The sequence below is a fragment of the Chlorogloeopsis sp. ULAP01 genome, assembly GCF_030381805.1.
In the GTDB taxonomy this organism is placed as follows: domain Bacteria; phylum Cyanobacteriota; class Cyanobacteriia; order Cyanobacteriales; family Nostocaceae; genus Chlorogloeopsis.
This window is the reverse complement of the sequence record NZ_JAUDRH010000007.1, coordinates 1-57,671: the sequence shown is the minus strand read 5'-3', so window position 1 is coordinate 57,671 and position 57,671 is coordinate 1. Positions and strand designations below refer to the sequence as shown.

General features: G+C 41.1%; 47 protein-coding genes, 2 pseudogenes and 1 riboswitch (1 of these 50 running past the window's edge). Of the genes and pseudogenes, 28 read left to right on the top strand and 21 right to left on the bottom strand.

Annotated elements, in window-relative coordinates; all coding sequences use genetic code 11:
• The 11 genes from QUB80_RS15080 to QUB80_RS15030 all read left to right on the top strand — a co-directional run.
• On the top strand, positions 1–3,898 hold the 3' portion of the coding sequence (locus QUB80_RS15080) for a non-ribosomal peptide synthetase (protein WP_289790331.1). Its footprint begins 734 nt before the window's first position; the window shows 3,898 of its 4,632 coding nt (coding positions 735–4,632); its start codon lies beyond the left edge, outside the window; the stop codon is at positions 3,896–3,898.
• A gap of 88 nt (positions 3,899–3,986) precedes the next feature.
• Positions 3,987–4,580, top strand: a complete 594-nt coding sequence (locus QUB80_RS15075) for a phosphoribosyltransferase family protein (protein ID WP_289790330.1) — start codon at positions 3,987–3,989, stop codon at positions 4,578–4,580.
• Complete coding sequence (locus tag QUB80_RS15070) at positions 4,577–5,557, top strand: PLP-dependent cysteine synthase family protein (RefSeq protein WP_289790329.1); 981 nt, start codon at positions 4,577–4,579, stop codon at positions 5,555–5,557. The genes QUB80_RS15075 and QUB80_RS15070 overlap by 4 nt, the downstream gene beginning before the upstream one ends.
• Before the next feature lie 223 nt (positions 5,558–5,780).
• Entirely contained in the window at positions 5,781–7,295 is a 1,515-nt protein-coding gene (locus tag QUB80_RS15065) for an amidophosphoribosyltransferase (protein WP_289790328.1), read from the top strand.
• A gap of 15 nt (positions 7,296–7,310) precedes the next feature.
• Positions 7,311–8,006 (top strand): YggS family pyridoxal phosphate-dependent enzyme, encoded by a 696-nt coding sequence (locus QUB80_RS15060; RefSeq protein ID WP_289790327.1) that lies wholly within the window; start codon positions 7,311–7,313, stop codon positions 8,004–8,006.
• A gap of 188 nt (positions 8,007–8,194) precedes the next feature.
• Entirely contained in the window at positions 8,195–9,448 is a 1,254-nt protein-coding gene (locus tag QUB80_RS15055) for an ATP-grasp domain-containing protein (RefSeq protein ID WP_289790326.1), read from the top strand.
• A 112-nt stretch (positions 9,449–9,560) separates the two neighbouring features.
• On the top strand, positions 9,561–10,904 hold the full coding sequence (locus tag QUB80_RS15050) for an MFS transporter (protein WP_289790325.1): 1,344 nt from the start codon (positions 9,561–9,563) through the stop codon (positions 10,902–10,904).
• Between the two features lie 261 nt (positions 10,905–11,165).
• On the top strand, positions 11,166–13,469 hold the full coding sequence (locus tag QUB80_RS15045) for a M20/M25/M40 family metallo-hydrolase (protein WP_289790324.1): 2,304 nt from the start codon (positions 11,166–11,168) through the stop codon (positions 13,467–13,469).
• A gap of 839 nt (positions 13,470–14,308) precedes the next feature.
• Complete coding sequence (locus QUB80_RS15040) at positions 14,309–14,902, top strand: hypothetical protein (protein ID WP_289790323.1); 594 nt, start codon at positions 14,309–14,311, stop codon at positions 14,900–14,902.
• Between the two features lie 24 nt (positions 14,903–14,926).
• The gene (locus QUB80_RS15035) at positions 14,927–16,291 is read left to right on the top strand and encodes an APC family permease (RefSeq protein WP_289790322.1); all 1,365 of its coding nucleotides are present in this window, start codon (positions 14,927–14,929) and stop codon (positions 16,289–16,291) included.
• A gap of 156 nt (positions 16,292–16,447) precedes the next feature.
• Positions 16,448–17,131: an SAM-dependent methyltransferase gene (locus tag QUB80_RS15030; RefSeq protein WP_289790321.1), complete on the top strand. Its 684-nt coding sequence runs from the start codon at positions 16,448–16,450 to the stop codon at positions 17,129–17,131.
• A gap of 144 nt (positions 17,132–17,275) precedes the next feature.
• On the opposite strand, the gene QUB80_RS15025 is transcribed toward QUB80_RS15030, so the two are convergent.
• Entirely contained in the window at positions 17,276–17,728 is a 453-nt protein-coding gene (locus tag QUB80_RS15025; protein ID WP_289790320.1) for an Hsp20/alpha crystallin family protein, read from the bottom strand.
• A 387-nt stretch (positions 17,729–18,115) separates the two neighbouring features.
• On the opposite strand from QUB80_RS15025, the gene QUB80_RS15020 reads away from it, so the two are divergent.
• From QUB80_RS15020 to QUB80_RS14995, 6 genes are all read left to right on the top strand, one after another.
• On the top strand, positions 18,116–18,532 hold the full coding sequence (locus QUB80_RS15020) for a hypothetical protein (RefSeq protein ID WP_289790319.1): 417 nt from the start codon (positions 18,116–18,118) through the stop codon (positions 18,530–18,532).
• A 632-nt stretch (positions 18,533–19,164) separates the two neighbouring features.
• Positions 19,165–20,451 (top strand): diguanylate cyclase domain-containing protein, encoded by a 1,287-nt coding sequence (locus tag QUB80_RS15015; RefSeq protein WP_289790653.1) that lies wholly within the window; start codon positions 19,165–19,167, stop codon positions 20,449–20,451.
• A 331-nt stretch (positions 20,452–20,782) separates the two neighbouring features.
• Complete coding sequence (locus tag QUB80_RS15010) at positions 20,783–22,096, top strand: ABC transporter substrate-binding protein (protein WP_289790318.1); 1,314 nt, start codon at positions 20,783–20,785, stop codon at positions 22,094–22,096.
• A 147-nt stretch (positions 22,097–22,243) separates the two neighbouring features.
• A complete protein-coding gene (locus tag QUB80_RS15005; RefSeq protein ID WP_289790317.1) occupies positions 22,244–23,143 on the top strand; it encodes a carbohydrate ABC transporter permease in 900 nt (299 codons plus the stop codon).
• A 45-nt stretch (positions 23,144–23,188) separates the two neighbouring features.
• Positions 23,189–24,073, top strand: a complete 885-nt coding sequence (locus QUB80_RS15000; RefSeq protein WP_289790316.1) for a carbohydrate ABC transporter permease — start codon at positions 23,189–23,191, stop codon at positions 24,071–24,073.
• Between the two features lie 181 nt (positions 24,074–24,254).
• Positions 24,255–25,346, top strand: a complete 1,092-nt coding sequence (locus QUB80_RS14995) for an ABC transporter ATP-binding protein (RefSeq protein WP_289790315.1) — start codon at positions 24,255–24,257, stop codon at positions 25,344–25,346.
• Positions 25,347–25,590: 244 nt separating this feature from the next.
• On the opposite strand, the gene QUB80_RS14990 is transcribed toward QUB80_RS14995, so the two are convergent.
• The 3 genes from QUB80_RS14990 to QUB80_RS14980 form a co-directional block, all read right to left on the bottom strand.
• Positions 25,591–26,481, bottom strand: coding sequence for an ABC transporter permease (locus QUB80_RS14990; RefSeq protein WP_289790314.1), 891 nt, complete (start codon positions 26,479–26,481; stop codon positions 25,591–25,593).
• 132 nt (positions 26,482–26,613) lie between these two features.
• Positions 26,614–27,699: an ABC transporter substrate-binding protein gene (locus QUB80_RS14985; RefSeq protein ID WP_289790313.1), complete on the bottom strand. Its 1,086-nt coding sequence runs from the start codon at positions 27,697–27,699 to the stop codon at positions 26,614–26,616.
• Positions 27,700–27,705: 6 nt separating this feature from the next.
• The gene (locus QUB80_RS14980; protein WP_289790312.1) at positions 27,706–28,833 is read right to left on the bottom strand and encodes an ABC transporter ATP-binding protein; all 1,128 of its coding nucleotides are present in this window, start codon (positions 28,831–28,833) and stop codon (positions 27,706–27,708) included.
• A gap of 683 nt (positions 28,834–29,516) precedes the next feature.
• On the opposite strand from QUB80_RS14980, the gene mrdA reads away from it, so the two are divergent.
• The 6 genes and pseudogenes from mrdA (at position 29,517) to QUB80_RS14950 (ending at position 34,395) form a co-directional block, all read left to right on the top strand.
• Positions 29,517–31,334: a penicillin-binding protein 2 gene (gene mrdA, locus QUB80_RS14975; RefSeq protein ID WP_289790311.1), complete on the top strand. Its 1,818-nt coding sequence runs from the start codon at positions 29,517–29,519 to the stop codon at positions 31,332–31,334.
• 297 nt (positions 31,335–31,631) lie between these two features.
• Positions 31,632–32,405: pseudogene (locus tag QUB80_RS14970) on the top strand (ZIP family metal transporter).
• 91 nt (positions 32,406–32,496) lie between these two features.
• A complete protein-coding gene (locus QUB80_RS14965) occupies positions 32,497–32,892 on the top strand; it encodes a VOC family protein (RefSeq protein WP_289790310.1) in 396 nt (131 codons plus the stop codon).
• 81 nt (positions 32,893–32,973) lie between these two features.
• A pseudogene (locus tag QUB80_RS14960) lies at positions 32,974–33,324 on the top strand (SDR family NAD(P)-dependent oxidoreductase); the annotation flags it as partial.
• A gap of 275 nt (positions 33,325–33,599) precedes the next feature.
• Positions 33,600–33,727: riboswitch (cyclic di-AMP (ydaO/yuaA leader) on the top strand.
• Positions 33,728–33,856: 129 nt separating this feature from the next.
• The gene (locus QUB80_RS14955; RefSeq protein WP_289790309.1) at positions 33,857–34,045 is read left to right on the top strand and encodes a hypothetical protein; all 189 of its coding nucleotides are present in this window, start codon (positions 33,857–33,859) and stop codon (positions 34,043–34,045) included.
• A gap of 107 nt (positions 34,046–34,152) precedes the next feature.
• Positions 34,153–34,395: a hypothetical protein gene (locus QUB80_RS14950; protein ID WP_289790308.1), complete on the top strand. Its 243-nt coding sequence runs from the start codon at positions 34,153–34,155 to the stop codon at positions 34,393–34,395.
• Between the two features lie 399 nt (positions 34,396–34,794).
• Here QUB80_RS14950 and QUB80_RS14945 read toward each other — a convergent pair whose 3' ends face one another.
• The gene (locus tag QUB80_RS14945; protein WP_289790307.1) at positions 34,795–35,025 is read right to left on the bottom strand and encodes a hypothetical protein; all 231 of its coding nucleotides are present in this window, start codon (positions 35,023–35,025) and stop codon (positions 34,795–34,797) included.
• A gap of 37 nt (positions 35,026–35,062) precedes the next feature.
• On the opposite strand from QUB80_RS14945, the gene QUB80_RS14940 reads away from it, so the two are divergent.
• Complete coding sequence (locus QUB80_RS14940; RefSeq protein ID WP_289790306.1) at positions 35,063–35,968, top strand: amino acid ABC transporter substrate-binding protein; 906 nt, start codon at positions 35,063–35,065, stop codon at positions 35,966–35,968.
• A 307-nt stretch (positions 35,969–36,275) separates the two neighbouring features.
• Here QUB80_RS14940 and QUB80_RS14935 read toward each other — a convergent pair whose 3' ends face one another.
• Complete coding sequence (locus QUB80_RS14935; RefSeq protein ID WP_289790305.1) at positions 36,276–36,959, bottom strand: class I SAM-dependent methyltransferase; 684 nt, start codon at positions 36,957–36,959, stop codon at positions 36,276–36,278.
• 161 nt (positions 36,960–37,120) lie between these two features.
• On the bottom strand, positions 37,121–37,474 hold the full coding sequence (locus tag QUB80_RS14930; RefSeq protein ID WP_289790304.1) for a Rieske (2Fe-2S) protein: 354 nt from the start codon (positions 37,472–37,474) through the stop codon (positions 37,121–37,123).
• Positions 37,475–37,779: 305 nt separating this feature from the next.
• Here QUB80_RS14930 and psbA point away from each other — a divergent pair, with 305 nt between their 5' ends.
• Positions 37,780–38,862: a photosystem II q(b) protein gene (gene psbA / locus QUB80_RS14925; protein ID WP_289790652.1), complete on the top strand. Its 1,083-nt coding sequence runs from the start codon at positions 37,780–37,782 to the stop codon at positions 38,860–38,862.
• 112 nt (positions 38,863–38,974) lie between these two features.
• On the opposite strand, the gene QUB80_RS14920 is transcribed toward psbA, so the two are convergent.
• Entirely contained in the window at positions 38,975–39,775 is an 801-nt protein-coding gene (locus QUB80_RS14920; RefSeq protein WP_289790303.1) for a nucleotidyltransferase domain-containing protein, read from the bottom strand.
• 322 nt (positions 39,776–40,097) lie between these two features.
• Between QUB80_RS14920 and QUB80_RS14915 the strand changes: the two genes are divergently transcribed.
• Positions 40,098–40,601 (top strand): YbjN domain-containing protein, encoded by a 504-nt coding sequence (locus QUB80_RS14915; RefSeq protein WP_289790302.1) that lies wholly within the window; start codon positions 40,098–40,100, stop codon positions 40,599–40,601.
• 28 nt (positions 40,602–40,629) lie between these two features.
• Positions 40,630–41,373 carry a lipoate--protein ligase family protein gene (locus QUB80_RS14910; protein WP_289790301.1) on the top strand — a complete coding sequence of 248 codons (744 nt, stop codon included), beginning with the start codon at positions 40,630–40,632 and terminating at the stop codon, positions 41,371–41,373.
• Between the two features lie 125 nt (positions 41,374–41,498).
• Here QUB80_RS14910 and hemB read toward each other — a convergent pair whose 3' ends face one another.
• The 8 genes from hemB to QUB80_RS14870 all read right to left on the bottom strand — a co-directional run bounded on the left by hemB (position 41,499) and on the right by QUB80_RS14870 (position 47,751).
• A complete protein-coding gene (gene hemB, locus QUB80_RS14905) occupies positions 41,499–42,545 on the bottom strand; it encodes a porphobilinogen synthase (protein WP_289790300.1) in 1,047 nt (348 codons plus the stop codon).
• 134 nt (positions 42,546–42,679) lie between these two features.
• On the bottom strand, positions 42,680–43,297 hold the full coding sequence (locus QUB80_RS14900; RefSeq protein WP_289790299.1) for a cation efflux transmembrane domain-containing protein: 618 nt from the start codon (positions 43,295–43,297) through the stop codon (positions 42,680–42,682).
• A 100-nt stretch (positions 43,298–43,397) separates the two neighbouring features.
• On the bottom strand, positions 43,398–43,763 hold the full coding sequence (locus QUB80_RS14895; protein WP_289790298.1) for an ArsR/SmtB family transcription factor: 366 nt from the start codon (positions 43,761–43,763) through the stop codon (positions 43,398–43,400).
• 66 nt (positions 43,764–43,829) lie between these two features.
• Positions 43,830–44,576 (bottom strand): metallophosphoesterase family protein, encoded by a 747-nt coding sequence (locus tag QUB80_RS14890; RefSeq protein WP_289790297.1) that lies wholly within the window; start codon positions 44,574–44,576, stop codon positions 43,830–43,832.
• A gap of 38 nt (positions 44,577–44,614) precedes the next feature.
• Complete coding sequence (locus QUB80_RS14885) at positions 44,615–44,788, bottom strand: hypothetical protein (RefSeq protein ID WP_289790296.1); 174 nt, start codon at positions 44,786–44,788, stop codon at positions 44,615–44,617.
• Positions 44,772–45,584 carry a metallophosphoesterase family protein gene (locus QUB80_RS14880; protein ID WP_289790295.1) on the bottom strand — a complete coding sequence of 271 codons (813 nt, stop codon included), beginning with the start codon at positions 45,582–45,584 and terminating at the stop codon, positions 44,772–44,774. The genes QUB80_RS14885 and QUB80_RS14880 overlap by 17 nt, the downstream gene beginning before the upstream one ends.
• Positions 45,581–46,372, bottom strand: coding sequence for a CobW family GTP-binding protein (locus tag QUB80_RS14875; RefSeq protein WP_289790294.1), 792 nt, complete (start codon positions 46,370–46,372; stop codon positions 45,581–45,583). The genes QUB80_RS14880 and QUB80_RS14875 overlap by 4 nt, the downstream gene beginning before the upstream one ends.
• A 137-nt stretch (positions 46,373–46,509) precedes the next feature.
• Complete coding sequence (locus tag QUB80_RS14870) at positions 46,510–47,751, bottom strand: FAD/NAD(P)-binding protein (RefSeq protein ID WP_289790293.1); 1,242 nt, start codon at positions 47,749–47,751, stop codon at positions 46,510–46,512.
• A gap of 95 nt (positions 47,752–47,846) precedes the next feature.
• Between QUB80_RS14870 and QUB80_RS14865 the strand changes: the two genes are divergently transcribed.
• On the top strand, positions 47,847–48,263 hold the full coding sequence (locus QUB80_RS14865) for a Fur family transcriptional regulator (RefSeq protein WP_289790651.1): 417 nt from the start codon (positions 47,847–47,849) through the stop codon (positions 48,261–48,263).
• A 103-nt stretch (positions 48,264–48,366) separates the two neighbouring features.
• Here QUB80_RS14865 and QUB80_RS14860 read toward each other — a convergent pair whose 3' ends face one another.
• From QUB80_RS14860 to QUB80_RS14840, 5 genes are all read right to left on the bottom strand, one after another.
• Complete coding sequence (locus tag QUB80_RS14860; RefSeq protein WP_289790292.1) at positions 48,367–49,941, bottom strand: beta-barrel domain-containing protein; 1,575 nt, start codon at positions 49,939–49,941, stop codon at positions 48,367–48,369.
• A gap of 220 nt (positions 49,942–50,161) precedes the next feature.
• Entirely contained in the window at positions 50,162–53,155 is a 2,994-nt protein-coding gene (locus QUB80_RS14855) for a peptidase domain-containing ABC transporter (RefSeq protein WP_289790291.1), read from the bottom strand.
• 152 nt (positions 53,156–53,307) lie between these two features.
• Entirely contained in the window at positions 53,308–54,174 is an 867-nt protein-coding gene (locus tag QUB80_RS14850) for a calcium-binding protein (protein WP_289790290.1), read from the bottom strand.
• A 199-nt stretch (positions 54,175–54,373) separates the two neighbouring features.
• Positions 54,374–56,191 carry a pentapeptide repeat-containing protein gene (locus QUB80_RS14845; RefSeq protein WP_289790289.1) on the bottom strand — a complete coding sequence of 606 codons (1,818 nt, stop codon included), beginning with the start codon at positions 56,189–56,191 and terminating at the stop codon, positions 54,374–54,376.
• Positions 56,192–56,219: 28 nt separating this feature from the next.
• Positions 56,220–57,611 (bottom strand): glycosyltransferase, encoded by a 1,392-nt coding sequence (locus QUB80_RS14840; RefSeq protein WP_289790288.1) that lies wholly within the window; start codon positions 57,609–57,611, stop codon positions 56,220–56,222.
• Positions 57,612–57,671 lie beyond the last annotated feature (60 nt).

Below are 57,671 nucleotides of genomic sequence, written 5' to 3'. Positions count from 1 at the left end.
TGGAAATCTCCCTGTACTCCAGTTGCCCACTGACCGATCGCGGGCTGCGATTCAGACTTTTCGCGGAGCAAGGCAGGGGTTTGTGCTGCCAAAGCCTCTTTCTGAGCAAATCAAGCATCTCTGCCAGCAAGAAGGGGTCACCTTATTTATGACTCTACTGGCAGCTTTCAAAATCTTGCTTTACCGTTATACAGGGCAGGAAGACATTCTTGTCGGTTCTCCGGTTGCTAACCGTAACCATGCGGAAATTGAAAATTTAATTGGCTTGTTTATCAATACATTAGTATTGCGTACAGATTTGGCAGGGAACCCTACCTTTAGAGAACTGCTTTGTCGGGTGCGCCAGATGGTTTTAGAAGCCCACAATCATCAGGATCTACCCTTTGAGAAACTGGTGGAAACTTTGCAACCAGAGCGGAACACCAGCTATACACCTCTATTTCAGGTAATGTTCGCCCTTCAGAATACTCCTATGCCTGCCCTGGATTTTTCTGGTTTGAAATTAAGTCCATTAGAAATTGACAGTGGAACAGCGAAGTTTGACTTGACACTCGATATTTCCGAGACAGCCAACGGCATAGAAGGTTGCTGGGAATACAATACAGACTTATTTGATGCCAGCACTATTGGACGAATGACAGGGCATTTTCAAACTTTATTGGCAGGAATGGTTGCTTGCCCAAACCAGCGTTTATCAGATTTGCCTTTGCTGACATTAGCCGAACAGCATCAAATTTTGGTGGAGTGGAATCATACCCACAAAGAATATCCTCGACAAAAGTGTATCCATCAATTATTTGAAGCACAAGTAGAGCGAACTCCTGATGCCATTGCCATGGTTTGCAAAGACGAGCAAATTACCTACCGAGATTTGAATAAACGCGCCAATCAACTAGCCCATTACCTGGAGAAAGTAGGTGTTCAACCAGAGGTACGGGTAGGTATATGTGTTGAGCGATCGCTTCAGATGATTATAGGTCTATTAGGTATTCTCAAAGCTGGCGGTGCTTATATTCCCCTTGATCCTAGCTATCCCCAAGAACGCTTGGCATTCATGTTGCAAGATGCCCAAGCCCCAATACTGCTTACCCAAACACAAATACTTGCCAAATTTCCCCAGCATTCGGCACAAGTCGTCTATCTAGATACTGACTGGAAAACTATCCATCAAGAAAGTGAGGATAACCCCAATACTCAAGTGCTATCTTCACACAATGCCTACGTACTTTACACTTCCGGCTCTACAGGTAAACCCAAAGCTGTTGTAATTGAACATCACAGTACGGTAGCCTTTCTAGATTGGGCAAGACAGGTATTTACTGACAAGGATCTAGCTGGGGTTTTAGCAGCAACTTCCATCTGCTTTGATTTGTCTATCTTTGAGTTATTTGCACCTCTTTGCTGGGGAGGTAAAGCAATTCTGGCAAACAACGTTTTACATCTTCCAAATTTACCTGCCAAGGAAGAAGTCACTCTAATTAATACAGTTCCTTCTGCAATAGCTGAATTACTAAGATTAAATGCCATACCTACTTCTGTACGCACTATAAATTTAGCGGGTGAACCTCTTGCGAAAAAGCTTGTACAGCTGCTGTATAAACATAGTAGTGTACAACAGATCTTCAATCTTTATGGGCCTTCGGAAGACACGACCTATTCTACATTTGCTTTGGTGAAACCAGAGGATAGTGTAGTATCCATCGGTCGTCCCATTACCAATACCCAAGTTTATGTTTTAGACCGTGATCTCAAACCCGTACCCATTGGAATTCCAGGTGAATTATATATCAGTGGTGAGGGATTAGCCCGTGGCTACCTTAACCGTTCCGAGTTAACTGCACAAAAGTTCATTCGTAACCCGTTTAGTAGCGAGCTAGAGTCACGTCTTTATAAAACTGGCGATCTAGTACGCTATTTACCTGATGGAAATCTTGAATATATTGGGCGACTAGACCATCAGGTAAAAATTCGTGGCTTCCGCATCGAGTTAGGTGAAATTGAGATTGTGCTGAGTCAACACCCAGCTGTGCAAGAGACTATAGTTGTTGCCAGAGAAGATATTCCTGGAAATAAGCGGTTAGTAGCCTACCTTGTCCTGCATCAGCAGCCAACACCAACAATTAGTGATTTGCGCCGCTTCCTGAAACAGAAGCTACCAGAATACATGGTACCTTCTTCCTTTGTGATGCTAGACACTTTACCGCTGACGCCTAATGGCAAGGTAGATCGTCGCGCCCTACCAGCACCTGAGATGGCTGTTCCCGAACGAGAACTCACTTTTGTAACCCCTCGAAATCCGATTGAGGAGATGTTAGCAGGTATCTGGACCAATATTTTGGGTATTGAGAAAGTTGGCATTCACGACAACTTCTTTGAACTAGGCGGACATTCCTTACTAGCAACGCAACTCATCTCACAAGTGCAGACAAACTTAAAAGTGGAATTGCCATTGCGTAGCTTGTTTAAAGCTCCCACAGTTGCCGGACTGGCTGAGTGTATTCAGACGGTGCGCAGAAGCGGGCAATCTACAGTAGACCTCCCGTTATTACCCATGGCACTTGATAAAGACATCCCTATGTCTTTTGCTCAAGCTAGACTTTGGTTTCTTGAACAGTTGCAACCTGGTAACTCTCTTTATAACATTGCTGCTGCCATTCACATCCAGGGACGTCTAAATGTAGTAGCCCTCAAGCAGAGCTTTGACGAAATCCTTAGGCGTCACGAAGCTCTAAGAACCAACTTTACTGTTGTAGATGGGCAACTGATTCAGGTGATTACCCAGAACTTGAGCCAGACACTGCCAATAGTAGATCTCCAAAAATTACCTGAGCCTGAGCGGGAGATCCAAGTTCAGCAACTCGCTATTAAGGAAGCACAGCAGCCCTTTGCTCTAGAGCGAGACCCATTGTTGCGAACTACCTTGCTGTGGTTGGACGATGAGGAGTATGTGTTGCTCTTGACAATGCACCACATCGTCAGCGATGGTTGGTCTATAGGGGTTTTGTTTCAAGAAATAGCAGTACTCTACGAAGCCTTCTGTACTGGCAAGCCTTCGCCCCTTCCTGAACCCTCAATTCAGTATGCAGACTTTGCTGTTTGGCAGCGACAGTGGCTACAAGGTGAAGTTCTAGAAGCTCTACTTTTCTATTGGAAACAGCACCTTAGTGGCAGCCTTCCTGTACTGGAATTGCCCACCGACCGACCTCGACCAGCAGTACCAACCTTTCAAGGCTCAATACAATCGTTGGTGCTACCTAAGCTGCTAACGGAGAAACTCAAGCTTCTCAGCCACAAAGAAGGGGTGACTTTGTTCATAACACTGTTGACAGTGTTTAAGATATTGCTCTACCACTACACCGGGCTGGATGACATTCTGGTGGGATCGCCAATCGCCAACCGCAACCGAACCGAGATTGAAGGACTGATTGGCTTCTTTACTAACACGCTGGTACTTCGCACCGACCTATCAGGCAATCCCAGTTTTCGGGAGCTACTGAGTCGGGTACGTGAGGTAACCCTGGGAGCTTATGACCACCAAGATTTGCCTTTGGAGAAGCTGGAGGAGGAATTGCAACCAGAGCGGTATATAAAACGTGTACCACTGTTTCAGGTAATGTTCGTCTTTCAGAATACTCCTAAACCTTTCCTAGAGTTTTCAGGGTTAACCTTGAAACAAATCGAAGTCGATAGCGGGATAGTTAAGCGTGATTTAACGCTCGATTTATCAGAAGAACCAGAGGGGCTGAATGGCAGTTTTGAATACAATTCTGACCTCTTCAATCCCGCTACCATCGCCCGGATGGCGAGATATTTTCAGACCTTGCTGAAAAATATTGTTACTAATCCCGATCTGCACCTGTCGGAATTGTCAATGGCGATCGCTTCCCGTTGCGATTGACTATTCCAAAATCTTCAAGCCCTCGGATTTATCCGTAGGGTCAATCCAAAATCGGATGACACAAATTGAGAAAAGGAAGGCTATAAATATGCTTCTTGAACAGGTTTATGAAAACGCACCAACCGTAAAAAGCGGTACTCATTACACAACTATTAATGAGTTCACCGATCAACAGCCTGCATTGCGACCCGATGTACTGATCGAAGCACGAAACAGGTTATGTAAAATCGGCGAATTCGTTGCCAATAAAATACTCGTTGAGGAAGATAAAGGGGCGATTCTCGGTGCTGCTATTTGCTTAGAAAAAAAGCTGCCGCTTGCTGTAGCTAGATGGTACAACTATGATTTAATCAATTCTTTAGTAGTACCAATTAAATCCGAGTATTTCACCGGAAATCTATACATGAACGGTATTTCCCCCGGTGATCGAGTAGTTATAGTTGATGACACCATCAGCACTGGAGGCACACTTGCTGCACTCATAGAAGCAGTCAACAAAGCTGGTGCGAAAGTTGTTGAAATACTCGTTGCAGTGGAAAAGGTCGACTATGGCGGAGTTAAAAAAATACAAGCAAAGTATAACCTGCCAGTAAAATCACTAATTCAAATTTCCATAGATCCACTCACGCATCGCACGAAAGTTCTGACAAACAAGATTACCCATCTACAAACCGCACAATGAACTCGAAAGTATCACATTCAGTTTTAGATGCCATCGGCAATACCAATCTCTATCAAATCAAACATATTGCCGAACCTGGTTCAGCTAACATCTTCGCAAAATGCGAATTTAAAAATCCCACTGGTAGTCATAAAGACCGAGTTTTCAACTATATCATCAATGAGTTAGAGGCTTGTGGTGTAATCAAGCCAGGAATGACGCTTGTGGACTGTTCGACCGGAAATGGTGGTGCTGCGCTTGCTCAAATTGGCAGCCTCAAGGGTTATAAAGTGGTTATCTTTATGCCAGCAGGCATGACGATAGAGCGCAAAACTCAAATTCAATCCTTTGGGGCCGAAATTATCGAAACGCCCAGTAACGCTTTCTTAGAATATGCCGAACAAAAAGCACACGAGTATGTCCGCGAACATCCAAACAGTTACTTTTTAGACCAATCAAGCAACCAATTGAATTGGCGGGCATGGTGTCAATGTGGTGTTGAGATAGTCGAGTATTTTCGCGCCTTAGATCAGAAAGTCGATTTATTTGTGTGTAGCATTGGCACAGGCGGTACCTTTTCTGGAATTGCCGAGCAACTAAAAGCCGCATTTCCAAACATGAAAACTGTTGCTGTCGAGGTTGAGCAATCAGCACCACTCTACGCGAAGCTTCATCGTCAAGAATTCGTACATTCTCCCCACAATCTGATGGGTCTCGGCCCAGGGAAAATAGCCAAAAATCTTCGAGAGGATCTTGTTGATGATGTTGAAATGGTTTCGGGGGATGACAGTTGGAACATGATGAAAAAGCTGATCCGGGAAGAGAAACTCTTTGTCGGGCCAACAGCTGGAAGTAATATGTTTGTCACACAGAAGTACGCCCGAACTCTTGGATTAGATAAGAATATTGTCACCGTCTTATTTGACTCGGCATGGAAGTACTTCAGTATTTGGGATGGCAAGTATACCGAATATGAATCCCATAGGACAATAGTTTAGTTATAGCCTGGGCGGATTGAACTTTGCAGATGCAACGCCTGTCTACATCGATATGACATTGTGCGATCGCTTGCGTCAGCTATGCCTAGTTGCTCGTTGATTGACGTTAGGTGTCACTGAAAACTTAATCCTGCACCAAAGGCAAGTTCAAAGGCGCATTCAGCCTCTTTGACAAGGCGGTGCGTTAGCTTCCGAGTGATTATTTTCAATTTCAAAAGGCTCCATGAAAGATAATTGCGGAATATTTGCTGCTTACGATCTTACTGGCTTGCACAATGTGATATCGAACGTTATCGACGGGCTTTCCGCCCTCCAACATCGTGGGCAACTGAGCGCTGGTATCACATACCACAATCCATACCAAGGGCGACCTTTACAGACTTTCAAAGCCAATGGCTTAGTAAAAGATGTGTTTAAGGGGGTTGCCAAGGAACAGTTTACTCTCTCTGATGTTTTTTCTGGAACGGCGGTCATTGGTCATGTACGTTATGCAACCTGTGGAACGGATGAGCCTGAATTAGCTCAACCCTTTGAGTGGCAAGCTCAAAATCCTTCTCACTGCTTCGCTTTTTGTTTTGCTGGTAATGTTACTAATTATGCGGAGGTTACAGAACTGATAGAGCGGGCTGGTTTCCACTTGCAATATGAGAGCGATGCTGAGGCGCTCACTTTCTATCTCGGCATACTGCGGGAAAATCAGCTAATGCTGGACATATGCGATCTATTTCGGCAAATGCAAAGGACTGTTGATGGGGCATTCAACTGTGCTTATCTAGATGCTGAAGGCAATCTTTCAGTGTATCGCGATCGGCACGGCTTTCGTCCCCTCCATTACATAATCACTGACGATGGTTTTGTGTTCTTCGCCAGTGAAACCAATGCATTATTGCGATACGGGAAAAACATCAAAGTGGTTAAACCAGGAGAACTGATCTGCGTTCATAAGAATCTGAAACAGGTCAAGTCTACACAACTGTTTACTCCTCAACGAAGTCATTGCTTCTTTGAATTTGTATACTTTTCTCATCTTGCTTCGACTTTCGAGGATATACCGATTTATCAGGCACGGGAGAAACTTGGAGAAAACCTTGCTGTAGGAGAAAGCGAAGAAATTGACGGCAATTGTGTTGTCATTTCTGTTCCAGAGTCGGCATCAATTATAGGTAGATCCTATGCCAATGCCCTTGGACTGCCTCACAAGGATGGAATTATTAGTAGTCGATACAGTGGACGAACCTTTATTGAACGCGAACGTTCAAAAAAAGCTTACGAAAAATATTCATTCGTCTCTCACGTCATCGACAACAAGCGCGTATTCATCGTAGATGATAGTCTAGTTCGCGCAACTACCCTCCGAGCGATTCTGGAACTTATGCAAAAGCAGTGTACTCCAAAAGAAATTCATTTGAGGATAGCATCTCCGCCAATCTTGTCCCCTTGTTTTTACGGTATTGATATTCCAAACCAAAAAGAACTTTTTGCACCTACATTTGCTGCGCAATTAAACGCAGGTATGCTGCCAACATCAACCTTGAATCAAATGGCAGAAATATTGAATGTTCAGTCCCTGCGTTTTCTTTCTCTTGAAGGGCTGATTGATGCGATCGACATTAAAATTGAGGATACCTGTCTAGCGTGTATCAACTCTCAATATCCGACGCCAGGTGGTGTCAGGTTATTCAATCAGATGCAGCGATCGCAAAAATATAGGTTTGAAGTTTCTACTATTCCTATTTAAGGTTGTGATAATCACATGAGAACCAGTTATCATATATCAACATCTGAACAAGTTGCAACAAATCTTCGAGCGGTCAGAGCCAAGGTTTCCCAGGCAGCACAGGCTGTAAATCGAGCATCAGGATCAGTGTCTTTAATTGCAGTCAGTAAAACCCACGGTTGCGATACGGTACGAGCAGTACTTGATGAGGGGCAAACAATCTTTGGCGAGAGCAGGGTACAAGAGGCTACCAGTAAATGGTCAGAATTGAGGGTTGAGTATCCCGACATCGAACTACATCTAATTGGCCCGTTGCAGACTAACAAAGCAAGAAAAGCTGTAGCTCTTTTCGATGTGATTCAAACTCTGGATAGCCTAAAACTTGCTGAATCTTTAAGCAAAGAAATGAAACGGCTAGGACGCTTCCCAAAATGCCTTGTTCAAGTTAACACTGGCGAAGAACTCCAAAAAGCCGGAGTAACTCCTTGGGAAGCAAATCAGTTCATTGATACTTGCATCAAAGATTTTCAACTTCCTATTTTTGGTGTGATGTGTATTCCACCAGCCGATCTTGATCCAGCACCGCATTTTAACTTGCTCAGAGAAATTGCCGAACGATACCAATTGCCTGCGATCAGTATGGGAATGAGCAGAGATTACGAGTTGGCAATCCGTTGTGGTGCTACTCACGTTCGGGTTGGAACTGCAATTTTCGGTCATCGAGTTACGTGACAGTATTGTGATAATAGGAGATAGGTAACAGGGGACAGGGTTAAAAGACTTTTGGTGTCTAAGTTTTATAATTTGTTGATGTCTTAAACACTTTGGCTGTTGCCATCACACTATCGACTCATCTTGTAAAAAGTTTGGAATTGTAATTACCTTGCCATTTGTTTACTTGCTTTTTCTAGGAGTGTCAAATGAAGTCGGAATCAAAATTGTGTTTGATTGTCGATGCCTATTCAACTGGTCGATTCCTGCCATCGGAACTAAGAAAACATGGGTTTGATTGCGTTCATGTCCAGAGTACACCAGTCATTCCGGAGATTTATAGAGCGTCTTTCAATCGAGCAGACTTCATTGAAAATATTATTTATGAAGGCAATCTAGATGAAACACTAGAACGAGCCTCCCAGTACAATATCGCTTTCCTGATTGTGGGAACCGAATCCGGAGTTGAACTGGGTGACATCCTCAGCGAAAAAATGGAATTGCCTTCAAACAAATCTGCGTTCAGCAAAGCCAGACGTAACAAGTTTGAGATGGTCGAGGCACTTCGCAATGCTGGTCTTAGATGTGTAAATCATATCAAGTCTGCAACTGTTGATGAGATTCTTTCATGGGCGAACAACAGAGGAAAATGGCCAGTTGTGCTGAAGCCGATCAATAGTGCGGGTACCGACAATGTTATTTTTTGCGCAAACGAGAGCGAGATTGTTTTGGCTTTTGAGCGAATCATCCAAAGCCGAAATCTGATGGGTCAGCCAAACAGTGAGGTTCTTGCCCAAGAATTTCTTGATGGAACTGAGTATTTTGTCAATACTGTAAGTGTGCAAGGTAAGCATCATGTTGCCGAGATTTGGCAGTATCATAAACGGAAAGTACCCGACGGTGGCTACATTTATGATATGGAGGAACCCTTACCATTTGAGGGGGTAGTGCAAGCGGAACTTCGCGACTATATCAAAGATGTACTGGACGCCCTGAAAATTCAGTTTGGGCCTGCTCATAGTGAAGTCATGATGATAGAACAGAGACCAGTTTTAATCGAAACTGGTGCAAGATTGGCTGGCTCTATCCTTCCCGCAGCCGTTTCAAAATCTATGGGGTGCAATCAGGTTGAACTTACTGTGGAATCTTATGTTCACCCTGAAAAATTTTTGGAAAAAGTCGCAAAGCCCTATTCGCTTCATAAAAATCTGCTTTACGTGTCCTTGATTTCAGAACGCGAGGGTATCCTAAAATCGATGTCTCAGATTGATGAAATTAGAAAGCTGCCGTCTTTTTTCGATATGTATTTGTCGATTTCTGTTGGCAGTCAGCTAAGAAAAACTATCGATTCACTCACATCTCCTGGTTATGTTTATCTTATCCACGAAGATTCGGAGGTTCTTCGCAAAGACTACCACACCATTCGCGAGCTTGAGCGAAACGGTTTGTATGAAGTGGTCTGAAAAGACGTAAAGTTATGCCAATTCTCCAACAAGAGGCATTTTAACTGGAAGTTTTAACTCAATCTATTTATACCCAACAGAGTTAACTGTTGAGAATAATGAGAAAAAGAAGATGGCAAAATGCTTTGCAATTCCTCAAATGTGGGTTTTCATCTTCATCTGGTTTGGGCAACTTGTCTCGCTCATCGGCTCCGGTCTCACCGGCTTTGCTCTGGGTGTCTGGGTGTATCAGCGCACTGGTTCGGTCACACAATTTGCGCTCATTTCACTGTTCACTACGCTGCCAGGCATCCTGGTATCACCGCTAGCAGGCGTACTGATTGATCGCTGGGATAGACGCTGGGCAATGATATTGAGTGACTCTGGGGCGGCGTTGAGTACTTTTGCGATCGCCCTGCTCTTATTGGCGGGCAGGCTAGAAGTCTGGCAGATTTATCTAGCGAGTGCAGTAAGTTCCGCCTTTAGCGCTTTTCAATGGCCAGCTTACGTGGCTGCTACTACGTTGCTCGTTCCCAAACAACAACTCGGTCGTGCTAGTGGTATGGTACAGCTAGCAGAAGCAACAGCGCAAATTCTCTCACCAGCGATCGCGGGAGTTTTGGTTGGTCAAATCCAGGTTGAAGGTGTCATCCTAATTGATTTTGCCACTTTTGTGTTTTCTCTGTTCACACTACTGAGTGTCCGATTTCCTAGCCCCAAAACTACCACTAATAGTCAAGCCGGGAAAAGCTCGCTACTACAGGAGGCGTCATACGGTTGGAGTTATATATCTGATCGACTTGGACTGTTGAGTCTACTCATATTTATTGCTGCTGTTAATTTTCTCACCGGAATTGTCAGTGTGCTGGTTACTCCTTTGGCTTTAGCTTTTACCTCCGTGGCGATGCTTGGTCAGGTACTAACCACTGGTGGCTGCGGTATGCTAGTTGGCAGTCTGGTGGTGAGCGTTTGGGGAAATTTCAAGCGGCCTATTTATGCAGTTTTTAGCTTTACGCTGTTGGGTGGTTTAGCCATTTTCTTGGCGGGATTCAAACCTTTGCTCCCAGTCTTCTTTGTGACTGCCTTTGTTTACTTTTTCGGCTTGCCAATCATTAACAGTGCCAGTCAGGTGATTTGGCAGAAAAAAGTCGCACCTGAGGTACAAGGACGGGTATTTGCTGTGCGCCGTGCGATCGCTTGGGCAGCGTTGCCTCTTGCTTATCCAGTTGCCGGAGTGTTGGCTGACAAAGTTTTTGAACCACTATTAGCTGTTAACGGGGCGCTAGCTGGTAATGTGGGACAAGTGATTGGTATCGGCAAAGGATATGGCATTGCCCTATTGTTTGTGGTCATTGGAACACTCACTGTTGTGCTAACGGTTGCAGGTTATCTGTATCCCCGTTTGCGATTGGTGGAAGAAGAATTACCAGATGCGATCGCCGATCCACTTCCTGTGATAGTGATCCCAGAAGAATAAAAACACAGAGGTACAGGGAGCGCGGAGGAATAAGAGTTAGGTTATATCTTGCACCTATTGTTCGACTGCTAAGAAATAAATTTCAAAGGCTAAAAGCGAAAGTAAGCTTTAGCTTACTAGACATATCTTTTAGTCCGTTTCAACGGACTTTAGCTATAAGACTTGTACTTTAGTACAAGGATGTTCTGCTCACAATCAGCGCATGAAAAATCGACCACCGATACACAAGATAATTTATTTTGCACGGCTACTTATTTGAATATGAAAAAGCTGAGATTTTTTACTTTTTTATTAATCCTATTTTTTGCATTGCTTGGAATTTATCAGGTACAGCCGCCTGCCGCAGTACCCATAAATGCACCTCTAGTTGAGTTTTCTTCTGGTCGAGCGATGAAATATCTGGAAGCGATCGCCCAAAAACCCCACCCTATAGGTTCACCAGAACAGGCAAGAGTACAAGATTACATTTTCAATCAACTGAGTGCTATGGGACTTAGCCCAGAAGTTCAGAAAACAACTGTTGTTAACCCAAGATGGGGTACTCCATTTATCGCCGGAACTGTGCATAACGTTGTTGCCAAAATCCCAGGAACAGATAATACTAAGGCTATCTTGATTGCTGCTCACTACGACTCGGTTCCTAGTGGCCCTGGTGCTAGTGATGACGGTGCTGCGGTTGCGGCAATGCTGGAAACTATCAGGGCATTAAAAGTAAGTTTACCTTTAAAAAATGATGTTATTTTTTTGTTCAGTGATGGTGAAGAACCAGGGCTTTTAGGGGCAAAGGCTTTTGTAGATGAGCATCCTTGGGCTAAGGATATTGGTCTTGTATTTAATTTTGAAGCACGGGGAAATAGTGGTGCCTCGGTAATGTTTGAAACCAGCAGCGAGAATGGTTGGTTGATTAATGAGTTTGCTAAAGCTGTGAAGCATCCTGTGGCAAATTCACTCACATATAACATTTACAAATTTTTGCCCAATGATTCCGATTTGACGATGTTCAAAGCGGCGGGATTAGCCGGATTTAATTTTGCTTATTTAAATGGTGTCGTTTATTATCATTCTTTTGCTGACAATTTAAAAAATATTGATGAACGCAGCCTTCAACATCACGGTGGGTATGCTTTGGCTTTGACACGTCATTTTGGCAACTTAGATTTACAAAAACTGAAAACTAATGATGCTGTTTATTTTGACATATTGGGTTTAGCGCTGATTCACTATCCCGGAGCCTGGGTTGCTCCGTTGACAGCTTTTGTCAGCTTATTATTTGTTGGGGTGGTAGTACTCGGTTGGAGAAGAAGACAGTTAACTTTTGCTGGGATGACTTTAGGCTTTTTTGCTTTTCTTGGCAGTATATTCATTGCGGTAATAATTGTGACGCTGGCTTGGTGGATGATAAGTAGCTTTCACAGTGAGTATAAAGCGATTCTTCAAGGTGATACTTATAACAGTAATTTTTATGCGATCGCTTTTGTTGCTCTCTCTATTGCAGTAAATTCAAGTCTCTACGTTTATTTCCGCGAAAAAGCCAGCGTACAAAATTTAACAGTTGGCGCATTGCTGTGGTGGCTAATATTAATGGTGTTAACTAGCGTATTTTTACCAGGGGCTAGTTATTTATTTACATTGCCACTACTGTTTAGCTTGATCGGATTGGGATTTATATTCACCACCAAAGAACGGAACTATACCAAGGAAAAACGCTGGCTGGTTTTGTCTGTTTGTGCCATCCCAGGAATTATTTTACTTGTTCCTACAATCTACCTAGTATTTGTTGCACTTACTCTGAGTATGTTTGGAGTAGTAACAGTTATGGTAATGCTACTACTAGGGCTGCTAATTCCTCATCTTTCCCTGATGTCAATGCCAAACAAATGGTTTTTGCCTCTCACTTCGATAGTAATTAGTTTAAGTTTTATTCTTTTTGGTAGTTTCACGGCAGGTTTTAGCGCCCAACATCCTAAACCAAACAGTATATTTTATGGATTAAATGTAGATACAGGAAAAGCCATCTGGGCAAGTGCCGATGAAAAGCCAGATGAATGGACATCACAATTTATTTCTCAGGATATAAAACAAATTAAATTAGCTGAATATTTACCTACACTACCAAGAAAATTTCTCACAAGTCAGGCTCCTGTAGTACCAATAACCCCACCAAATTTAGAGTTAGTTAGTAACAAAATTATCGGTGGAGTGCGAAGCTTGCAGATTCATATTACTTCACCGAGGCAAGCACGGGTTCTGCGAGTATTTGTAGACTCAAATACGAAAGTTTTAGCTGCTGCGATTGATGGCAAACGAATTGATAATAACTCTACAGGCACGCACACTGAATTGGAAAAACCTTGGGGATTCAATTATTTTGCCCTACCTCAAGAGGGGATAAAGCTAACTTTAGAAATCAAGACATCCCAACCAGTCAAAATTAGAGTTGTGGATCAATCAGATGATCTGCCTGAAATTCCAGGTAAATCTTTTCAGCAAAGACCAAACTATATGATGTCTACAGCTTTTAGATTAAGTGATTCGACTCTAGTGAGTAAATACTTTACTTTGTAAGATGAAATCAGTGGTTATGCAAAATAAAAGGCAACTCTAAAGAGAGAATTTCTCATGTCTATGTGTCTACCCGCAGGGTAGAAAAGAGGATTTTAGAGAGATTTTGCGTAATATCAAATTGGCGAGCGGGAGTCTTGTTTCAAAATTCTGGAATAGCCTATTAATCAATAGTTTTAATCCAAAATCCGTCTTGAAAAGCTTTGAGCCACCTTGTGGAGGAGCAACGCTTTCGGAGGAAACCTCCACACCCTTACGAGAAGCCACTCCGCGTCTACAAACTTTTCGCAAAATCCACGCATTGGTATAAGCCCTATTTGTACTGAAATCTTACCCTTGGAGGAAGTAGTATTCCATCGACTTTTCTACTCTAAACGTGAAAGCAAACGCCATATGAGCAGATATGATGCGAATACTTCTGGTAAAAGACAAAATAATCCAATTAGTAACTTCTAATACGATATTGTCACAGACAGATCATATCGTGGATGGATTTGAAATAAAGACTGGGTTTTTCCTGCTGCCCTTCCGTAAGCTACGCACTTTCCATGAAAGCTTTATCTTCGTAAGCACGTAGAGACTTCTGTTTCCTCTAGGGGTTTTTGCAGGGTACAGTTGCTATGTGTTGTGGATACCTGTGAGAGCGGCTTTGTGTAAAGTCAAATGTAACGTCCAAGATGGGAACTGTCTCACTTACAGCCTTATTTTCAAGATAAAGAATAAAATTTTTCATTTATTCACCGTAGTTGTCATTTTCCTGTCACATTTGCTCTTAAATATGAAATCAGGAACATAACTCAAGATTCCTCGGTTTTTTATAAATATGCACAAGGATTTTAGTTATGTATTTTCGTTTGATGAGGCAAATTGTGTCTATACTAGGTTTTGCAGTTGCGATCGCAGGATTTAGCGGATTCAAAGCTAATGCCCATGCATCCCCTGTATCTAAACCAGTTGCCGAACAAAAAACAACTTCTTTGGCTACTAATCAAAAGATAGCGCAAGGATTTTCACCAGGTAGAGCTACCCGTGGAGGGCGTAGCTATATCGGAGTTGGCGGCAATATTGGCTTGGGAGGCGATACCACTTTAAGTGAAGGTGCCTTTTCTGTAATTACCAAAATTGGCTTGGGCAGAAACTTTTCTGTTCGCCCTGCCGCCTTGATTAGAGACAATCCAGTTTTTCTCATTCCTGTGACAGTTGACTTTGTCACTCAATCGGTAACAGGTACGCCCCAACAACAACTGAATGTAGCTCCCTACTTAGGTGCAGGTGCACTGATTTCCACAGGTGACGATGACGATCTGGGCTTTTTGTTGAGCGGCGGTGTTGATGTCCCCTTATCAAATCAAGTGACGGCGACTGCTGGAGTTAATGTTGGTTTTATTAATGATACTGAAGTTGGACTACTATTGGGCGTGGGCTACAACTTTTAGAACTTTCACGCAAGGGTACTTTTAGTGAATAGACGTGAGGATTACGCTTCCTTTAAGCAAGAAGCTACAACCGAAGTAGCAAGCCCAAAGCCATCACTGACATTATTTGATGCGGTTGCTTTAATTGTCGGTATTGTCATAGGCGCAGGTATTTTTGAAACCCCTGCTGTGGTAGCTGCTAATACTGGGAATGGATTGACAGCACTGTTGTTATGGTTAGTTGGGGGCTTAATATCTCTAATTGGCGCTTTGTGTTACGCAGAGTTAGCAACTACTTATCCGGATGTAGGAGGTACTTATTATTACCTCAAGCGTGCTTTTGGATTAAATGTTGCCTTTTTGTTTGCCTGGGCGCGAATGACTGTGATTCAAACAGGCTCAATTACTCTGCTAGCATTTATTTTTGGGGATTATCTTTCTGAGGTGTTACGCCTTGGCAGTTTTTCCTCTTCTTTATATGCAGCAGCAGCGATCGCTTTACTTACTGGCTTAAACATTCTTGGTTTGCAGCAGGGCAAGTGGATGCAAAACTGGCTAACTGCTGCGAAAGTTATCGGTTTGCTGTTAGTAATTGGCATTGGAATTGTCGCTGTTGGTACTCCTGCTGCTCCTAGTTCACCTTCTCCCCCGACACAAGGATCTTGGGGACTGGCAATGCTATTTGTTTTATTGTCTTACGGTGGCTGGAATGAAGCAGCTTTTATCTCTGCGGAAATTCAGAATCGACGGCGCAATATTCTGCGATCGCTAATTTGGAGTATAGGCATTATCACCGCTATTTACTTGTTGATCAATGTGGCTTATTTACGGGGTTTGGGATTTGCCCAAATGGCACAGTCACAAGCAGTGGCAGCCGCTTTAATGCGAAACATACTTGGGCAACCAGGAGCGGTATTTATCAGTCTTTTGATCGCTATTTCTGCTTTAGGTGCAATCAATGCCACTATTTTTACAGGCGCACGTACAAATTATGCACTAGGGCAAGACTTTTCTTTGTTCGGATTTATGGGACACTGGCAGCAACGTTCCAGCGCTCCTACGTCTGCCTACCTTTTGCAAGGGGCGATCGCTCTAGTTTTGGTGTTATTGGGTGCCTTCACCCGTAGAGGTTTTGAAACGATGGTGGACTATACTGCACCAGTTTTTTGGTTTTTCTTTTTACTTTCAGGGATATCTTTGTTTGTGCTGCGCAGACAAGATCCTAATGTAGCACGCCCATTTCGTGTACCTTTGTATCCACTGACACCACTACTTTTTTGTTTAGTTTGTGGCTACCTGCTTTATTCCAGCTTGGCTTACACCAATGTGGGAGCAATTGTGGGCGTTTTAGTAGTTGCTGCGGGTATACCATTTTTGCTATGGAACCAGCATCGTTACCGCAGAAGTTAGTGATTGTGGCAGGAAACAGGGTTGGAACTCTTTTGATGTCAGGGTTTTATCATCAGTTAATGTCCTAAATTACCTGGCAACTGCTATGAGCCACAAAACATCCCTAGTTCCTATAGATCTTAGTTTTTAGTTCAATCTTGATTCAGGATATAAATTATGCAGACAAAAAAATTACTCCTTGGCGTACTTACTGGAATTAGTGTTGCCAGCTTAAGTATTGCTGGATGCACTACCCAACAGGATAATGTAGCAGTAGATTCCCAACAAACACCTGCTTCCACCACCGCAGCACAACAAGAACCTGTTAATAACACTCAAGCCCAAGCACCTGCACCCACTACCACAACCAAGCCTCAAGAACGCCCAGCTGATGTTCCGTATGTACCGACACCCCAGCAAGTTGTAGACAGAATGCTACAACTTGGACAGGTAAATAAAAATGATGTTGTTTACGATCTTGGTAGTGGTGACGGAAGAATTCCAATTACTGCCGCACAGAAATATGGAGCGAGGGGAGTTGGTATCGACATCGATCCAGAACGTATTCAAGAGGCTAACGAGAATGCTCGTAAGGCAGGAGTAACTGATCGCGTAGAGTTTCGTCAGCAAGACTTATTTAATACTGACTTGAGTGAAGCAACAGTAGTAACGCTTTATTTATTGCCTGATATTAACGTCAAACTCCGTCCCAAGCTATTGAAGGAACTCAAACCAGGGACTCTTGTAGTTTCTCATGCTTTTGATATGGGCGAGTGGAAACCGGAAAGGGTAGAGCAAGTGGAGGGAAGAACAATTTACGTTTGGAGAATTCCTAAGAACCCCCCAGCTAATTTGTTATAAATTTGATTACCATCTAGTTTCCCATTAACAAAAAGCCTGGTTACTCTCATGCAACCAGGCTGAAATTTATATTACACAATCACACTACGAGGCACACAATATGTGTTTATTCACTGGCAATAAAACAATTCATCAAAGCCAAGTTTAAGCAGTTGCTTGTTCTAAATTGACTTTAACGACTTTATTTTTTTCTGCTTGAGCTTTTGGCAATGTCAAGTTCAAGATTCCATCTTTATATTCTGCTGTGACATTTGTATTTTCAATCCGAGTAGATAGAGGAATTAGACGTTGGAATTTACCGTAGTAAAATTCACTCTTTGTAACACCCTTGTCTTCGGTTTTAGTTTGTTGTTTGCGTTCACCGCTAATGTAAACAGCATCTTCTGTCACTTGCACATCAAGCTCTTTAGCTTCCATTCCTGGAACTTCTAGCTTGAGATGAATAGCATCATCTGTTTCAGAAATTTCAGCAGCAGGAACTCTTGTCAAATCTTTTTCCCATGATGTATATGGGGCTAAAGTTTCTTCAAATAAACGGTTAAATTGACGTTGTAGAGTGTCAACTTCTCTCCAAGGGTTCCAACGAACTAGTGTCATATATATTCCTCACTTCACTGAAATTTTGTTTAATTAGTTATTGCTTAATTTTGTTTACATCTTTATATTATGTAGATTTAAAAAAGAGTAAATTCGGTTTTTCTCACTAAGTTAATGATGATTACCGTACATTTATTTCTAATCAAAAATTACGGTTAACTATAGTATTTAGGTTCGGTAAACGCGACTAAAAAAATATTGATTTTTTCTTCGTATTTATTCATTAGCCAGTACGCTTATTGAGAATGCGATCGCTCCTGGGCTTCTTACCGAAGAAAGTTGAATTCTTTCTTTGGAATGTAGTGCAAGCGATCGCATCAGTCTTAAGATGAACCACTAAATCTAAAATCTTAATTACATAGCACAATCACGCACAGGTAAGAAAAAATGACTTATAACAGACAAATTGCCTATCCTATAGCTCCAAGAGAGTATTTAGAGCGTACAGACACAGGTAAGTTACTTGCCCATAATCGCCGTGTTAAGCGCTTTAAGGTACAGCAAGCCTTAGAGCACCGTATTCTCAAAATCATTGCGATTTCCTCACTCCTCAGCACTGGCTTGTTCGGAATCGGTGCATTAGGGTGCTGGGAGCAAGAAATTATCGAAGCTAACACAAAATCGATCATACTCAGCAAGCAGCATGATTGGCAGATGCGAAAGCATATCTGCTTAGGTTGGATGCTATTTACCTTTTCTAGCTTTCTTGGCAGTGCTTCATTGAGTAAAAAGTCTGCAACGACAGCTAGGAATAGTAGAGATTTTGAAGTGATACGACAAGATAAGGCTGTTAATATACGCTAAAGTTTGTACCCAAAAGTCAAAAACATGAATAAAAAGTTATCTATTACAGCTTTACCCTAGTTCTGAAGCTTTTTGGTGACAAACAGCACATACTCGAACCAAAATCTTACGGGCAGTAAGTAGCGCACCATTGACAAACATAATTACGACTGGAAAGTTCGACTAACTATTTGGTATTCAAAATCATTACTGACTTTTTAAGCGCACTGGCTCTGGTGCGCAGTTTTTGTTTGACTGGGACTTTTTCAATATCATTTAAATCCACTAAAATTATAGATCTCCCTCATGCTTTATTTGAACGTTTGAGGGATACCTGTTCACGCAGTTTAAATGGATAAAGTCGAGTTCAGAGATTGATTGTCTAAGTAATTTGTGTATATTTAGTATAATTTTTATATGCAGAGTTAGGAGATGATAATAATAAATTGATATCAAGATGTGAAAAGTATCCTAATTGCTGTTAGAAAAAATTCTGACATTGGTATTGACAAATATTTATTTGAGAATTTAATAACATCTTAGTTAAACAACACACAGTAAGTTCTGAAATTTATTATGATAGGATTACTTTCTGATAAGTTCGCATGAGATCAGCAAAGACATCCGAACCTGATAAACCTGGTGCTTTTAGCATGAGCGCTCCAAAAATCCTAATTGTTGAAGATGAAAAAATTCTAGCTGTACATATTAGGAGAAGTTTACAGAAGTTAGGATATACCGTTCTCGATATTCTCGATTCTAGAGAAGAAGCGATCAACACAGTAACAGAAATTAATCCCAGTTTAGTACTGATTGATATTTGCTTGACAGATATAGCGAATAGCTTGCAGCTAGCAGATATAATTCAAAATAAATTTCAAATACCAATTTTATTCATAACAGATTATTCCAAATATCAAATATTACATCAAAATAAATTAAAAGAGCCTTTTAGCTATATTGTCAAACCATTTTCCGAACAAGACTTGCACGTTGCCATAGAAATTGCAATTTATAAATACAAAATTTACAAGAAATTACAATCAGAAAAGCAAAGGCTACTGTCAATTATTCAGAGTATGGGTTGTGCAGTAGTTGTAACAGATATTAATGTTTGTATTCAAATCATGAATCCAGAAGCAGAAATACTTACTGGTTGCAATGAACATGAAGTATTAGGGAAAAATTTAGTAGAAGTCTTGACTTTAGTTAATAAAGACACAAGAGAAAATCTGAATAATTTAGTTACGCAAGCAATAGAAACAAATACGGTTCTGAGACTACCAGATAACTGTGTACTAATTACCAAGGATGGAACAGAAATATCGATAGGAGATAGTGTTGCACCTATTCGCGATAATTTTGGTCAAGTTACAGGTGCAGTTTTAGTTCTTCAAAATATCCAAGAGCGCAAACAGACAGAAGCACAGCTACTCCACAATGCTTTTTACGATGGACTTACAGCACTACCAAACCGCGTTTTATTTCTTGATCGTCTCAAACAAGCGCTGGAGCATTGTAAAAGAAGGCAAAACTATCACTTTGCTGTTCTGTTTTTAGATCTCGATGGCTTCAAGGGAATTAACGATCGCTTTGGACACAGTATGGGTGATGATTTTTTAATAGCGATCGCTCGGCGCTTAGAGTCGTGCTTACGCAGTGGCGATACAGTTGCCAGATTTGGTGGTGATGAATTTGCAGTGCTTTTAGAAGATATCAAAGATGTGAGCGACGCTATCAATGTTGCCAAACGGATTCAAGAAACTTTAAAGTTGCCTATTTATCTCAACGGATATCAATTACTGACAACAGCAAGTATTGGCATTGCTTTGAGCGAAGATGGTTATGAAGAACCAAGAAACCTCTTGCGGGATGCAGATGCTGCTATGTACCGTGCCAAGGAACAAGGCAAAGCAAATTATATTATTTTTGACGAGTGATTAATGAGTTAAAAATATAACACAAATAGCAGTTCAGAGTAGAAGTAAAACGCCTTGTAATTTAAGAATAATCCAAAAGCTACAACATCCTCATTTAGAGAGCTTTTTCTTGAATTTATAAGACATAATCTACAAATTTTTTGACTGCTTGTGTATAGCGATATTAAGTTAATCAGAGGGTTTTGTTAACAAAATAATAAATTAAATTACGTTTTTTAAGTAAATAAACACAATTAGTTAACACTAAACCAAATAACGTGATTTTTGAGAGTAAATTAGATTAATAGTAAAAAACAATTCCAATCAAGAAGTTATTTCACTTGATATAGCAATGCTTCATCGTCAAACGCCGAAGCTAAAGTCAAAAATCTTCGCAAAGCTCAAATTGCCAATAATAGTATTTTTGGCTATTTTTTTGGGTCTTCTCTTCAGATTAATTACACTAGCACAAACCCAACAACCAGTTGTTTTAAATTTGTTAATGACAGCCCCCGATGCCCAGCCTTGGAGAGAAGGTATAGTCCGAAACTTTGAGGAAAAAAATCCTGGTATTCGCATTAATATTGTTGAGGGGCCAAATGCAACAAATTTACTTGAAGACCTCTATACATCAGCTTTTATTTTGGGTGATTCTCCTTACGATCTAGTTAACATGGATGTAATTTGGACACCTAAATTTGCTGCTGCTGGATGGTTACTAGATCTAACAGATCGCATTAAAGAAACAGAATTGGCAGCATTCTCCCAAAAAGATGTAGAGGGAGGGCGTTACGAAGGCAGGCTCTATCGAATTCCCATGCGCAGTGATGTGGGAATGCTTTATTATCGACAAGACTTACTTCAACAAGCGGGATTTAATCCACCAGAAACCTTTACAGATTTGATCAAAATCTCCCAAGCTTTACAACAGAAAGACAAAATTAATTGGGGTTATCTGTGGCAAGGACGTCAGTATGAAGGTGCTGCGGCAATGTTTGTAGAAGTTTTAGAAGGATTCAATGGATATTGGGTAAATCCTGAGACATTAGAAGTAGGACTAGATAAACCAGAAACCTTAAAAGCGATCGCCTTTCTCAAAGATACAATCCAAAAAGGTATTTCTCCACCAGGAGTAACAACATATATAGAAGAAGATACAAGACGCATTTTTCAAAGTGGTCAAGTAGCATTTTTACGTAGCTGGCCGTATGTTTGGCCTCTAGCAAATGCTGAAGGCTCTCCAATTAGAGGTAAAATAGCAATTAAGCCAATGGTTAGTGCTTCTGGTCAGAGTGGAGGAGCTTGTTTAGGTGGATGGGGTTTAGGAATTTCCAAATCTACCAGACATCCTGAAGAAGCTTGGAAAGCAATTCAGTACTTTACTAGTGAAGAAGCACAGCGCCAATTTATTTTGAAAGCAGGTTTTGTACCTAGCAGACGTTCATTATTTACAGATCCACAAATTGTTAGCAAATATCCTCACTACCCCCAATTATTGGAAGTTGTGGATCAGGCTGTTTTGCGTCCCCCTATTGCCCAATATGCCCAAGCATCAGATATTTTGCAACGTTATCTGAGCGCAGCATTAACAAATCGCATGACTCCAGAAACAGCAATGAAAGCTGCTGCGGAGGAAACACGGCGTTTGTTAGAGATTAGGGGCTAGGGGCTAGTAGAACTATTAACTACTGTACGGGCGGGTTTATTTAGATATTTCGTCATTATAGAAAGATTGTCGTTAAAACCCGCCCCTACCAATGACAAATGACTAATGACCAATGACAAATGACTAATGACCAATGACAAATGACTAATGACTAATTTACATACAATCCGAAGTCGGGAACAGAGAACGGCATGGATTTTTTTGTTACCAGCCGTAATACTTTTGTTATTTGTATTTGGCTATCCTATTGTTCGTGCCTTTTGGTTAAGTTTATTCACTGAAAATTTGGGAACAAAGCTACAACCTGTCTTTTCTGGCTTTGGTAATTACGTGCGCATGGCAGGAGATGGGCGTTTTTGGCAGAGTTTTTGGATCACAACAATATTTACAACTGCCTCAGTGATTGTGGAACTACTGCTAGGATTGGCTATTGCTTTGGTTCTTAATCAAAAGTTTTTCGGACGAGGTACAGTGCGTACTATCGCCATTTTACCTTGGGCATTGCCTACCGCTTTGATTGGTTTGGCATGGGCATGGATTTTTAACGATCAATTTGGGGTTGTCAATGATATTCTGTTGCGGCTAGGTGTAATTAGGACAGGTATTAATTGGTTGGGAGAACCGACACTTGCATTGATAGCAACAATATTTGCAGACGTGTGGAAGACTACGCCTTTTATCAGTATTCTGCTATTGGCTGGCTTGCAATCAATCTCATCTGATTTATATGAGGCACACGCAATTGATGGGGCGACTCCTTGGCAAAGCTTTTACCAAATTACTCTGCCACTGTTGATGCCACAAATTTTGATCGCCATGCTATTTAGGTTTGCACAGGCTTTCGGGATTTTTGACTTAATTGCTGTAATGACTGGGGGTGGGCCTGGTGGTGCCACAGAAGTGGTATCTCTTTACATTTACTCTACCATCATGCGCTATCTAGATTTTGGCTATGGGGCGGCACTGGTAGTAGTAACATTTCTGTTGTTAGTTGCAGCAGTGGCGATCGCTAGTTTCTTGCTCAGAAAATCTCGCATAACTAGTTAGTAGTTAATTTTTCATTGCTATTAACCATCAACCAATAAAATTACTATGACTTTAATCCGTGAAGAAATATCTACCAATCCTCAAAATACAACTAAGACAAGAAATTCTGCCAAACAAATCCTACTTTGGATTGCGATCGCCTTTGTCGTAATTTTCTGCTTGGCACCAGTAATGTGGCAATTACTAACCTCGTTTAAGGTGAATGAGGATATTTCTAGAGTACCTACAGTTTATTTTCCAACCCGCTTTACTCTCGATCATTACATTGAGCTATTCGTTCGCCGTCCGTTTTTTCGTTACATTTTAAATAGTGCTTTTGTATCAATTATTTCCACAACTTTAGCTCTTGCAATTGGCGCACCTGCCGCTTATGCCCTGGCAAGATTGCGTCCTTTGGGTGGCAGAGTTATCTTAGCAGGTGTTTTAATTGTAACTTTATTTCCTGGAATCTTATTGTTTTTAGGACTATTAGAAATTATCCAAGCATTACGCTTGGGTAATAATTATTTAGCTTTAATTATTCCCTATACAGCAATTAATTTACCTTTAACAATCTTAGTTTTACGCAGTTTTTTCCAACAATTACCAAAAGATTTAGAAGATTCTGCCAGAGTTGATGGTTACAATACTTGGCAAATGTTAGTACAAATCCTATTACCAATGACAGTACCTGCGTTGGTAACAACAGGAATTTTGACATTTATTTTTGCCTGGAACGAGTTTATCTTTGCCCTCACATTCATCACTCGTGAAGAGATGAAAACTATTCCTGTGGCAGCCGCTCAACTCAGTGGTGCAACAACATTTGAAATTCCCTACGGCCCCATTGCAGCTGCTACTGTTGTAGGAACATTCCCGTTAGTATTACTAGTTTTATTTTTCCAGCGCAAGATAGTCCAAGGATTAACTGCTGGTGCAGTCAAAGGTTAGTCATTAGTAATTTGTCATTGGTAGGGGCGGGTTTTAGCGACAATCTTTCTATAATGACGAAATATCTAAATAAACCCATCCGTACAGTAGTTAGTAGTTAGTGGTTATTCCCTCACTTCCCCGCTCTCCCCTTCCATCTCCTCATCTCCCCATCTCCTTGTCCCCTTATCCCCGAAATAATATGGCAAAACTGGAATTAAGAAATTTAAATAAAACCTATTCTCCCAAAGTTGTCCCAGTTAAAGATGTGAGTTTAACTGTAGATAATAATGAATTTCTGACTTTACTTGGGCCGAGTGGCTGTGGTAAGTCTACAACTTTAAGAATGATTGCGGGATTAGAAGAGGTAACTCGTGGTCATATTCTTCTTGGTAAAGAGGATATTACCTTTAAGCGACCGGGTGATCGCAACATGGCAATGGTATTTCAAAGCTATGCCCTTTATCCTCACATGACAGTGTACGAAAACCTTGCCTCTGGACTGAAATTGAAAAAAGTTCCCCGTACCGAAATTAAGCAAAGAGTGGCAGAGGTAGCAGAAATTTTAGGATTAGAAGAATTATTGCAACGTAAACCCGGACAATTATCTGGGGGACAAAGACAACGGGTGGCAGTCGGGCGGGCATTGGTACGTCAAGCCCAAGTGTATTTATTGGATGAACCTCTAAGTAACTTAGATGCGCTACTTCGAGAAAGAGTTCGCGCTGATCTCAAGCAAATATTTGCTGCTCAAAAAGTACCAGTAGTCTATGTCACCCACGATCAAACAGAAGCAATGACGCTTTCTACCAAAGTTGCAGTTTTAAATAACGGTTACGTGCAACAACTCGATCCACCTGCACGCATCTATAATTATCCAGCCAATTTGTTTGTTGCTGGTTTTGTGGGTAGCCCGCAAATGAATTTGCTTACCCTTCCTTGCCAAGAACGCTACGCCATACTAAGTAATTTTCACATTCCTTTGCCGGATATCCCAACAGTTCCAGCCCAAATTGTCTTGGGAATTCGTCCAGAACACGTCCGCATAGCCCAAGATGAAGATACACATACTATTAAAGGTAGAGTATATCTTGTAGAAAACTTGGGAATGCATAATTTGATAAGTGTGAGTGTTGGCAGTTCGCAAACACAAAATATAATCTTGCGTGCTTTGTTACCCACAGATCAAAATTGGAGTAATGAGGAAATTACCCTAGCTTTGCCATACGAAAACATTCACTGGTTTGATGTAGAGTCGGGTGATGCTCTTGTCAGAAGGAGTGAGAGTGTGTGAAAACGTATTGTAGCGACTGCCGTGCAGTGCCTTGGGAATGCCCCCGATAGAAGGCTATCGTGTATAAACAAATCCTGCCAAGGTTACAAACCATTGTCTAATAGCTAAAGTCCTCTAAAAGGGACTAGATATTTCCTGTTTTCTATGCAGTCCATTTGAATGGACTTTCGCTATGAGGCTGGGATTTACAATCCCAGACGGACACTAAGCTAATGAGCAATGACTGATAACTAATGACTATATATTACCTTTTTGGTGTTGCATCACCGAATTTAATTAATAAAGCGATCGCAATACTAACCGCCAAAATCAATATCGTACTCAAAGCAGAACCAAATCCCCAATTTTGGGTAGCTCCAAGAAATTGGTTATAAACCAACCGTGCTACTGTCATACTAGAAGCACCACCGAGTAATTCTGGATTAATAAAATCTCCCAAGCCAGTAATAAAAACCAGAAAAGAACCGGCAGCAATGCCAGTGAAGGTTTGAGGTACGGTGACTTTCCAAAAAGCTTTGGTGGGATTTGCACCCAAATCTGCTGCTGCTTCTAGCAAACGTTGATCTAGTTTTTCTAGGGAGGCGTATAAAATCAAAACCATGTAAGGCAGCAAGCTGTAGCTCATACCAATTAAGACAGCCGGGCTGCTGTTGAGTAAATCCAAGGCTGGCAACCCCAAACTAGTTAAAACAGTGTTGAGTAAACCTGTAGGACGCAGAATCGTAATCCAAGCATAGGAGCGCAGCAACGAAGAAGTCCACAAGGGCAAAACAAAACCAATCAGGAGTAAATTCCGCCAGCGCCTTGGTGCCATCTGAGCAATCCAATAGGCAACAGGAAAACCTAAAATCAAACAAATTATTGTAGTACCGACAGCAAAAAATAGCGATCGCCCAATAACGCGCAGGTACAAGGGATCTAAAATCCGGATATAGTTATCAAATCCACTGGGAATTACCAAATCTCCCGGTCGAATTCCAGGTACTAAACTTAACTCAATAATTAGCAGCGTTGGCAGTACCAACAGCAGTAACAACCAAATTCCTGCCGGAGCTAGTAATATCAGGGGTTGCAACCAGCCGAACGGAGAATGCCGCCATCTTGGGACTGTGGTAATTTCGCTGTTAGAATCCATTTGCATCAATTAAATTACAAATAGTTAGTGGTTAGTAGTTAGTGGTTAGTGGTTAGTGGTTAGTAGTTAGTTGTCCCCGTGTCTCCGTGTCTCTTCCTAGCCCCTAGTCTCTAACCCCTATTCTCAAGACAGCTAGCTACTGGTTAATTCCGTCCAATAGCGATCATAAACTTCTTCAATTTGCCCCAAAGGAGTAATACGTTCGCATTTTTCTAACAAATCTTCTGAAGGGAAAATGTCAGTATTTGTTTGAATTTTTTGGGGTAATAGCTCAAAAGCAGCACGATTGGGAGTAGCAACTGTAAGGAGCTGGCTAGTTTTTGCTGCAATTTCTGGTTGTAACATAAAGTTTAACCAAGTATAAGCACCATCAGGATTAGGTGCTGTTTTAAGAATAGCTATTGTATCAGTCCATAGAGAAGAACCACTTTTGGGAAGCACATACTTTAACTTTGGGTTTTCTTGACTTATGTTCACACCATCTAAGGAATAACACATTGCAATACTTAAATCACCTGCTACAATTTTATTACGCCAAGCATCAGTATCAAAGGCACTAATTATCGGTTTTAGTTCCTTCAACTTTTCATAAGCCTGTCTAATTTCATTTTCATTTTTTGAATTATAAGAATAGCCCAACATTCGCAATACCGCACCCATCACTTCCCTCACATCATTGAGTAAAGTTATGCGTTTATTGAGTAGCTCTTTATTTTGCCAAAGATAGTCCCAATCTTGTGGTGGTGTTTTAATAATTTCAGAATTATAAATTAAACCCGTTGTTCCCCAACTATATGGAATACTGTATTGGTTGCTTGCATCATATGTAGGATTTTGAAATTGAGGAAATAAATTATCTAAACCAGTTAAGAGTTGATGATTTAGTTGTGTCAATAATTCCTTTTCCACCATTTTCTGCACCATATAGTCAGATGGATAAACCACGCTGTAAGAGCCTCCACCTCCAGCTTGGAGTTTAGCCAACATCACTTCATTGGAATCATATAAATCTGCAATTATTTTAATCCCAGTTTGAGTGGTAAAAGTTTTTAATAATTCTTGGTTTGTATATTGTGTCCAAGTATAAATATCAAGTTGATCCCGTGAACCTCTATTAGTAGAAGAAGCTCGCACATCAGCAAGTCTCCAACCACAGCCTGCTAAAGATAAGCCAGAAAGTGCTGCTGTAACTTGTAAAAATTGCCGTCTGTTAGTCATTTAACTTTAGGGACTAATAGCTAAACAATCTGTTTCATTCCACCAAGCATAAATAGGTGTATCAGAATCTGGTAGAGAGCCAAAAGTATTAGGCTGCATCACGGTAATACGCACACCTTTTTTCATTTCGACCACATAGTTAATATGGGTTCCTAAATACATAACATTAATAAGTCGTCCTTCAAAGCAGTTATTCTGTGTACTTGGTCTATAAAGTGTAAGCTGAATTTTTTCTGGACGAACGCTGACTGCCACTGTTTGTGATAATTCAACAGGTGTATCAGTAGCGCGAGAAACGGTAATTTTAAGTCCTGTTTTGGTTAAAACTTGAATGTGAGAAGGGTATACTTCTATAACTTCACCCTCAAATAAATTTGTATCGCCGATAAAATCAGCAACAAAAGCTGTTTGAGGTTTTTCGTAAATCTCGCTGGGTGTGCCAATTTGCTCAATTTTGCCATGATTCATGACGGCAATGCGATCGCTCAATGATAGAGCTTCCTCTTGATCGTGAGTAACCATAATAAAAGTTACACCCAGTTCTTTGTGTAGATTTGATAGTTCTACCTGCATTTCTTTACGCAGCTTTAGATCTAAGGCTCCCAAAGGTTCATCTAACAGCAAGACAGCAGGACGATTGACTAACGCCCGCGCCAATGCCACTCGCTGCTGTTGCCCACCAGAAAGCTGACACGGTAAGCGCGATCGCAAGCCTTCCATTTTCACCAGTTTTAAAGCTTCTTTAACTCTGCTTTCGATTTCAGCTTTACGTATTTTTTTTAACCGCAATCCAAAAGCGATATTATCCCATACATTTAAGTGGTTAAACAGCGCGTAACTTTGAAATACAGTATTAACTGGTCGGCGGTAAGGAGGAACGTTAGTCATGGACTGACCTTGGATCAAAACTTTACCAGCATCAGCCCTTTCAAATCCACCGATTAAACGCAGTGTGGTAGTCTTACCACAACCGGACGGGCCAAGGATACTGAAAAATTCTCCTTGTCTAACATCCAAGTCTATTCCGTGTACGGCTGGCTCTTGATTAAAAAACTTAAAAACGTTACGCAGTTCTACATCAAGGGTGTCAAAACTCATTACTTCCCCCTGATTTTGCGTCAAGCTAGAGGCCATAGTCCTAAATGAAGAAAACTATATAGTTTTACGTATTGTTACAAAAAATGTAGTTTGTTAAGCAGACTACACACCAGACTTGGGTACATTTTATCTGGTAAGACAACATTATTTATTAGACATATACTTTCGTAGGTTTTTAGCTTTCAATTTATGCACCTTATGCACCAAATGAGCGTAATTGTATACAGGTAATCATAGTATCCAAATTATCTTTTGTCTTATATTTTTATGAAAATCATCTCAATAGTAAGATAAAAATGATACAAGCAATTTAAGCAAAATCACTAAAATAACTGTTCTCACCAAGACATATCATCGGTCGGATGGGTGTCGAAAAGGCATATGACAAAGCTATGGATGTAGATCTGAGTTTCGCAGGTGTTCAGATCCCCAATTTTTTAAAAAGTCGGGGATCTATAACCTCTGATAATTTACGTGAGGTGAAAATAACTAACTAGGTGAAGAAGGCTAACAAGCCTGTTAAACAAGCAGTCTAATTTTCCGTAACCAAAAAAATTAATATAGTTGATTGGCTTGGCTACTTACCTAAAACTAGGTTTATCATATACCACAAGTAAGTTCGTAGCTCTGCACTAACTGAGTTTTTTGCTTCATACAGTTACCTAACTAGTATCTTAGTATACATAATTGTGTCAATACTTTAAATAATTATTTGTTGTATGCCATCATTACAAATTCCTCTACTTAGCAATTCCAAAGAAAAGCGTACCGTTGGACGAAATTCACAATCTGTATTTTTAATTTTATTTACCCTACTTTTGACAAGCGGTATTCTGGGACGTTTAGTATATTTGCAAATTATCCAAGGCTCAACCCATCGACAACAAGCAGAGTCGAACCGAATTCGGCTGTTGCTCAAGCAACCAGAACGAGGTAACGTTTTTGACCGCAATGGTAAACTCTTAGCAACGACTCGCTATCCTCATTCCGTATATTTGTGGCCAATGGCTCATAAGAAACAATCTTGGTCGCAAATAAGTATACGCTTATCTCAAATTCTGGGTATGTCTCTAGAAGAAATTGAAAATAAGCTAAAAGAGGCAGGCCCAAACGCTTCTAGTCTTGTGCGAATTAAGCGCGACTTGGAGCTAGAAGAAATTACCGCTTTAAAGGAATATGAAAATGAACTTGACGATGTGGAAGTACATACGGAAGCTGTTCGTTACTATCCACACGGGAAGGAATTTGCTCATGTCCTTGGTTATACGCGCGAACTAACAGCCGAACAGTTAAAAGAGAAAAAAGACAAAGGCTACCGCCTTGGAGATGTCATCGGTCAGATGGGAATTGAAAAGGCATTTGAAAATGTGCTACGGGGTGAATGGGGTGGTCAGCAGGTAGAAGTTGATAGTAATGGTCGTCCACTGCGAATTTTGGGAGAGAAACAGGCACAACCCGGTGATGATATCCGCTTGACCATAGATTGGAATGTGCAAATGGCTGCCGAAAAAGCTCTCGCGCAGCGCAACGGTACAATTATTGCCATGAATCCGCAGAATGGGGCAATTTTAGCGATGGTATCTCACCCCACATTTGACCCTAATGTTTTCTCAAAGCAAAGAGCTTCTCAGAAAGAATTGCAACAAATTCTATTAGGTGCAGATCACCCGTTACTCAATCGCGCTCTGCAAGCCTATCCTCCAGCTAGTACTTTCAAAATTGTTACTACTACAGCCGGACTAGAGTCGGGGAAATTTTCGCCGCAGACAGTACTACAAACCTACGGTTCCCTTAGCTTTGGAGGTTATCGTTTTAATGAGTGGAATCACGCCGGATTTGGTGCGTTAGGATTTGCACGGGCGATCGCCATGAGTAGTGATACTTTTTTCTACCAAGTCGGTGCGAGAGTAGGTGGTTCCACTTTAATCAATTGGACTCGTAAGTATGGTTTCGGCAAGAAAACTGGGTTTGAATTCGCTTCAGAAGAATCAAAAGGTTTTGTTCCAGATGAAGCATGGAAGCGAAAAGCGTGGAAAATACCTTGGACTGTTGGCGATTCAGTAAATATGTCAATCGGTCAAGGAGCACTACTAACTACACCACTGCAAGTCGCGGTTATGTTTGCTGTACCTGCTAATGGTGGCTACCGAGTTCAACCGCATTTACTTAAAGATAATGAACAAGCAAAATCATGGCGCGAGCCGATTGATATGAAACCATCAACCGCCAAAATTCTCCGCGAAGGATTGCGGAAAGTGGTCTCAGAAGGCACAGGTAGAGCTTTAAATGTGCCATCACTTCCTCCTGTAGCAGGCAAAACCGGAACAGCTGAAGCATGGAAACGTAATGGGATCAAAGCCAATCATGCTTGGTTTGGAGGTTATGCTCCCGCCGATAATCCCGAAATTTTGGTTGTAGCGTTTGCAGAACATTCTGGTGGTGGTGGTGGTAGCGTTGCCGGACCAATGGCGTTAAAAGTAATGGAAGAGTATTTTCACAAGAAGTATCCAGGAAAGTATAAGAAACCAGAACCTTAAAAACTAAGTAGAAGGCAGTCCCAATCAAACAAGTTTCACAAGCCTTGCATGAAAAACCTCACCCCGTCCTGTCGGACACCCCTCTTTTTAGCAAGGAGAGGGGCAGGGGGTGAGGTGACTTTCAAGTCAGAGGGCAGAAGGTGAAGAAGCCTTGAAGGTGAGAGTCTCAACTACTCAAAACCCCAATTATCACATCGCAGGTAGGAAATATCCTCTGCAATTTTTTGCTAATGCTTGCAATACAAACTCATAACGACTATGATTTAATATATATAGATTTGGATAAAAACCCTAGATATGGAAAGCCTTGTTATCGGTGCGATCGCTAGTTTAGGTGCAGGACTTGCCACAGTAGTTGGTGCTTTGCCAATTTTGCTACCAATTAATCTCACGCAGCGAGTGCAAGGAATAATGCTGGGGTTTGGTGGGGGAGTGATGTTAGCAGCGACATCGTTCTCATTGATTGTACCGGGAACTGAGGCAGCAATTGCTCAAGGAACATCAAAACCTATTGCTGCTTTAATTATTGTTGCTGGTATGCTTTTGGGTGGGGTATTTTTGCAAATAGTACATCGCCTATTACCCCACGAACATTTTTTCAAGGGGAAAGAAAATCACCGTGGTAAAAACCTAAAGCGAATTTGGCTATTTATTGCCGCAATTACTATTCACAACTTTCCGGAAGGATTAGCTGTGGGAGTAAATTTTGGTAACAACAATATTACCGACGGAATTCCTGTCGCTTTAGGTATAGGCTTGCAAAATATACCAGAAGGTTTAGTAGTAGCACTATCTTTAGTGAGCGAGCAATATTCAGCAGCTTATGCGTTGTAGATTTCCCTGCTGACAGGATTAGTTGAACCAATTGGCGGTTTGATTGGTGCGGGAGTAGTAAGTATTGCTAACTTTATTTTGCCTTGGGCGATGGCATTTGCAGCAGGAGCAATGTTATTTGTCATTAGTGATGAAATCATCCCCGAATCTCATCGCAAAGGATTAGAAAAAGAAGGAACTATTGGTGTGATGTTGGGCTTTGTAGTCATGATGTTTCTGGATGTCTCGCTAGGGTAATAAGTTAGTTGTTAGTCGTTAATAGTTAATGGCAATTAGCTATTAGCCATTAACCATTAGCCATTCTCTATTTTTAAAATAAGGAGTAGATATGAATTTTATTCGCTTTGAACATATTAATCTTAGTTGCAAAAATATTAACGACAGCAAGAAGTTTTACCAAACTTTATTTCCTGATTGGGATGTACGTGCTGATGGTATATTTGACGGCAGATACTGGATGCACTTAGGTAACAATCAATTTTATCTTGCCTTGAATGATGAGATTGAGCAAGAACGCGTCCATACTGCTTATGAAAATATCGGCATCAACCACGTTGGTTTTGTTATTAAAGATGGTGATGCAATGAAAAAAACACTTGAAGATGCAGGTATTGAATATTACACAATGTCAGCACCAGAAACAAAATACAGAATATATGTCAACGATCCTGATGGTAACGAAATTGAACTCGTAGAATACAACCAGGATTACGCACTTAAATAATTAAATCGTAGGGTGTGTTACGGCTTTAGCCTAACGCACCTAAATAAAGATTACTAAACTACTAAACCAGAGAATCCGAACATGACAACACCAAAAATTGCAGTAGTAACAGGTGCAAATCGCGGTTTAGGATTTGAAGCTTCTCGCCAATTGGCAAAAAAGGGATATCAAGTAATTCTTACTGAATTTATTAATCAGTGATTTGGACGGTTAGATGTATTGGTGAATAACGCAGGTATATATATTGATGAGCAAAGCGATCGCTTGGAGTGTTTTCGATGCTCAAATATATACACTGCGAGAAACAATGGAGACGAATGTTTACGGTGTATTGCATGTGACTCAGGTAGTGGTTCCCTTAATGAAGAAACAAAATTACGGCGGATAGTGAATGTTTATTCTGGCGCAGGACAGTTGACACAATTGTCTGGCTAGCAACTCTTGTAAATGGCAGTCTAACAGGTGGATTTTTCTGGGATAGATAGCCAATTGCTTGGTAATAGATGAATTTTATACTAATGCTTCAAGACAGACACTCATATAATTAAATTAAATAACAAATTAATAAAAACCTCTCTTGCTTATTCCCTAGCCTAAGTGCTTCAGCGTCCCTATGTTCAAGCTAGAAGAAGCCATTGATTGACTGTTTCAAAGTATCAGTATATGGTTATTTTAAGTGGGAATATAGCCTAATTCAATCCAGCATTATAGTTGAAAAACCTTAATCCTGGATCAGAAGCGGAGGAACCAATTTTTGGGGCGAATCTCAAAGCGAGAGAGACACCTTCCAGTCTTAGTCCGTCAGCTAACTCCGTCGGCATTGGAAGGAGCACCTTTGACACTTGCTTACTCTAAGTTCAGTGTCCTTGCGGTCTCCTAGCTGACATTGCTATTAATATTGGCAGTGACAGATGTCTGTTTATTAACCCACCTCGCCAAACGCTACAAAAACACAGAGGCTAGGATGATTAATTACAAGCAATGGGTTTTAGTTACAACTAAAGAATTGAGCGGTATTGCTGTTGACTATACAGATCCAGAAGGGAATCAGTACAGTGAGCCTTTTTGTTTTCCAACAGAGGCAGAAGCACTCAAATACGGTAAAATTTGCGTTGACAGTTTGCTCAAATTAAAATCTCAATCGTGCAAATAACTGTGTTAGTAACTAATTATCAAATAAGGTAATTAGGAAACAAAAATTAACACACTTATTTATCTTTTTTGTTAACATAACTGTTGCATCAGAACTTAGGAGGAGAAATGCCTATCAAAAATCGTGCTTTCTTTACTGATGTAGACTTTTTCCCTGACAATCAATTCAAGTTAATTGGAGAGTGTGCAGGCAAAAAACTTTTACTTATAGGTAAAACTAAAGCCTATGGCGATCCAATTGTGGCAACAAGCCAGACAGATGAACCAAGTCATGAAGATTTATATGCTTCAGATCTTTACGAATTAATGAAGTTTGGTCAAGAGCCTGTTGAAGTTACTGGAGAAATTTAAAGATACCCAGAAAAAAATAGTTCACTAGTTGAGGTTGTCATTAGCAATCAGCTCATTGGGTGACTACCTTTTGGGTAGTCGCTAAATGTTTACGTGTCTAAGTACCAACTTGTAGTGACTGGCATTTATTCTTTTTCTACATTCTTGAACTTATGTTGGTTTCGTCTCGCCTGAATACTTACAAGTTAAACTCAGCCAAGCTGCTATATAAAGTCAACTTAACTACATACATCAAGCTGAATCATTGAGAATCCAGCTTGATTATGGTCAAAACTTCAGTTAGTTTTCTCAAAAAATATTGGCTCTGTTGTTAAGTTGACATATTTTTTTAAATATAATTTGAGATTACAGTAAATGTATTCTCAAAGTTCTTAGAATCAGTAAATCTAAAATATTAATTTAGATATTAACTTTACTACTTTTAAACATCCTTGTAAAATAAACCGACCGAAATATATTCAACAGGTAGCGGCGAGGAGTCCCCCACCGATCGCCCACCTTTAGGTGGGGGAGGAACGCCGCTCCCGGTACTGGGTACTGGGTACTGGGTACTGGGGGAGGTTGCAAAATTTGGGAGGGGTTTAAAGCCCCTTCCATAATTTTTCCGCTTTCCACCCAATTCCCAGTCACGAGTACCAAGTCCCTAGTCCCTTTTACAAGATTAAATATGTATAAAAAATTGGTAATAACAACCCTGAGTTTATTATTCGTAACATCAGCACCAAGTTTAGCTCAGGCAGAAACCGTGATGCAAAAAGTAGCACGGACAGGTGTACTAACAGCAGGCACCAGTAAAGATGCAATCCCCTTTGCTTATGCCAACGAGAAGGGACAGTTGGTTGGCTACTCCATAGATATGCTGAATTTAATTAAAGAGCAGTTAGAAAAAGAACTAGGAAGAAAAATTCAATTGAAATTGGTGGCACTGACACCTGCACAAAGGATTCCCAAAATACTTAACCGACAAGTTGATATTGTCTGTGATGCTAGTAGTTTTACGTGGGAACGCGACAAAAAGGTAGATTTCTCACTTAGCTACGGCGCTACTGGTACCCAGTTATTGGTAAAGAAAGGAAGTAATCTTGGTTCGCCTGAGTCTTTAATTGGTAAGCGTGTTGGTGTATTAAAACAAACTACCAATGAATTAGCAATTAGGCGATCGCAACCTCAAGCTCAACTAGTCTTTCTTAAAGACAGAGCAGAGGGATACGCTGCCTTGCAACAGGGAAAAATAGATGCTTTGGCGTCAGATAGCATTTTGATCGAGGGATGGTTAGAAACAACTAAAAATCAAGATGCGTTCCAAATTGTACCTGATCGCCCTTATTCTAGCGAGGGTATTGCCTGTATGCTTCCTGAGAATAACTCTAAGTTTGTTGATGCAGTCAACTATACCCTGTACAAATTTATGCAAGGATTTGTGGATGGAGAAAAACGATATGTAGCTATATTTGACCGTTGGTTTGGCTCAAATGGTGTCGTGTTTCTAAATAAAGATTTGCGCGATTTAACAATTGAAACCATGCAACTGGTAATCGAATCCCGCGAAGAAATTCCCAAGAGTGAACTTTGAGGCAGGGATATAACAAACCTCGTTACACTTTTTTACATTAATTAATGTGTACAGAACGTAAAACTACCTATAGCACTACTAATGACAGAGGAATCATCAAAAGTACCCTTATAAGCTAAAGATGTACCCGGTTGTCTATAGTGCTAACTAAGATTTTCTCCCTTTGAGAATATTTCTATCTCCCATAGACAAATGGTTTTCTCCTCTAACCTCGGTTGATAGCCGGGGTTTTTATTTTTATTTTGTTCCCATATGAGGGGTATAAAACTTCATACCATACCCCTTGTTTCCTGTTCCTTGTTCCCTTTTAATAGATTTGCCTTTGATACTCAAGTCGTATATGTTTAACATCAGGCTGCTCTGGATCCATTAATAGAGTACGACGAACTTCCGATAATCCCAATGCTTCAAACTGAGCAAGTTCTGAGTTAGATAATGGCCAAGGAGGGCCATCAGGTTCTGCTTCAGTTTCGCGAAATCGATTAATCAGCAACAACGTTCCTTGCACAGCGACTAAAGAAGCTACTGCTCGAATGGCACAGGAACGCACACTCAAAGGTAAAGCTTGCAGATTTCTAGATTCAACAACTAAATCAAAAGTATGATGCCATTGCGAGGGAATATCTAACAAATCTGCGATCGCATAAGTAACAGGTGAATCAGGAAATCGTTGTCTACACCAGGCTATAGCTGTGGCGGAAATATCAAAAGCAGTTACCTGAAATCCTAATTCTGCTAAAGCCTCCGCATCATCTCCCAAACCACAACCAATTACCAAAGCTGAACGTCCTTGGCTTTGAGGATTATAAGTCAGTAACCAATTTTGTAAATAGGGGTTTACAGTTAACTTCGCCCAAGGAATTTGTGTTGTATCACCCTGTGCTTCAGCATATAAAACTTCAAACCATGCCGACGGATCTGATTTGCTCAGGGCTTCGGTAGCTAGCTGTTTTACCTTCTGCCGTAAATCTTGTGGTTGTTTTTCAAACATACAAACATCTCCGATTCCCTTTGTCACCTGTAATTACAGGTATTCAGCTACATTTCATCGGACTCTAGGAAAAATAATAAGCGATCGCCAAAAGGAATTTGCACTACCACAGGTACATTCCCTAAGCGATCGCCATGCAGATGCAGATGCAGGAATTGTTACTATTCCACATCCACCCAGATACTTCCTTCCTCAACACGCACAGGAAAAACTGGCAGTACCTTTTGTTGCGAAATCATACCCATTGCCTTACCCACAACAGGCGGCCAAACAATCCATTCTTTAACTTCACCAGTACGCAAATCAAAAGCACTACGATGCCAAGGACAAACAATCGCCCCATCTTCAGTAATTTTACTTTTCTTTAAAGATAATTTTAGATGAGGACAGGCATTCTCAACTGCATAAAGCTGATCTTCGTGATTCAACAGCAAAATATTACGATCACCAACTTTTACTACTTGTCGTGTGCCTGAAGAAAGTGCGTCAGCTGAAAGAACTTTTGTCCAACTCATGAAAATCTCCTCTCTTTAAATTAGCCAGCTTAGAGCAACGTGATGCTGTAATTCCACGCTTTCCCTGACACAGGCCAAGTATGGATGAAAGCACCGAAGCAACTTTGTATTTTACAACGCTACTCCCCCTGCATTTACAACCGTAGTTGGAGCAGGAACAGCACTCAGTACTACTTAAGTAAGAAAAGAGCTTTAATTTCTCAAAGGGTATTGTAAAGTTAAGTAAACCTGTGTTAATGTATTGTTACAGGCAAACAAACAAGCGCCTGATTCATAAATCAAAAAATCATCGCACTCATAGAATCATGACAGCAACCCTACAACAGCGCAAAAGCGCCAACATATGGGAGCAGTTCTGTGAATTCATCACCAGCACCGAAAACCGCCTATACATCGGCTGGTTCGGCGTACTGATGATTCCAACCCTCCTCGCAGCAACCACCTGCTTCATCATCGCCTTCATCGCAGCACCACCAGTAGACATCGATGGCATCCGCGAGCCAGTAGCAGGCTCCTTAATGTACGGAAACAACATCATCTCCGGTGCAGTAGTACCTTCCTCCAACGCCATTGGTTTGCACTTCTACCCAATTTGGGAAGCAGCATCCTTAGACGAGTGGTTGTACAATGGTGGTCCTTACCAATTGGTAATCTTCCACTTCTTGATCGGCGTATTCTGCTACCTCGGTCGTGAGTGGGAACTGAGCTACCGCTTAGGAATGCGTCCTTGGATTGCCGTAGCTTACTCTGCACCAGTCGCAGCAGCAACCGCAGTCTTCTTGATCTACCCCTTAGGACAAGGCTCCTTCTCAGACGGAATGCCTTTGGGTATCTCTGGAACCTTCAACTTCATGTTGGTATTCCAAGCCGAGCACAACATCCTCATGCACCCCTTCCACCAACTAGGTGTAGCAGGTGTATTCGGTGGTAGCTTGTTCAGCGCAATGCACGGAAGTTTGGTAACCTCTTCTCTGGTACGTGAAACCACCGAAACCGAATCTCAAAACTACGGTTACAAGTTCGGTCAGGAAGAAGAAACCTACAACATCGTAGCTGCTCACGGTTACTTCGGTCGCTTGATTTTCCAATACGCTTCTTTCAACAACAGCCGCAGCTTGCACTTCTTCTTGGCAGCTTGGCCTGTAATTGGAATCTGGTTCACCGCTCTGGGCATCAGCACCATGGCATTCAACCTGAATGGTTTCAACTTCAACCAGTCTGTGATTGATTCCCAAGGTCATGTCATCAACACCTGGGCTGACATCATCAACCGCGCTAACTTGGGTATGGAAGTCATGCACGAGCGCAATGCTCACAACTTCCCTCTCGATTTGGCTGCTGCTGAATCTGCCCCTGTTGCTATCAGCGCTCCTGCTATCAACGGTTAATTTTCCCACCCTGTCTAGATAGATAATCGAGCGCCTCTCCATAAGGAGGGGCGCTTTGCTTTTTAGTGTAAGAGGGTTTATTAACCCTCATCCTTGTTTCTACACAATTCAATCAAGATGTTAATCCAATGCAAATCTGTTTTTGCATCCGGTTTAGTAGTAACGTTTCATGAAGCTTGATAACTTGCTCTTGATATGCTTTCAACAAAGTACTTAAAGCATTAAGAATAGATTGTTTTTCTAATAAGGCATAGGAGCGTTTTAAAACCTCAATTAATATCTGGCTTCCACGCCGTTCAAAATGAGCAGAAGCATATGAGAAAGAGGGATTTTTTTGGCAGTAATCGTCAATTTGCATTATCGTTAACCGAAAGTTCTCTAACAGTGACTGGGCATAAAAAAGCTCTCCACGTATGGCTCGACGGTATACTTCCTCAGCTTGCGCTAATCCTTTGCTAATGAGTCGATTTATCTCATCAATTTCTAAGGAAAACTCTAACCCTTGAGACGCTTCAATAACTTGATGTATTAACTTCTTTGGGTCAAAAATAATTAAAACTGGTTGCAAGAACCAAGGCGAAGGCTGTATGTCTTGCAGCTTATAGTAAAGAACATCAATTTTATTGAATGGATGAAAGTGAGAAATACACACCCATTGAATTGCTGCCCACTCGTTATAAATCCATTCTCCCCAGCATTTAGGAACGGAAAAACGCTCTGATAAAAATTGCTCGTATAACTCTGGTTGAATCACAACTCGAAAATCAATATCTGAAAACTCATCTGTATTACCCGACGCTACAGACCCTTGAACGAATAAAGCCTCTACGCCCTTCTTTACTAAAAAGTAATCAACGGTTTTGTCAAGTAAACTTTGACGTGCTGCATTTAACTCGTCTGGACTACATTCCATTGCTGCTTTTGATGGGGACAGGTTAAAGAAATTGTAATGCTAACTATTCAGTGTTCCCAGTAATAGCCCTCATAAATTCTCTGTGCTTTCTGTGCCTTTGTGGTTCAAATTCTTACTAATGTTTAAACAGTAGCGCCAGTAATCTGCAAGGAAGAGTCAATCATATCTGGCGACTGACTGATGAAGATAAATCTGGATTTCGGCAATTATTAGGGATTAATAACCATTAACGATGTAACAATCTGCCTTACGTTTCTCACCTTCTTTGCTCCCACAGTATAAAGTAGGTGTGGATAAATTACAATTTGGAGGCAAAATCTGTATGACAACTTACCAACCCGATCCAGAGACAGTCGCAACTGAATCTATCTCAACTAGCGAACTCGTCGATGAAATGCTGGCAGGAACCACAAGTATTAACCATGTGGAAGTGATTGAAAACGTCATCGATACTTTAGAGCAAAATGACAGCGCTATGGTTAGCCATCCGTCAGAAGGTGGTTATTTGTGGAAATTTACTTATGGCAGTGTAGAAGTGTTTGTACAACTGACGGGAACAACGGATGAAGATACGATCACAGTTTGGTCTTCGGTGCTAAAGTTACCTGCTAAAGATGAACCTAAGTTAATGCGGCAATTATTAGAGATGAATTGCTCTAGCACCTTTGAATCCCGTTTCGGTATTATAGAAAATCAGGTGGTTGTGATTGCAATACGTACCTTGGCGGAGTTGTCTGCTACTGAAGTTTCTCGCTTAATTACCGTTGTGGCAACTATCGCGGATAATAACGATGATGCTTTACAATCAGAATTTGGCATGGCTTAAGCAATTTAGAAAGGGGTCTGCTGCATAGATGCACGGCGAGCAGATTTGGCGACTAATTCCGTTCCTAGAAGCCACTGGCAATGTACAGATGGCTATTGACCGTTGGTTGTTAGAACAGCACCTTTCAGGACAGCATCCTCCAAGCGTGCGGTTTTATACTTGGTCGCCACCTGCTATTTCCCTTGGCTATCACCAACATAAATATCCTGAACATTGGCAGCATATGGTTTGGCAGGGGCAAAAACTAGATTTAGTCAGGCGTCCTACAGGTGGTAGAGCAGTTTTGCATCAAGGTGATTTAACTTATGCTGTAGTAATATCTGGATTAAGTGGTAATCGCATAGAAGCTTATCAAAAGATTTGTGAGTTTTTAATTCAAGGATGGCGTCAGCTTGGCGTAGATTTGCATTACGGTAGCGCTGGGCGAGGTTATATCCACAACCCTAACTGTTTTGGCACTGCTACTAGTGCAGACTTATTAACAACAGATGGTTGTAAACTGATTGGTAGTGCTCAGTTACGACGTGGTGGAGCAATTTTGCAACATGGTTCCATGCAATTGCAACCGGATGCAAGCTTATTGGCTGAGGTATTTGGTACAGAAACTTTTACCTCTGTGCAAATTTCCCAAAACTTGAGTGTTGAAAAGATTATTGCAACTTTGATTGCTGCTGTTAGTGATTCTTTTGGTATTGATTTGGCTGTGCAACCACTCTCTGAGCGAGAGTGGGAGGCGATTTTTATGCAAACAAGTTGGAATGTTGGTTCATAATTGATTTGATAGAAATACCACGGAATGGATTGGAGAATGGCCACAAATCGAGTTTCTCAACAAATCATTGCTATGGGCGGTGGAGGGACAATAGTTTGTACCGCAATCATCAGCAAACACCGATATCAAATATTAGAAAATGGGTTTTTCGCCTGCAAAATTAGTGCTACCTCCTTGGCAAAATAAGTCAAAATCAAGTCAGCACCTGCCCGTTTCATGCTGGTTAACGTTTCTAAAATTACTCGCTTTTCATCTATCCAGCCATTTTGAGCAGCAGCTTTAATCATGGCGTACTCTCCACTGACGTTATATGCGGCGACAGGTAAATGTGTATAGTCTTTGACCTGGCGGATGATGTCTAAATATGCTAGTGCAGGTTTAACCATGACTATATCTGCACCTTCTTCAATGTCTAAGGCAACTTCCTTAATAGCTTCTCTAGCATTAGCTGAGTCCATTTGATAAGTCTTTTTATCCCCGAACCTGGGAGCAGAATCTAACGCATCCCGAAACGGGCCATAATATGCAGAAGCATATTTTGCTGAGTACGCCAAAATCCTTACATCTACGTATCCTTCTGCATCCAGTGCTTTACGAATTGCTCCGACTCTGCCATCCATCATGTCAGAGGGTGCAACCATATCCGATCCTGCTGCTGCTTGTGCTAATGCCATTTTCACCAAAACTTCTACTGTTGGATCGTTGAGGATAACGCCATTTTCATCTAATATGCCATCGTGACCGTGAGTAGTAAAAGGGTCAAGGGCAATATCGGTAATTACTAATATTTCTGGCACAGCTTGTTTAATTTCCTTCACTGTTCGCTGTACCAATCCCTCTGAGTTGTAGCTTTCGCTGCCAGTATCGTCTTTCTTTGCTTCCGGGATAACTGGGAACAAAGCAATGGCACCAATACCCAATTGATGCACTTGTGCTATTTCTTTGAGTAATAGATCTAAAGTATATCGATAACACCCAGGCATGGAAGTAATTTCAACTTTCTGCCCTTCTCCTTCCATTACAAACATGGGGTAGATTAGATCGTCTACAGTCAAGATTGTTTCCCGTACCATGCGACGCAAGGTAGCACTGCGACGCAGGCGACGGGGGCGATGAATCAAGCTAGCAGGAGTAGATGTTGTGTTATCAATGGTGAGATTTTCTGACGACATGAGATTTAATTATGATTGCTAACTAATCATAATGATAATCGTTTTCATTTAAAATTTTTTATTTTCAGTAGAACCTGGAAGAGAATGTGATTGAAAGCTAAAAATTGAGGAATTTGAAAACAAGTTACTTGCTTTCACGCTTGTTGTAGCTCTCTCCAAGACTGAGAAAGTACTTTTCCTGATGATTTAGCAAACACTATAGTCAGTAGAAGCCCCACAATTAGATCCGGCAACAAGGAGCCTGTTAGAAATACCAATCCAGCAGCCCCAAGAACAGAAGTGTTAGCAATGATGTCATTGCGAGAACAAAGCCATACCGAAGATAAATTGATGTTGTCGTTTCTATGTTTAGTTAATAGGAAAAGACACAGTAGATTAGCAAGCAAGGCAATAAATCCCACTGCGCTCATAACTCTGACTTCTGGCGTTGAACCTGCAAATAGCTGGTAGCTAGCTCTAGCAAACACAGCCACGGCAGATAGAAACATAATCGCCCCTTTGAGCAGTGCAGATTTTGCCTGAGCTTTTCTCCCCTTGTTAATGACGTACAAGCTACTGCCATAAACTAGTGCATCCCCTAACATATCAAGCGAATCTCCCGTTAATGAAAGGGAAGCAGATTTAATACCAGCTAGCATTTCTACCACAAACATCACAGAGTTGATCAGCAAAACAATCCAGAGAACTTTACTCTGCTGTTTTCTTAGCTTTTCTAGTTCGCAGGCTTTCTTTTGGCAACAGTCATCTCCCATAACTAGCGCTCCAATGGTTACTCTATTTATTCAAACATTCAAACCAATGTTAGAATGAAGTCAAAAAAAATGATCATGCTCGCGCAATAAAAAGCAAAGATTAAATTGCTATTTGCTTGAGAACACAGTTAATAATGTCACCAATGCGCTGGTCTTTTAAGGAATAATACGCAAGCTTGCCATCATTTCTGTACTTGAGTATCTTGAGGTCACGTAGCTTTCGCAAATGATGGGAGGCTGCTGCCACCTTAACCCCCAGCATTGATGCTACATCACAGACACAGAGTTCTTGAGCATTGCTAAGAGCATAAAGGATTTTGAGCCGAGATTTATCTGCTAAAGCGCTGAAGAGTATATGAGCATCTTCCAGAATCTCATCCTGTGGTAATTCTTCACAGACTTGAGCGACCAAGTCTGTATTGAAACATCGTACTTGACAGATGTCATCTGGTTTTGGCTTAGTCACAGAACTTCTTAGTATTAGAACTCGTGGAAACAGTTCCAGTCTAGCGGTTTTTAAAGTCCATATTACTTAACCAACCTTAATTTTGTTAACTTCAAAACCCTTACTTATCCCGTATCGTACAGTCCGAAATTCCACGTGATTTGTGCTGGGGTTGTAGAGAGTATAAGTTGCTTCTCCTGGGGTGCGCCCGACATTGCCTACCCCAATGATTTGACGTGGGGTGAGATTGACTGTTTGGGGAGATGCTTTACTATCAAGGGTTGTAACTCCTGCGGTGATGGAACCTGCTTGCAGTTGATATTGAAAAGTTAAACCAGAACGACCGCAAAATAAATTATGAGCTTGCATCCGCATCAGGCGATCGCACATGATAATTGGAGAAGTTTCTGGGGTGAGTTCCTCATCTACAGATACTGTTGTGCCATGAATTAACAAACAATCCAGTTCAAAAAACCCAAAATCTAGGCTTCTGATCCATTGCACTGTTTGACGGGAGACACACTCCCACAGCAATTTAACGGTTTCTCCTCCATATTTTGCCATCAACTCAGTGGGTTCACCGATTGCACCAAGCCCATGCAAAATCAAACACTGTTCTTCCCACCATCCTTTGCAAACCAAAGGTTCTAATTCTCCAAATTGGGGTTGACGTACAAGTTCTACCACCTGTTCAGATTCTCGTGTTGGCCCCACTATATCGCCAAGAATATATAATGCTTCAATTGAACGATTTTGACGCTGAATATCTGCTATTACTGCTTTATAAGCTGCCAAATTACCCTCAATTCCACTTATAATTGCCCATTTATTCATAAATAAAATAATTTGTTCTTACTAACCCTCCGGGTACTCTACGAGAAGCCGCCTTCGGCGTCTACGCCAGTCACCTGCGGAGGGAAAACCTCCCGCAGTGCTGGCTCACCACTAACTACTGTACGGGCGGATTTAGAAGATAAATTATCCGTTTGAACGGCAAGATTATCAACAAAACCCGCCCCTACTAACCCATCACCTAGTACAAACATGAGTAGGATCGTCAGCCCGTTCTGCATATTCCAAGCCATGCGCTAAACGCCAAGCAAAAATTGTAGGTAAGCCTTTTTCAATAATTGCTGCACAAGTTTTTTGGTAATTATATGGTATTTCTCTTAGTGTCACTTTTTGAGTATTAAGATCATAAATTACATAAGTTGCATTTGGTCGTCCATGCCGTGGTTCCCCTACTGAACCAACATTGACTATCTGCTTAATTGGAGCATAAAAGTTTTTTTGCTGTTGTTTTTGTCCCTTACTTTTAACACTAATTTGTAAGCTGACTGCATCTAATGTACGAACATAAGGTACATGAGTATGCCCACAAAATAGAACATCTGCACCTGTAGAAAGAACTCTTTCTAGTGCTAAAAAAGCATCTATTTCTGGTAATAAATATTCGTGGTTGCTATGGGGACTACCATGAACAAAAGTGAGATTGTCTTCACATAAACTATAGGGTAATTTTGCTAAAAAATCGCGATTTTCTGAATGAATTTCTTTATTTGTCCACTCGTGAGCTATTTTGCCACGTTTTTCAGCTACTAATGAGGGATAACTACACTCACAAGCATTTAAGCCCTCAACAATATCTTCATCCCAACAACCTATACAGGTGGGAATATTTAACGAGCGAATTTTTTCTACTACTTCATTAGGATAAGGGCCATAGCCAACTAAATCACCAACACAAAAGATTTTTTCAGCTTTTTGTTGATCGATATCTAGCAAAACAGCATCTAAGGCTTCGATATTGCCGTGAATACAGGATATGACTGCTATTTTCACGCTTTTGTCTCCTCTAATAGAGTTTCTTTTACCTGTTGTTGGTAATGCAAAATTGCAGCTTCAGATAAACAGCAATCTTGCAATGTTTGGCGCAAGGAAGCTTCATCTAAGTTATTTCCCAGCACTTCTAAACCACTAAAACTTTGAGGTATACCATCTAAATGATGAGGAAGATCTAATTCAAGAAAATCTGTGGAAGGAACACCCGCCACAAAATCAGCGTAAAGCGATCGCCCGTCAGGAACGTTAAAAATTCCCTTGGCACGAGTAACTGTTCCGTAAGCTCCATGGGTGATTTCGTACCACAATTCGTGTAAACTATCTTCGTCTATAACTTGACCTGTGCTTGATGCCCGCCATAATTTAGTTTGGGCAAAACTAGTTTGGGCGTCTGCACCAATAACTATCTCGTCAGCCCAAACATGATACTCAGAATCTTGGAGGTGTGGCGGCACAAGGGCAACAGCCTGATAAGTTAGGTTGTCTAATATTTGGGCGATCGCACTCAATTCCAAATAAAAGCCAAGTTCAATATAGACAATATTTGCTACTGCTAGCTGCTTAAAAAACTCAACTTCTTGTCCATCGCTAAAAACTTTAACTTTGGGTAATTCCGTTGCTAGGCGCGTTTTATCGATGGGAACATTGCCCACACCAGGGCTGAAATACACTATATTTTCATCACTAAAGCGAAATTTCTCGTCTTTATTAGCTAGCTGTTGGTAAATCCAGGTAGTTTTACCACATCCAGCCAAACCAGCAACGACAGTAATAATTGGATTGCTCATAAATCAGACTCATAAATAATCATTGGCGATAAGTAATGTCAAAATCTTTGTAGAGACGCGATATATCGTGTCTGAGTATCCGGATTCATACCACGATTCAGCAATGCCGAATTTATTAATGCCCTATCTCCTATCCCTTATGCACTTCTAGGATGCGAAAGCGCGATTGTTGACTTCACAATTGCTGGAACAATCTTCTCACTCGCCATTCTCGCACCAGATAAATTTCGCGCAGTTGGCCCGACTTGTAAAGCTGCCAACCCACCCATTAAGAATAATTCACAACCCGGAACGCGCAAATATTCATCCAAAACTGGTAATCCTTTAACTATCTTAATTGGATATGCTTCCAAAACTTCTTGTAATAATGCCTCAGATGTAACATCAAATTTAGTGCCTGTAGAAAGCCAAATTCTACTATACTCATACTGACTACCATCACTGCATTTGACTCGCCAATTCTCACCCATCCACTCAGCCTGAATTACTTGACAGTTTTCATCAATCCTAAGATTACCGTTACGTACTTCTCGTCGCAATTGCATAGCGATCGCTGGTGTCATAGAACCGCCGTTACGAGCTTCTAAAATCATCGCCAAACGCTTCTCGTAATCTTGTTCTGCAAAAAATCCTTTCAAATATTTTGGCCCTAACCAACCTGGTTCGGCATCAAATAATTTTTGTTGTAACTGTCGCCGCATCATCAAGTGGACTTTTGCACCACGAGAAATAGCACCCACTGCTAAATGCCCGCTCGTTAAACCACCACCCACAATTAATACTCTTTCACCTGTTAGGCGTAATTTACGTAAATCAACTGAATTTGAGTGACACATTCTATCGTCTGAATATCCAGGCTCTATCTGGGTTACCCAGTCGGGAATTTGCAATTTACCGTTACCCGTTGCCATTACTACCCGCCGCGCCATTATTGACTGTCCATCTTGCAACCACAAGCGCAGACGGGCGCGCAAGGGATGAGGTAAAGGTTGAATACGTGTCACAGCCAGGGGAATCACTTGCTGTTGCAATGAAAAGCGGCAAATTAGATCCTGACAAAAATCTTGAAATAACTGAGTTCCCGGCAAGTCATAGGGAGGAAATAACTCACTAGAACGAGATTCAGCAAATTTACGCAACGCAAATGGGTTGGGATCGGGATGATGTACAGCGGGAGAACGTAAATGGGGGATTTCTAAAGCAGAAAATTGGTGCTGCCAGCGACTTATCCACTTGCCACTAGGGTCAAACACCAAAATTTTACCCCGCATAGTTTGCCGTTTTTGCAGTAAGTGGGTTACCAATGTTAAAGCATGAGGCCCGGCACCGATAATTGCTAAGTCAGTTTTAGTAGGCAAGGGTGGTTGAGTGTCTTCCATCTCCATTAGATTATGATTATGATAATAATTATCATAATCATAGCCTTGATAAAATTGTAAAGCCAGTTCTCAGTCGTTACCTACTTTTGTTGTGTATGAGCAGTATTGGTGTAACATCTCGACTAACTCGCTATCAAGAAAGCATTTTGGAATTTCTAGAAAAACTAGAAACCCCAATTTCTGCTCAGGATTTGTACGTGCAACTGCGCTCATCGCATCAACGCTTGGGGTTGGCAACTGTTTATCGTGCGCTGGAAGTATTGAAGTTAAGGGGATTGGTACAAAGCCGCACCTCAGTTAATGGTGAGTCTCAGTATAGCTTGGTGCAGCAACATCAGCACCATGTTGTATGTCTGCAATGCGGTAAGTCAATCCCCGTAGAGGCTTGTCCTGTTTGCGAACTAGAAACTCAATTACGTCAGTCTCTGTCGTTTAAGATTTACTATCATACCTTGGAGTTTTTTGGTTTGTGTGCGCCTTGTCAGTTGGAAGTTCCTCAATCTTTAATATAAAGCTAGAACTAACTGAACACTGGGTGAATTAAGTTCACATTCCTATACAGTGGACGAGGAAAATCTTTCAGTTTCAGGCGTTTTAGAAGATACAAGATGTGAATTAACGTACTTCTTTGAGGCTTTCAATTTGCTTAGTAAACAACTCAGTGAGCAAACTGATAACTGAACGTTCTTCACGGATTTTAATATTGGCACTAATTGACATTCCAGACTGTAAAGGTATATTTTTATCCTTAGCTACTAAATATTGTTTATTCAAGCGAATTTGAGCTGGAAAGCGATAATAAGAATATGTTTGATCTGGAGGCAGAGCATCGGAAGCTACACTGATTACTTCTCCTTTGATATCACCAAATTCACTAAAAGGGAAAGAATCAATTCTGACATCAGCCTTCATACTTTTACGGACAAAACCAATATCTTTGTTAGTAATGAAAACTTCAGCTACAAATTTATCATTGGGTACAATTTGCAAAAGTTTTTGGGTAGAATTTGCCACAAATCCAGGAGCTTTGGCTTGTAAATCAAAAATTGTGCCACTAACAGGGGCGCGAAGTTCTTGGTATTTAATATTTACTTCTGTTTGAGAAATTTTGCTATTGATATCTGCTAGACGCTTTTCATTATCCAGCAGTATTTTCGTAAACTGGCTATCAATTTCAGCAATACGTTTTTTATTATCGGCTATTTTATCTAAGATATTTTTATCATAAGTAGCGACTGTGTTAGTTAATTTTTCTTGACCTTGTTCAATTTGATATTGAAGTCGTTTCTCTTCTTCAGTTAGTTGTGCGATTTCTGCTTTGAGATTTTGAACTTGTTGTTGCTGGTTGAGATATTGAAGCTGAGAAATGCCTCCTTCTTCTGCGAGAATTTGCAGTTTGTTTAAAATTTTTTGCTGAATAGCTAAACGGTCTTTTGTATCTTGGATTTTGATTTGAGTTTGAACAAGTTGTTTTTTAGTTTGTTCAACATCTAATTTTGCGGTTGCAGTTCGAGAATCTAATTCTTTTTTAGCAGCTTGGAGGCGTTGTTGTTCATCCACTCCTAGTCCTATATCTGTAGTCGAATGTTTTAACTGAGTCCGCAATAATTCATTTTCTACAACCAGCGCCGCCCGGCTTTTGAGAAGGAAAGCAGATTCTTGTGGCAGTTTACTACGTAAAAATTCCAACTCCGATGCGATCGCTGAACTAGCACCTAGCAATTGGCGATAAATTTGATTTTCTCTAACGATCTCAGTACGAATTTTCTTGAGGGAATTTAGTTCAGCATTGGTGGTGGTGGAATCAAATGTTAGCAGTAAATCTCCTAATTTGACCTCTTGTCCATCTTTAATATACACCTCTTTTATAACTCCACTCACTGGGGCTTGAATTTCTTTTACAGTTCCTTCGGGTTTTAACTGCCCAGTTGCAGGAACTACTTGTTCGATTTTGGCAAAATAAGCCCAACCAATCCCAAAACAAGCCAAACCAATCAAACTCATCATAATGGTACGCGACCATATTGGAGATTGGCGTAATACAACCGATTGCTCAAAGTTATATTCTTTGTCATGTTTTGCATCAGTCGCAGGTTTCCCAAAAGATTTTGGTTGTGTAGATGTTAGTACTCGTGTATTTTGTGGTGTGTTGCCGTTTTGATGCTTTCCGTTTTGAGAATTACCGTTCATAGAAAAAGGGAATAGGGAACAGGGGACAGGGAACAGGGGATAGGGGATAGGGAACAGGAGACAAGGGGACAAGAGAGCAGAGGAGCAAGAGAGCTTCAGGTGCAGAGGGGGAGAATAGCTACTAACCACTAACCACTGTACGGGCGGGTTTAGAAGATAAATTATCACTTTGAACGGCAAGATGATCAACAAAACCCGCCCCTACTAACAAATGACTAATTTATAAATTCACTTCTTGTTGATTATATAGATAATAGTAATGACCTTTTAAAGCCATTAATTCGTCATGACTTCCTTGTTCTATGACCCTACCACTATCCATGACTACAATCATATCTGCATGTGAAATAGTATTCAGACGGTGGGTAATACAAAATACTGTACTTTCCTTAAATGCTTGCGCTAAATTCAGACAAACTTGCCGTTCTGTAGGATAATCTAAGGCACTAGTTGCTTCATCTAAAACCAATAATTTTGGTCTTTGTAAAACCGAACGAGCGATGGCAATTCTTTGTTTTTGTCCGCCTGAAAGTCCAGCACCTCGTTCGCCGACTCGCGTATTATAGCCGTTAGGCAAGCTCATAATAAATTCGTGGGCGGCTGCAATTTTAGCAGCTTCAATAATTTCTTCTGTTGTTGCTTCGGGATTTGTCAAAGCAATATTTTCTTGTACTGTACCGTCAAATAACAGTGTTTCTTGCGGAACTACTCCAAGTTGTCGGCGCAGAGAATAAAGTTCTACTTTGGTAATATCATATCCATCAATTAAAATTCTGCCGGCTTCGGGTTCGTATAACCTGAGTAGTAACTTCATCATCGTACTTTTACCCGACCCGCTTTGTCCAACAATTCCGATAAATTTCCCAGCAGGAAAATTGAGATTGATATTACAAAGTTGTAGAGAACCACCCCTATTAAAACGGAAGGAAATATTTTCGTATTTTACATTTCCCGTAATTGCAGGTAAGGGAATATTATCACGGTCTTGTTCCGCTTCTTGGGGAGTATCAACAATATCACTTAAACGTTCTAAAGATAAGGCTGTTTCTTGGAAATTTTGCCAAAGTTGCCCTAATCGCAATACTGGGCTGGTAACATAACCAGAGATAATTCTAAAAGCGATTAATTCTCCTAAAGTTAATTCTCCTTCTAGTACCAAATATGCTCCTACCCATAAAATTAACAAGCTACTTAGTTTATTGAGAAAGTTACTAGTTGAATTAGCGAGGGTAGAGGTGATAACTGTTTTAAAGCCAGCAGTAACATAACGAGCATAACGTTCTTGCCAACAGAAACGCGATCGCAATTCAATATTTTGAGCTTTGACTGTTTGAATTCCTGACATTACCTCAACTAAATATGACTGAGTTTGAGCATTACGTTCGGCTTTGGTGCGTAACTGTTTTCTAATGGTGGGAGAAGCAATAGAAGTTATGATGATAAATACAGGAATTGTGGCTAAACCAACCAATGTCAGTTGCCAACTATAAATTAGCATCACGACAATATAAATCACTGAAAACAGAGCATCTAATCCTACAGTTAAAGCTGTACCTGTGAGAAAGGAACGAATATTTTCTAATTCATTGATGCGAGTCGCAAGTTCTCCAACGGGTCGGCGTTCAAAATAACGCAGTGGTAGCCGGAGCAAGTGATCAATAATTTCTGACCCCAAACCCATGTCAATGCGATTGGTGGTATCTACAAATAAGTATGTCCGCAAAGTGACAAGTACAGCTTCAAATAATCCTACAACTAATAGTAAAGCTCCTAAAATATGCAGAGTATTAATACTATTATTATTAATTACCTGGTCAATAATTAACTGAATAACAAGTGGGTTTGCTAATCCTGCTAATTGCACGAAGAAGGAAGCAATAAAAACTTCTAAAAGTACGCGCCGATAGCGGGATACATAAGGAAGAAACCATTGCAAACCAAAGCGTTGTTGGGGTGTTTCTTTGGTAGGAGAAAGTAGCAACACCCTGATTCGAGGCGGATAATTTTTTTCCTCAATCTCTAATTTAGTAAGCAGTTCAGCAGGCTTGTAGCGCTGGATTCCCTGAGATGGTATGCCTACAACTATAGTGCGATCGCTTGCTTCATACAGCACTGCATAGCTATCACCGTAACCGATTAGTGCAGGAGTGGGAATACGCGTCAGGCGATCGCACGGTACATCTACTAATTGCGCCTTAAGTCCAATTAATTCCGAAAGATAGGCACATAATTGAAATGATATTGTTCCCTGACGGTTGATTTGCTCAGTTAAAATGCGGCGAACTACCTCACGACGAAATGGCATTTCCAAATATTTCGAGATCATTTGGAAACAGGCGATCGCTGAATTTAATTGCCCCTCGGCATGAAAAAACGGATATTTTCTAATTTTGTGGTCACTAGGTGCTTTTTTGGGCTGTGACAATACTAATTCTTGATCGAGTGCATAAGGGATCTCAAATTCATTGGTTATCTCCCCATTGATATCAGTTATTTGATGATTTTCTAAGAGCGTTAAATCAGACGCACATAAGCCAACCAAACGTACAGGACTTTTTCCTTGTACTGCAACTATATCTTGAACATTATTGAATTCTAAGCGAGAACCACAAGAAAAATTATTAACTGTTCCGCAGCTGCTGATAAACCAGATGCTTTCGCGATCCAGTTGACGAATTGGTGTTTTTCCTAAAGGAAGGTAATCAACTTTTGCTTCTGCTAAAGCATTTTGAGCAATTTCTTTGAGATTTATATTACTTAAAGCTTGTACCTTTGACTGTGCAGCAAGGATATCAAAAACTTCCACTAAATGACTGGTGTATTTGCGAGCCTTAGCCAAAGCCGGATAAAAATTAAGCAAGCCTAAATACTCTTGTGCATCCAATGTTAAACCGATGACTTCTGTAGAAGCGATCGCACTCTCGCAAGCAACCCCTCGCAACAAACTTATTTCCCCAAGCATAGCCCCCGGTTGCAACAACTTTAAAGTTGTTGGCTTTTGCGTACACGGATCGTGTGCCAATAAACGAGCTTTTCCTTCATAAATGATAATGACTTGCTCAGGAATTCTTTCTTGACCAATGATCTTATGACCTAAACGATAACGCAATGGTTGGAGTTTTTGTGATACATCAGCAAGTACCTCACTTGATAATTGCTCAAATCCAGCAATTTTAGCGAGAAAATCTTGAAAAGTGCTTTTAGTATAAGTCATATCAAATTAACAGGAGTAGGGACTAGCTCTGCGCTTTCTGTGTCTGTGCGGTTAATAAAAACCAAAGGTTACAGAGGAAATAAAGACGAGAATTTGTTGCTTGAAACAAAAAGGGTATAGTTAGTAATTAAAAAGCTCAAATTTGTTGGAGTTCAGCTTGTCGCCAAGCTTACCTGTTGCCCAATCAAACTTAAAAATCCCGTGCCAAAGTGTTGAATCTCCAAAAAACTAGCTTGTTCTGGAGCGGATTTATAAACTCGGAATGTCTTCATAATTCCTAAGGTTGCAGCACTTTCGAGGGGACTAACAAAGCTGATATCCCGATCCAGAAAATAAGGCTGGCTAACCCAATTAGCCATTTGATTGGCATTTAAAAAGTAGCAGCCAGCGTGAGGGTTAAGGGCGCGACGAAATGTAATTGGCATTCCCATGATTTTGCCTTTAAGTTCTGGTTGCTCGTTTACATTTTGAAAAGGTGCAGTAACTCTTGCCGCTAAATCACCATCAATGTAGGCTTTGCAAGTCAGGTTGTGGATAGAAACTTCATAGCGATTAGGTTGCAGCAAACTCAAATCGCCTGCTTGCTGAGTAAACCAGTTTAATTTGCTAAAAAACCAAGGATCGTGGAGGATCAAATCATCTTCAAGGAAACAGTAATAATCATAATCACCGAGACAATCTCTTAGTACTGCTTGGCACTCAAATCCCAAAAGTAGGGGTTCTGCTTGAGTGGGATGGTGTTTGTAGAAATGTGAAGGTACAGCCAGTTGATTGAGGAGATGATTATCTTTGGTTGTACAGATAATAATGTCCAAATCATTGGCTTGCGGTTGATTAGCACAGAAAGCCAATCGCTGTCCAATATTGATAATACTTTGAGATCTACCAAATAGTTGATGCAAGGCAGCCAAACTTTGAGTTAGCGCCAATAGGCGAGATCGGGGATCTTTCCTCTGGGAGGCGTGCTTACCGTTGCTGTCAGGATTAAAAAAGTGGGCAATGGTAAAAAGTATTCGCATTGAAGTTACAACAGAAAGCAGGAGGCAAAAGACAGTCGCGATGAAACAAGTTTGATCACCAGGCATGAAAAAGGTATTTTCCCTACACCCTCTTTCAAGTTAAAGGTAAAGAAAGGTTTTCTCAGGTGGGCATTGCTGACAATCTAAAAATTTTGAGTAAATCCTAAACCATGCCCACCCTACTAATTGCCGTAATTATTTATACAACAACAATGTCATTTCTAGTAATCGCAGGATTGTTAGAGAGTCTAGCTATCTCTACCTGGGAAGTACTACCAGTGCCATCTGCATCAAAATAGAGTGCACCATTGCTTGTGTCGTAGATAAAGCGATGTGAAGCATTGGTCGCCGATGAGCCTAAATGGAATTGACTAGCTGCAAGTACACCAGGCTGTAACCCACCGCCAAATCCAGTAGCAGAAATATAAATAGTATCATCAACTACAGAGAAATCAGTGATAGTATCAACTCTTTCTGTAGAGGCATTGAAAATAAAGGCATCAGCACCAGCACCGCCAGTCAGGGTGTCATTACCCGCACCGCCAATCAAGGTGTCATTTCCAGCACCGCCAAATAGTGAGTCAGCAGCGTTACCACCATCTAGATAATCATTACCTCCACCACCAATTAAGGTATCTAATCCAGCATCACCAAGCAGGGTGTCTTGTCCTGCACCACCAACTAAGGAGTCAGCACCTAAACCTCCGTAGAGAGAATCATTACCTGCTTCACCAACAAGAATATCATTGCCTGCGCCACCAAAGAGAGTGTCATTTCCATCTCCACCAATCAGAGAGTCAGCACCTAAACCTCCGTCTAGATAATCATTGCCTGCATTACCAAAAAGGGTATCGTTGCCGTCATTGCCAAAGAGGTTATCGTTGCCGTCTGTTCCAGTGAGATTGTCGTTGCCTGTGGTGCCAAGATACAAACCAATTGCATCAACCGCGATCGCACCAGTTAAATCCGCCCCTATAAAAGTGGCATTGCTGAAATTAACTTTAGATAAATCGGCGTCAATCAGCTTTGCATCAGTGAAATTTGCACCAACGGCGATCGCATCGGTCATCTTCACACTACTTAAGTCAGATCTAGTGAAGTTGCCATTGGTGAAGTCGGCTTTAGATAAGTCAGAGTTAACGAGCTTCGCATCAGTAAAATTTGCACCAACGGCAAGCCCATTTAATAAAATTCCTTCTGCATTGGCTTGAGTGAAGTTTGCTCCACTCAAATCGGTGTCATCAAATTTAGCGCCAGTGAGGTTTGTGATCGTCACGGTGCCATTGGTAGCTACATGAGGACTAAAATCAGCACCAGTCAAAACTGCATCATCTACCAAAAAGCCACTTAAATTAGCACCGCGAAACTTAGCATTGCTAGTTTGACCTGGTTCGAGTGGGGCATCACTGAGAGAAACACCACTGAAATTAGCTAAATCAAAAATAGAGTTTCGCAGAGTAATATCTGTAAGTTTTGCTAGTCGAAAATCAGCACCAGTTGCATCGACATTAACTAAAAGAGTGGCTTCAAAGTCAGCTTCTTCTAACTTGGTATTCGTCAGATTAGCTCCTGTCAAATCAGCAGCTTTGAGCTTGGCTTTATATAAATCAGCTCCAGTAAAGTTAGCACCTCTAAGATTTGGGCGTTCTGATTGTTCACCACTGAGATTAGCTTCCCGCAAGTTCGCATTCGTCAGATTGGCGTTTGACAGGTCAATGAATTTCGTATTGACGAGCGACATATTTGCCCCTCTGAGGTTGGCACCACTGAGATTGACATTCTCTAAAGTCGCTTTGAAAAAATTCGCTGGTTGGGAAAAGTTGTTATTAGGGGCAAAAATAGCACCAGATGCATTAACGTTGAACCACTTTGATTCTTCAAAGTTAGTACCTCTGAGTGCGGTATTAACAAATTGGACGTTTGTGAGGGTAGCTTTAAAAAAAGTGGAACCATTTAGGTTTTGTCCGGTAAAGTCGTTGCCCACCAAGTTTTGTTCGTTAAAGTTGAAAGCTGGCATATTGTGAACCTAAAAAAATTTAATTTGTTTACGCTAGTTTTTGTGCTTCTATCGCTTGAGGCGCAAAAGGTTGTTGTTGAAGTTGTTCTTTTAACCAAGAAGAAAAAAGTTCGTTGAGTAACCGTTGGCGCATGGGTTCGTCAAGTTGCGCTGGCAGAAACTTTTCTAATCGCACAATTACCCACCAATCTCCAATATGGGTTGGAGGTGATATCTGCCCTGGTTGGCTGATAGCGAGAATTCGGGCTAAATGAGGATGGGGCATACTCAATGCTACTGGCCCCATTAACCCACCAGTTTCAGTTTCGGAACCTTGGGAGTATTGTCTTGCTAATTCAGCAAAGGTTTGTTCGCCTTCTAGCAGCCGGAAGTAAAGTTCTTGAACAACAGCTGCATCGCGATGGCGAATCAGGGAGTAGACAACCTGATCAAGTTTTGACTTGAGTTGGCGGAAGTGAGATTCTAATTTGCTACCCCAAGTTAGTTGTTTAAACTTCTCGATTCTCAGGTTCCGGGTTGCTAGGTTTAAAAATTGTGTTTCAGTCATATTCTGCTGCTGCAACCAAGCTTGGCGTTCAGCCTCGGATGTTAACTGATGTTGTTGGCATAACTGTTGGCAACACTTGACTTGTTCTTCGTTTGTGCAACTAATCGATGCGATCGCTTCATCAATAACAAGTTCTTGCTGGAGCTTTGGTAGTAATTGATACCTAGCTAGCAGAGGAAGAATTTCTTCATTTTTTACCTTGCGGCTTTGAAGTTGTGAGAGTGTGGCAGATGTGAGTGATAAATTTTCTGTATCGTTGTGTTTCCCGTTTGACCCGTTGTTTTGAGTAATAGCTACTGCCTCTAGCTTGGTTCCCTCCCACGGGGAAACTAATTTACCATTGTTATCTTCTTGCTGCTGTATCCATTGCAAGTGCTGTGGTAATAGTTGCGATAAATCATAACGCTCTAGAATTGTTTGTCTTGCCTTAGCCCTGATCCCAGCCATTCGATCTGGATGCTGGAGGGCTTCTTCTATGCGATCGCAGATTTCCTGGGGTGAAAAAAAGTCTGCCAATAAACCGTTAACACCATCTTGAATCACCTCAGTCACAGGCGCAGTTCTCGAAGCTACCAGCAAGCAACCTGTTGATAAAATCTCCAACATTGACCAAGACAAGACAAAGGGACGGGTGAGATAAACGTGGGCAGAGGAAGCCTGAATTACTTGCAGGTATTCAGGATAAGGCAACCAACCAGTGAAATGGACTCTGCTGAGGTCGAGGGAATATTTTTCCAGCATTACCTCTTTGTAAGTTTTGCCATTTGGTAATTGTTTACCATAAGCCACTCGATTTTCCCCAACAATGACAACATGACACTGGGGTCGTCGTTCCTGAAGTAACGTGAGTTCGACGGGTTGATTTAGGTGCAAAAAAAAGCTGAGACTGGAATTAAGAAGAAAAAATAAAGGGTGTCTCAGCTATGTCGACAA

Excerpts from the sequence above, each read along its gene's own strand:
- QUB80_RS15015 (WP_289790653.1), top strand. The coding sequence starts at position 19,165 with ATGAGCGCTCCAAAAATCCTAATTGTTGAAGATGAAAAAATTCTAGCT.
- QUB80_RS15075 (WP_289790330.1), top strand. The coding sequence starts at position 3,987 with ATGCTTCTTGAACAGGTTTATGAAAACGCACCAACCGTAAAAAGCGGT.
- QUB80_RS14870 (WP_289790293.1), bottom strand. The coding sequence starts at position 47,751 with ATGGAAGACACTCAACCACCCTTGCCTACTAAAACTGACTTAGCAATT.
- QUB80_RS14845 (WP_289790289.1), bottom strand. The coding sequence starts at position 56,191 with ATGCCAGCTTTCAACTTTAACGAACAAAACTTGGTGGGCAACGACTTT.
- QUB80_RS14885 (WP_289790296.1), bottom strand. The coding sequence starts at position 44,788 with ATGTTTGTACTAGGTGATGGGTTAGTAGGGGCGGGTTTTGTTGATAAT.
- QUB80_RS15055 (WP_289790326.1), top strand. The coding sequence starts at position 8,195 with ATGAAGTCGGAATCAAAATTGTGTTTGATTGTCGATGCCTATTCAACT.
- QUB80_RS14900 (WP_289790299.1), bottom strand. The coding sequence starts at position 43,297 with ATGGGAGATGACTGTTGCCAAAAGAAAGCCTGCGAACTAGAAAAGCTA.
- QUB80_RS15045 (WP_289790324.1), top strand. The coding sequence starts at position 11,166 with ATGAAAAAGCTGAGATTTTTTACTTTTTTATTAATCCTATTTTTTGCA.
- QUB80_RS14935 (WP_289790305.1), bottom strand. The coding sequence starts at position 36,959 with ATGTTTGAAAAACAACCACAAGATTTACGGCAGAAGGTAAAACAGCTA.
- QUB80_RS14910 (WP_289790301.1), top strand. The coding sequence starts at position 40,630 with ATGCACGGCGAGCAGATTTGGCGACTAATTCCGTTCCTAGAAGCCACT.
- QUB80_RS15010 (WP_289790318.1), top strand. The coding sequence starts at position 20,783 with ATGCTTCATCGTCAAACGCCGAAGCTAAAGTCAAAAATCTTCGCAAAG.
- QUB80_RS15070 (WP_289790329.1), top strand. The coding sequence starts at position 4,577 with ATGAACTCGAAAGTATCACATTCAGTTTTAGATGCCATCGGCAATACC.
- QUB80_RS14920 (WP_289790303.1), bottom strand. The coding sequence starts at position 39,775 with ATGGAATGTAGTCCAGACGAGTTAAATGCAGCACGTCAAAGTTTACTT.
- QUB80_RS14995 (WP_289790315.1), top strand. The coding sequence starts at position 24,255 with ATGGCAAAACTGGAATTAAGAAATTTAAATAAAACCTATTCTCCCAAA.
- psbA (WP_289790652.1), top strand. The coding sequence starts at position 37,780 with ATGACAGCAACCCTACAACAGCGCAAAAGCGCCAACATATGGGAGCAG.
- QUB80_RS14950 (WP_289790308.1), top strand. The coding sequence starts at position 34,153 with ATGCCTATCAAAAATCGTGCTTTCTTTACTGATGTAGACTTTTTCCCT.
- QUB80_RS15060 (WP_289790327.1), top strand. The coding sequence starts at position 7,311 with ATGAGAACCAGTTATCATATATCAACATCTGAACAAGTTGCAACAAAT.
- QUB80_RS15040 (WP_289790323.1), top strand. The coding sequence starts at position 14,309 with ATGTATTTTCGTTTGATGAGGCAAATTGTGTCTATACTAGGTTTTGCA.
- QUB80_RS14965 (WP_289790310.1), top strand. The coding sequence starts at position 32,497 with ATGAATTTTATTCGCTTTGAACATATTAATCTTAGTTGCAAAAATATT.
- QUB80_RS15030 (WP_289790321.1), top strand. The coding sequence starts at position 16,448 with ATGCAGACAAAAAAATTACTCCTTGGCGTACTTACTGGAATTAGTGTT.
- QUB80_RS14980 (WP_289790312.1), bottom strand. The coding sequence starts at position 28,833 with ATGGCCTCTAGCTTGACGCAAAATCAGGGGGAAGTAATGAGTTTTGAC.
- mrdA (WP_289790311.1), top strand. The coding sequence starts at position 29,517 with ATGCCATCATTACAAATTCCTCTACTTAGCAATTCCAAAGAAAAGCGT.
- QUB80_RS14875 (WP_289790294.1), bottom strand. The coding sequence starts at position 46,372 with ATGAGCAATCCAATTATTACTGTCGTTGCTGGTTTGGCTGGATGTGGT.
- QUB80_RS15050 (WP_289790325.1), top strand. The coding sequence starts at position 9,561 with ATGGCAAAATGCTTTGCAATTCCTCAAATGTGGGTTTTCATCTTCATC.
- QUB80_RS15005 (WP_289790317.1), top strand. The coding sequence starts at position 22,244 with ATGACTAATTTACATACAATCCGAAGTCGGGAACAGAGAACGGCATGG.
- QUB80_RS14860 (WP_289790292.1), bottom strand. The coding sequence starts at position 49,941 with ATGAACGGTAATTCTCAAAACGGAAAGCATCAAAACGGCAACACACCA.
- QUB80_RS15000 (WP_289790316.1), top strand. The coding sequence starts at position 23,189 with ATGACTTTAATCCGTGAAGAAATATCTACCAATCCTCAAAATACAACT.
- QUB80_RS14850 (WP_289790290.1), bottom strand. The coding sequence starts at position 54,174 with ATGCGAATACTTTTTACCATTGCCCACTTTTTTAATCCTGACAGCAAC.
- QUB80_RS14940 (WP_289790306.1), top strand. The coding sequence starts at position 35,063 with ATGTATAAAAAATTGGTAATAACAACCCTGAGTTTATTATTCGTAACA.
- QUB80_RS14930 (WP_289790304.1), bottom strand. The coding sequence starts at position 37,474 with ATGAGTTGGACAAAAGTTCTTTCAGCTGACGCACTTTCTTCAGGCACA.
- QUB80_RS15020 (WP_289790319.1), top strand. The coding sequence starts at position 18,116 with ATGACTTATAACAGACAAATTGCCTATCCTATAGCTCCAAGAGAGTAT.
- QUB80_RS14855 (WP_289790291.1), bottom strand. The coding sequence starts at position 53,155 with ATGACTTATACTAAAAGCACTTTTCAAGATTTTCTCGCTAAAATTGCT.
- QUB80_RS14890 (WP_289790297.1), bottom strand. The coding sequence starts at position 44,576 with ATGAATAAATGGGCAATTATAAGTGGAATTGAGGGTAATTTGGCAGCT.
- QUB80_RS14985 (WP_289790313.1), bottom strand. The coding sequence starts at position 27,699 with ATGACTAACAGACGGCAATTTTTACAAGTTACAGCAGCACTTTCTGGC.
- hemB (WP_289790300.1), bottom strand. The coding sequence starts at position 42,545 with ATGTCGTCAGAAAATCTCACCATTGATAACACAACATCTACTCCTGCT.
- QUB80_RS14915 (WP_289790302.1), top strand. The coding sequence starts at position 40,098 with ATGACAACTTACCAACCCGATCCAGAGACAGTCGCAACTGAATCTATC.
- QUB80_RS14990 (WP_289790314.1), bottom strand. The coding sequence starts at position 26,481 with ATGGATTCTAACAGCGAAATTACCACAGTCCCAAGATGGCGGCATTCT.
- QUB80_RS14865 (WP_289790651.1), top strand. The coding sequence starts at position 47,847 with ATGAGCAGTATTGGTGTAACATCTCGACTAACTCGCTATCAAGAAAGC.
- QUB80_RS15065 (WP_289790328.1), top strand. The coding sequence starts at position 5,781 with ATGAAAGATAATTGCGGAATATTTGCTGCTTACGATCTTACTGGCTTG.
- QUB80_RS14955 (WP_289790309.1), top strand. The coding sequence starts at position 33,857 with ATGATTAATTACAAGCAATGGGTTTTAGTTACAACTAAAGAATTGAGC.
- QUB80_RS15025 (WP_289790320.1), bottom strand. The coding sequence starts at position 17,728 with ATGACACTAGTTCGTTGGAACCCTTGGAGAGAAGTTGACACTCTACAA.